This window comes from Mucilaginibacter sp. OK268 (assembly GCF_900103125.1).
GTDB lineage: Bacteria > Bacteroidota > Bacteroidia > Sphingobacteriales > Sphingobacteriaceae > Mucilaginibacter.
Window position 1 is genome coordinate 1 of the sequence record NZ_FNJV01000003.1, and the last position, 57,671, is coordinate 57,671.

Here is a 57,671-nt window from a genome sequence, read left to right on the forward strand (position 1 = left end):
TATGATTCATCCAACTGTATGGTGAATGTACCTGGCGAGAAACTGGTAATACTGCAGGGCTTGCATGATTTTATCGTGGTAGAATCCAACAACACCCTGCTGATCTGTCCGCGAGATCAGGAACAGAATGTAAAACAGGTGGTGGCTGATGTAAAAGCCAAATTTGGTACTAAGTATATTTAGGTTGGTAAGGGGTTGATTGAGTTAATTAGGTGAGTGGTTAAATATATCTAATTCAACTCAATCAACCACTCACTTAATCAACTATTTGACCGCAACACGTTGCCTTATCGCCTCATACAATATCACCCCGGTTGATACAGATACGTTTAATGATTCGATCTCACCAAACATAGGGATCTTGGCCAGGTGGTCTGCTATACGGATGATCTCGTTGCGGATACCGTCCTCTTCCGATCCCATAATAATGGCTGTTGGCGCGGTATAGTCTGGAGCGTAAATGTCTTCTTTAGTTTTTTCGGTACAACACACCAGTTGTAAGCCTGATTCCTGCAAAAATTTTACGGTTTGCATAAAATTATCATGACGGCAAACCGGTATCTTATACAAAGCCCCTGCAGATGTTTTAATAGCATCAGGGTTTATTTGGGCCGAGCCTTTAGCTGGGATAACAATAGCGTGTACACCGGCGCATTCGGCGGTACGGGCAATAGCACCCATGTTACGCACATCGGTAATAGAATCTAAAACAAGTACCAGCGGCACCTCTCCTTTTTCAAATACTTCAGGAATAATGTTTTCGATTTTTTGGTAAGTTATTGGCGAAATAAAGGCTACTGCGCCTTGGTGGTTTTTAGCGGTAAGACGGTTAAGTTTTTCAACCGGTACCTGCTGTGCCGTAATGTTATATTCTGTAAGTAAAGCCTTTAGCTCGTGAGATAGACCTCCGGCAGCTCCCCGCTGAATATATAATGCCTCGATTTCTTTACCCGAAGTAATTGCCTCCATGACCGCCCTGATACCAAAAACCATTTGGTTGCTTTCCCGCTGAGGTCTTGAATTAAATGCCATTTGTAATGATCTGTTTTTCTGCAAAAGTAGCTATATTAATTGATTAAGCACTTATTGAACTGATAACCCTTTTTGGTTTTTTAAAAACTTAGGTAGATAATAGTTAACATTATAAAACTTTATTAACATAGGTTTAAATGTTTGTAAATCAGGGTAACTAATATTTTATTAGTAAGTTATCAACATAGGTGTGTTTATTAAAAAGCTTAAAATTATAACGCTGGATATGATTGTTTTAAAATCTCGATACACTATGTTGATTGAAATGTAGCTCTGCAAAAGTATTTTTTGTATATTTTTGTCGCCTTATGAATTTTGAGAACGATAACCTGCAGAACAAGCCGAACACCAACGACCGCCGGAGCCGAATCACTACCCCGACACCGTATAGCGGGCTGGGGAAACTTCCGCCACAGGCAACCGACCTGGAAGAGGCTGTTTTAGGGGCATTGATGTTGGAAAAAGACGCCCTGTCATCAGTTATCGATATTCTAAACCCCGAAGTTTTTTATCGCGACAATCACCAGAAAATATTTTCGGCTATAAAACAGCTGTTTGAGAAATCTTCTCCGGTGGATATCCTTACTGTTACTGCCGAGTTACGTAAACTGGGCGAACTGGAAATGATCGGTGGCGCTTATTACATTACGGAGTTAACCAGTCGTGTTGCCTCGGCAGCAAATATTGAATTCCACGCCCGTATCATCATTCAAAAATATATCCAGCGCGAATTGATCCGTATATCTACAGATGTTATTCAAAGTGCTTATGAGGATACGTCGGACGTACTGGACCTGTTAGACAGGGCCGAGAAAAACCTTTTTGAAATTGCACAGAATAACCTGCGCCGTGATGCCCGTAAAATGGACGACCTGGTGCATGAGGCTTTAAGAGATATAGAAGCGCTCAAGGATAAAAAAGATGGTCTTACCGGTGTGGCCTCAGGCTTTACCGCACTTGACCGGATGACTTCGGGTTGGCAAAAATCCGATCTGGTTATTATAGCTGCCCGTCCAGCGATGGGTAAAACAGCCTTCGTATTGAGTTGCGCCCGTAATGCCGCTGTTGATTTTGATAAACCGGTAGTAGTTTTCTCACTCGAGATGTCCTCAGTTCAGTTAGTTAATCGTCTAATATCCGGAGAAACCGAAATTGAACAGGAAAAGATCCGTAAAGGAACTTTGGAAGAATGGGAATGGCAACAGATTCACTCCAAGATCGGTCGCCTGGAACAAGCTACGCTAATTATTGATGATACCCCGGCGCTTAACATATTTGAGTTCAGGGCCAAATGCCGCCGTTTAAAGTCGCAGCATGATATTCAGTTGATCATTATTGACTACTTACAGTTGATGCATGGTAAAGGCGAAGGTAAGGCGGGCGGAGGTAACCGTGAGCAGGAAATTGGTAGTATATCAAGGGCCCTAAAATCAGTAGCAAAAGAATTGAACGTACCAGTGATCGCCCTATCGCAATTGAGCCGTGCGGTTGAAACCAGGCCGGGTAACTCCAAAAGGCCAATGCTTTCGGATTTGCGTGAGTCGGGCTCTATTGAGCAGGATGCGGATATGGTACTATTCTTATACCGTCCTGAATACTACGGTTTAACAGAAGATGAAGATGGCAACCCAACCAATAATGTGGGTGAAGTAATTATAGCCAAACACCGTAACGGTGAAACCGGCACAGTACGACTGAAATTTGTGGGTAAATACGTGAAATTTGCCAACCTGGAAGAAAGTATGGACGGCTTCCCTCCTGCTGCTGGTAGCGCATTCTCAGGCCTGGCGCCCTCACAGGATTTTGAAAAGCAAAGTAACTTTATTATCCGCCCATCACGGATGGATGATATTGATGATGAGCCACCATTCTAGCCCCCTACCCCTTTGAAGAGGGAGCTTTTTGATTTGCAATTTACAGATATTAAAATAATAAAGCCCGGCTCTGAAAGGAACCGGGCTTTATTGTTATCCAAAATAAGATTTTCAAAAGTTCCCCCTTCAGGGGGTTAGGGGGCTAAAAGAATATTCCCAGCAGCACCCCGATGATGATAATTACCGGGGTTTTGATTTTGGTGAAGTGCAGCAGTAAAAAAGTGCCTGCCATTAGTCCGTAAGCTATCCAGTTACCGCCAAAGGGCCGTACCAGTAAAATAAAGGCCGTGGCCATAAAACCTACCGCTACTGCGTTAATACCACTTAGTGAGTTTTTAATACGGGTTATTTTTTTCAGGTCTTCCCAAAACGGCACAATAAATAGTATGAGTATCAAGCCGGGTGTATTTACCCCTATAACCGCTACAATACTGCCGATGATCTGTCCGCCAATGCCATATCCTTTGTTACCTAAGGTGATACCTCCCAAAAATGAGGTAAAGGAGAACGTTGGCCCAGGGAGTGCTTGTTGTAGGGCATAACCAGAAAGGAACTCTGAATTGCTGAGATAATGCTTAACCTCTACAAACTCGGTATACATCAGGGGCACCATTACCTGCCCGCCGCCAAATATCAGTATACCGTTACGGTAAAAGTTCTCAAATAAACGAATAGGCAAGCTAAATGGTGAGGTTTGATTAATAATGGCACCCAGAGCAGCAAAGAATAACAAGATACCAATAAAATAAGCCACTTTATTAGGGTTTACATTGGAGTATAGCTTAACACGTAACTCGTTTTCCTGTGGCTGCGTTTCCATAGCTGAAGATATGATACCACCCAATAAAACCAATAATGGAAACGCATAGGCGTTTTGCAGAATAAGTGTGGCAATGAAAGATGCGATGGCAAGCATTGTACTTACCCGGGTTTTTAGGAACCGGTTCGCAAAACTGTAGGTTGCATAAGCCACAATACCTACAGCCATGGGTTGTATATAAGTAATGATGTGGGTAAACTGGGCACGATTAGCAAACATTTTATAGCTGATAGCAGCCATAGCCATGATGGCGGCCGAAGGTAATATCCATATCAAGAAAGTAATAAGAGCCAGCCTCAGCCCTCCTACTTTCCAGGCTATACCCACCAGGGTTTGGGTTGACGATGGCCCGGGCAAAACTTGCGATAGCGCATTAAGCTCCATCAGTTCGTCCTCGGTAATATAGTGTCGCTTTTCAACAAATTCGCGCAATAACACGGCTATATGTGCCTGCGGGCCGCCAAAAGCCGTAAACGTATAGATCAATACATCGCGAAGAAATAGAAGGTGCCGTTTTTTCATTAATTAGTTCATAGTTGATGGTTCATTGTTCATAGTGAAAAGTAAATGATATAATGCTAAAACCAAGAACTATCAACTATGATCTATGAACTATTTAATAGTCATCATCGTCTTCTTCTATGCCTTTGGCCTGCCGGTAAACGGCTTGCAATTCCGAAAACGCATGATTGTCGCGCTTCTGTTTGGCTATGGTCATGCCGTTTTCGTAGGTGGTTATGGCATCCGGTTTACGGTTCAATGCCTCATATAATTTACCTAAATGATAATAAGTGCCCACATAACCAGGATGATTTGTCACCAGGTCTTCATAATAAGTTAATGCCTTATCTGCCTGATTCAGACGTAGATATTCGGTAGCGAGGGCGTATTTTAAAAATTCGTCCTCCGGTTCATTCTTTATAAATTCTAATAGCTTATCCAATCTGCTCAACTCCATTTTAAACTCTATCTTTTTTAATTAAATTTGCAAAAACCTATTGATATGAAGATCTTGGTATGTGTAAGTAATGTTCCTGATACCACCACAAAAATAACCTTTACTGATAATAACACCCAATTTAATACAAATGGTGTTCAATTTATATTAAACCCTTATGATGAGATAGCGCTTTCACGTGCTATTGAGTTAACTGATGGCGGTAAAGGGTCTGTAACGGTTATCAATGTTGGTGAAGTAAATACAGAGGCCACAATCCGCAAAGCGCTGGCCATTGGCGCTACAGACGCGGTGCGTGTAAACACCAAACCTCACGATGCCTGGTATGTAGCTTACCAAATAGCCGAGTATGTGAAAGCCAATCCATTCGACCTTATTTTAACCGGCCGCGAATCTATTGACTACAATGGATCAAAAGTAGCAGGTATGTTGGGCGAACTACTCGATCTACCCTCAGTATCCATTATTAAAAAGCTCGATGCGGCCGATAAAGAGGCTACCGTTGAACGGGAGATTGAAGGCGGCAAAGAGATCCTGACCATTCCCTACCCCTTTGTGGCTGGTACTGCAGAAGGTGTGGCTGAGCCTAAAATACCTAATATGCGCGGTATTATGTCGGCCCGTACCAAACCACTGGCTGTTATTGAACCGGTTGAAGTAAAAACATATTCGGAAGTGCTTAGCTATGAAACCCTTGCCCCTCGCGGACAAGTGAAGCTGGTACCTGCTGATGATACCGCCAAACTGGTGGAGCTTTTGCACACCGAAGCGCGTGTTATTTAATTAATTCAAACAGAGAATCTAGAGGCGAGAATCAAGAATTAAGACCGGAAAAATGCAAAAGATGAGAAAGTTTAAAAATATAGTTAAATATAACAAGGTTTTTTTTCTTGATTCTTGGTTCTTGACTCCTGATTCTGATAACTCATAACCTATTTCAAATATATGTCAGTTTTAATATATGCGGAAAATGCCGGCGGTAAATTCAAAAAGTCAATTTTTGAAGCAGTTACCTATGCCCGTGCCATTGCCGATCAAAATAACACCAACCTGGTTGCCATTTCCATCGGCGATGTTAGCAAAGATGAATTGGCTGCTTTAGGTAAATACGGCGCCGAAAAAGTGCTGAACGTATCTGGCGATAAACTCAAGAATTTTGTGAACCAGGCTTATGCCTCTATCATTGCCGAAGCCGCGAAAAAACAAGATGCCAATATTGTGGTATTATCCAATACCTTCTCTGGTCGTGGTTTAGCGCCTAGGTTAGGCATAAAATTACAAGCTGGAGTTGCCGATGGCGCGGTAGCACTGCCAGAACAAAATGGTGGTAAATTCACTATCAAGAAAACAGCGTTCTCGGGCAAGGCATTCGCTATTGTGGAGTTAACATCTGCCAACAAGGTTATCGCCCTGGTACCCAACTCTTATAAAGTTGTGGAGACCGGTGGAACTGCGCAGGTAGAAGATTTTGCTGCTGAAACCAAAGATTCAGATTTTAAAGCGATGATCAAAGAGATCGTTCGTTCTACCGATAAAATATCCCTGCCCGATGCGGAAATTGTTGTTTCTGCCGGTCGTGGCCTCAAAGGCCCCGAAAACTGGGGTATGGTAGAAGAGCTTGCCGAACTGCTTGGCGCAGCCACAGCGTGCTCAAAACCGGTATCAGACGCCGGGTGGCGCCCGCATAGCGAACACGTTGGTCAGACAGGTATAGCTGTCAGTCCAAATTTGTATATTGCGATAGGAATTTCAGGTGCAATACAACACCTGGCAGGCATCAGTTCTTCAAAAGTTATTGTGGTCATCAACAAAGATCCGGAGGCTCCCTTTTTCAAAGTGGCAGATTACGGCATCGTTGGCGACGCATTTGAAGTTGTGCCGCAATTAATAGCAGCCGTTAAAGAATATAAAGCTTCAGCATAAATTATAAGGTGCGATGGGTAATAACATGAAAAAAATTAAGCTGGATATTGTAGGGTTATCATATAGTCAGACACAATCGGGCGCTTATGCTTTAGTTTTAGGCGAGGTAAGCGGTCGACGACGGCTCCCTATCATTATCGGCAGCTTTGAAGCGCAGGCCATAGCTATCGAGATAGAGAAAATGACCCCAAGCCGCCCGCTTACGCATGATCTGTTCAAGAGTTTCGCGCAGGCTTACCAGATCGAAGTGCAGGAGATCATCATTTATAACCTGGTCGACGGTATATTCTACTCCAAACTCATCTGCAATGATGGTAAACGTACTGTCGAGATCGATGCCCGCACATCTGACGCCATAGCGGTAGCTGTACGGTTTGATTGCCCTATTTTTACCTTTGAGTTTATCCTCTCCACCGCAGGTATTGTAATTGAAGGCAACGATTTTGTTTATCTCGAAAATATCAATGAAACCCAGGAAGAAAAATCTGTAGGTACAGCGGTAGGCAGCGGATTTGCATCATTAAGTATCGACGAGCTTAAAACCAAGCTACAGGAAGCGCTTGCAGAAGAATCATACGAAAAGGCCGCGAAAATCCGCGATGAATTAAACAAGCGTAAGGCATCTTAAGCATAAACACATAAATGCGATGTCAAAACTTATCTGGCAATCGTTTTGTTTTGAAAATCAATTATTAGACAAATGTAATTTTAGAAAAACCACGTTTTATAGTTTTTTGATTTACATTAATTTCACTACTTTCCGTTTTTTATTTAACACTGATTTTATTATTTAAACCAGGCACCGTATGAGTATTAAGTTTCGCTTAATAGTGATGAATTTTATGCAGTATTTTATATGGGGTTCATGGCTGCTTACTATCGGCGTATACTGGTTTCAAAATAAACACTGGTCGGGCGAACACTTCGGCGCCATTTTTTCAACCATGGGTATCTCGGCTATTTTTATGCCTGCCCTTACCGGGATTATTGCCGACCGCTTTGTAAATGCCGAAAAACTATATGGACTAATGCACATCTTAGGGGCAATTACCTTATTTTCCCTTCCGCTTGTAACCAATCCGTTTACTTTTTTTTGGATTATGCTGTTGAATATGGTCTTTTATATGCCAACCTTGTCATTATCCATAACTGTGGCTTTTTCAGCGTTAAAAAACAGTAATACCGATATCGTAAAAGATTACCCGCCTATCCGGATATGGGGAACTATCGGCTTTATTGCCGCGTTGTGGACGGTAAGTCTCACCCATAACGAAACCTCTGCCAATCAATTTTATATTGCTTCGGCCATGGCGCTTACCTTAGGTATATATTCATTTACGTTACCCAAGGCCCCTCCGCTTTTAGGCAAGGTTGCTAATAAATCGTTCGTGGAATCATTGGGTTTAAAAGCCTTCACTTTATTCAAAGTACCAAAGTTTACTATATTTTTTGCTTTCTCCCTACTATTAGGTGCGGCCTTACAGCTTACAAATGCTTATGGTGATACCTATATCCATGACTTTGCGACAGTACCGGCTTATAAGGATACTATAGCGGTGAAATATCCAGCCATTATTATGTCGATATCCCAGATTTCCGAGACATTGTTCATCCTGGCTATTCCATTTTTCCTGCGCAGATTCGGTATCAAGTATGTCATGTTGTTCAGTATGCTGGCCTGGGTGTTAAGATTTGGTCTTTTTGCTTTTGGCGATCCTGCCGGCGGATTATGGATGATCGTTGGATCATGTATCGTTTATGGTATGGCATTCGATTTCTTTAATATATCGGGGTCTTTATTTGTTGAAACGCAGGCGGCTCCGGAAATACGGGCCAGCGCCCAGGGACTTTTTATGATGATGGTGAACGGTTTTGGCGCCTTTTTTGGGAGTATCGGAAGCGGATATATTATTGATAAATTTTTCACCCATGCCGATCATAGTAAAGACTGGCACGGCATCTGGCTTACTTTTGCGGCTTATGCCTTAGTTATAGCAATTATCTTCCCGTTTGTATTCCGGTATAAACACAACGCGGCATTAAAACATGCCATTGCACACGCTTAAAACAATTGTCTGAATCAGAATTTACAGAATTTGAAAATTAACAGAATGCTATCGCGTTATTCTGAAAATCCTTAAATTCTGTAAATTCTGATTCAGACGACTATTTCTTACCGATCGCGTATTGTATCCCGCCCAACAGATGTTTCAGATATAAAGGATCAGCGTATGATTCATCGGTGTGGCCCAACTCGGTGTAAAAAGCTCTGCCGCCATCAAAACTATGATACCAGGCCATGGGATGATTATCGCCATTTTCGCCGCCGGTATAGCTTTTCTCATCTATTTTGATCAGTACATGCAAATCGTCGGCTATCCATTTATAGTTATACCACTCATCCCAGCGTTTCCAGGTTTCGGGCAGATGTTTGGTGGCTATAAAACTACGGTCGACCACATTAAGCGTAGCTTCCTGCTGCTTGGGGTGACTTTTAAAATAAGCACCTACTAGCTTGCCGTACCATGGCCAGTCGTATTCAGTGTCTGTAGCAGCATGTACACCCACAAAACCACCGCCAGCTTTTATATATTGTTCAAAGGCGGTTTGTTGGGTATCATCCAGTACGTTGCCGGTGGTGCTTAAAAATATCACAGCGGCATATTGCTTTAAATTAGTTGAGGTAAACTTTCCGGCATCTGTGGTACTGTCCACATCAAAATTATTCTCCTGCCCCAGTTTTATAATGGCCGGTACACCAGCAGCAATAGAGTTATGATGAAAGCCCGCGGTTTTGCAAAAGATAAGCACTTTGGTTTTTGATTTTGCATAAAGCAGCGTAGTGCCCAGTAGTAAATAAATAAAAAATAGTTTTTTCATAGACAATTTTTATTGTAGAGACACATCACATGTGTCTCTTGGTTATATATTTTGAAAATAATTATCAGGAGACACATGTGATGTGTCTCTACAACTTGCGCTAAATATTCCCCTTCTTCAATTCTCCAACAGCAAAATTAGCGGCACGGGCGGTTAGTGCCATATAAGTTAAGGACGGGTTTTGGCAGGCAGATGATGTCATGGCTGCACCATCGGTACAGAACACATTTTTAGCATCCCACACCTGGTTATGCGCGTTTAAAACAGAGGTTTTAGGATCAAGCCCCATGCGGGCTGTACCCATTTCGTGGATCCCATCGCCTACATTATGGCCGCGGTCGTGTGTTTTTACATTTTTAACACCGGCGCTTTCCAGCATTTCTTTGGCTTCTTTTACAATATCAACTCGCATTTTATGCTCATTGTCTCTGATAATGGCATCCATAGCTAAAATAGGCAGCCCCCATTTGTCCTTCCGTGTTTTATCCAGGGTGATCTTGTTATCATGATAAGGCAGCAATTCACCAAAACCACCAATACCTATCTCCCAGCCTCCAGGTTCGGTTATGGCATCCTTATACTGTGCGCCGATGTTCAGCTCCGCTATTTCCCGGCTCCAGCCCGAACGGCTTGCCGCGCCCTGGTAGCCAAAGCCTCGCAGGTAGTCGCGCTTGTCGCCAAATAAATTGGCAAATCTTACCACATAAATGCCATTGGCACGGCGACCGTAGTAATATTTATCTTCAAAACCCTCCACATGGCCAGATGCGCCCAGGTTATAATGATGATCCATAATATTATGCCCCAATTCGCCGCTGCTACTGCCCAGTCCATCGTGCCAAACATCTGTGGCCGAATTCATCAGTACCCAGGCACTGTTTAAAGCCGAGGCGTTCAGGAATACGATCTTGGCGTAATACTCATAGGTTTGGTTGGTTTCTGCATCAAGCACCTCAACACCGGTGGCCTTTTGGGTATCCTTATCGTACAATATTTTAGTTACTATGGAGTATGGTCTAACGGTTAAATTACCAGTGGCCAAAGCGGCAGGTAAGGTTGAGGATTGTGTGCTAAAATATCCACCAAAAGGACATCCTTCCCAGCAACGGTTCCGGAACTGGCATTTGGTACGACCAGGTATAGCCGCTGTAAGATTAGCCACACGACCGATGATCATGTGCCTGTTACCATTATAATTCTTTTTTAGACGAGCGGCTACGTCCTTTTCTACCCAGTTCATATCCATTGGCGGCAGGTACTGTCCATCGGGTAATTGCTCCAAACCTTCTAATGAACCACTTATGCCGGCAAATTTCTCTACATGATCATACCAGGGTGCAAGGTCTTTATAACGGATAGGCCAGTCAATTGCCCAGCCATCTTTAGCATTGGCCTCAAAATCATGATCGCTCCAGCGGTAGCTTTGCCTTCCCCACAAAATTGAACGGCCACCTAACTGGTATGACCGCCACCAGTTAAAGGGTTTTACCTCAGTATAAGGAGCATCCTGCTCATTAGCCCAATAATCCATGATAGGCTCATAGGCACCCCATCCGCGTGATATTACCGGTCTAACTTTTCGTTCGGCCTGCGTTGGGCTGCCCCGATGTGGCATATCCCAGGGATTGTTGTTGGCGCTTTTATAATCCTTGATGTGCTCAAAATTGCGACCGCGCTCCAGCATAATGGTTTTCAGGCCTTTTTCGGTTAATTCCTTAGCCGCCCAGCCGCCGCTTATACCCGAGCCAACAACTATGGCATCATAGGTATTATCGGCTTTAGCCTTGCCGCTTACATTGTTTAATGGCATGATTTCAGTAATATTAAAGGTTTGTTTTGCAATTGGATAAACAATAATATCAATTAAAATCAAACAAAGCAATGAAGTAGGCAATAAAAAACAATCGATTGTAATTATGTGGTTACAATGGCATTTAAATAAATGCCCCGCTATTATCATACAGATCACATATATTTTATATTCCGATGGGTTCAATCTATAAAACAACGGCGGTTTTCTTATTTTTACGACTCTTACCCCCTACCAATGCTTACTATAAGTGAACTATATATTTATCCCATCAAATCATTAGGAGGCATATCCTTATCCTACGCCGAGGTTACCGATCGTGGTTTAAAATATGACAGGCGCTGGATGCTGGTTGACGAACAAAACCGTTTCCTTACCCAACGGGAATATCCGCAAATGGCTTTATTAAAGGTACAGATTGAAAGCGATGGCCTATTGGTTACCCATCATTTGAACGGATCGGTTATAATCCCATTTGAACAGTACGATCCGGGTAAGCAGGAAGTAGTTATCTGGGACGATACCTGTGCGGGTGTATTTGTTGATCTGGAACTTGATAATTGGTTTAGCGCGGCCCTTGGGATAAAATGCCGGTTGATTCATATGCCTGAAGAAACCCACCGTGAGGTAGATCAGCGGTACGCACGCGAAGGCATGATCACTTCTTTTGCCGACGCTTATCCTTTTTTGATGATCGGTCAGGCCTCCCTTGATGATCTGAACAATCGCATGGCTGAACCTTTGCCGATGGACAGGTTCAGGCCCAATATTGTTTTTACAGGTGGTGATGCTTTTGATGAGGACCTGATGAACCATATACAAATAGCCGGCATTGATTTTTATGGAGCTAAACTTTGCGCACGCTGTGTACTCACCACCATCGATCAGCAAACCGCGGTAAAAGCCAAAGAACCTTTAAAAACACTGGCCAAATATCGTTTAATGAATAATAAGATATTGTTTGGGCAAAATTTAGTTCATGAAGGTACAGGCATTATTACCGTTGGCGATACTTTAAACGTACTAAGTACCCATACCCAAGAGCGATTTATAGTACCTCAGAAATGAAAAGGCATATTGCACATATTGCTTTAATAGTGGCTGATTATGATGACGCCATCGCTTTTTACACCCAAAAGCTTGGTTTTATATTATTAGAGGATACCGTTTTAAGTGAAACTAAAAGATGGGTGCTAATAGCTCCCGCTGAAAATTCACAGTGTACTATTTTGCTGGCAAAGGCTGCCAATGATGAGCAAAAGCAGGCCATTGGCAATCAATCGGGTAAACGGGTGTTCCTGTTTTTATATACCGACGATTTCTGGCGGGATCACAAGGAGATGACAGCCAAGGGCGTCAACTTTGTACGGCCACCGGTTAAAGAAGAATATGGTACGGTTGCTGTTTTTGAAGATCTTTACGGTAATTTGTGGGATCTAATACAATCATCTGAACATAAAACAATATGAAACCAACCATCACCATTGAATATTGCCCCAAATGTAACTGGATGATGCGCGCTGCTTATATGGCCCAGGAACTGCTCACTACTTTTACAGATGATGTTTATGGCGTAACCCTGCATCCAAGCGAAACAAGCGGCAAATATACCATTAGCGTTAATGACACGGTATTGTTCGACAGAAAAGAACAGGGACGCTTCCCTGAAATCAAGGAATTAAAGCAACTGGTGCGCGATAAAGTGAATCCGGATAAGAGTTTAGGGCACTCTGAAAAAGAGAGGCAAGAATCAAGAACCAAGAGTCAAGACGAATAATGGTGATGGATTAACTATCCTCCTTGTCCTGATTCTTGACTCTTATTTCTTGATTCTATACTCTATACAAGTATCCTATAGTATTACTGGATATTTTTATTTATAATTGTGTACCTTTGTTAGTTTTATTTTAAAAAATGCTATCTAAAAAAACTAAATACGCAATTAAGGCATTAGTGATCCTGGGTAAGAACATGGATCAACCACCAATGCAGATTTCAAAGATCGCCGAGGCCGAACGTATCCCCAAGAAATTCCTGGAGCAAATACTATTGGATCTGCGTAACGCCGGTTTCCTGTACAGTAAAAAAGGCGCGGGTGGTGGCTACAGTTTGAACCGCGACCCAAAAGATATTTACTTAGTGAGCATTATGCGTATCACCGACGGTCCTATTGCAATGGTACCTTGCGCCAGTCTTAATTTTTATCACAAATGCGATGAGTGCCACCAGGAAACTACCTGTGGCATCCGCGATGTATTTGTTGATGTGCGCGATGCTACCTTAAAAATCCTGAGCGAGACCAGCATAGCCGATATCATCTCCCGCGAACAGACGCTTATTCATACTTAAAAAATCTCACCAAACTGTAAAAAGGCAACTTTTTTCAATTAAATTCTACCATTTCCCTATAGTATGTATATATTTGGGGAATGAATACCCTCAACAGGACTATTTACTGCAAAAATCTGATGTGTTATTGCGTGAGAGACAATAAGGCCAGGCTATAATTTTTGTATTAACCATATACGCCTCTTTAGCCTAAGCCAAAGAGGCTTTTTTATAATTGATTAAACGATAAGATATGCAAAGCTTCAGAACGGAACTGGAGAACCCGATAGTTGAGAAAGATATTATTGATCTTGAAAAAAAGATCAGGGCTTTTCGTGAAGGCAAGATCCACGACGAAAAGTTCAGAAGCTTACGCCTGGCCCGTGGTATTTACGGTCAGCGACAGCCGGGTGTGCAAATGGTGCGTATTAAACTGCCATTTGGCAAAGTTACTTTCAAACAGCTGCTGCGCATTGCCGAAATATCTGATGAATACGGAAGCCGTAACCTGCACCTTACCACCCGTCAGGATATCCAGATCCATTATGTGAGCCTGGAACGCACACCTGAACTTTGGGCCAAGTTGGAGCAGGATGATATTACCCTGCGCGAAGCCTGTGGTAATACCGTTAGAAACGTGACCGCCTCCCCTGCTTCGGGTATCGATCCGCAGGAACCATTTGATGTTTCACCTTATGCGCATGCTACATTTGAATATTTCTTGCGTAACCCGGTTTGCCAGGAAATGGGCCGCAAATTCAAGATATCTTTTTCCTCAAGCGATGCTGATACCGCTTTTTCTTACATTCACGATATCGGCGTTATCCCCAAACTGAAAAGCAATGGTGAGCGCGGCTTTAAAGTGCTTTTAGGCGGTGGCTTAGGTGCACAGCCCATACTGGCCAATATCGTAGAAGAGTTTTTACCAGAAGATCAGCTGATCCCTTATATTGAAGCTATTATCCGTGTATTCGACCGTTATGGCGAACGCAATAACCGCAATAAGGCTCGCATGAAATACCTGATCCAAAAAATTGGATTGGAAGAGGTTTTACGCCTGGCCGAGATCGAAAGAACAGCCATCAAAGTAAAAAGCTATAAAATTGACCGTGATGCGGTTCCACAACCTGCCCTTCCAGAAGAAACTGCTTTTGCTGAGGTAAGCATCAGCAATCCTTTCCGTTATGAGCAATGGCTGGCTACCAACGTATTTGAACAGAAGCAAAAAGGTTTTTATGGTGTATACATCAAAGTTCCGGTTGGTGATATCTCCTCAGATACCGCCCGTGAACTGGTAAAAGTTTTACAGCGATTGGTTGCCGACGAGATCCGCGTTACCCAGAACCAGGGTTTATTATTAAAATTTGCCCGCAAAGAAGCATTGCCTGCCTTATATGAAGGCTTGGCTAAGCTTGAACTTGCTGCTCTCGGTTTCGATAGCGTAGCCGATGTAACCACCTGCCCTGGTACTGATACCTGCAACCTGGGTATCTCCAACAGTATGACCATGGCTCGCGTATTGGAAGACCTCATTTACAACGAATACGAAGATTTTATTTATAACCGCGATATCAAGATAAAAATTAGCGGCTGTATGAACTCCTGCAGTCAGCATGGTTTGGCGCATATTGGTTTTCATGGCAGCTCGCTTAAAGCAGGTACAAAAGTATTGCCGTCTGTACAGGTAATGCTGGGTGGTGGCACTGTTGGCGACGGCATTGGTCGTGCTGCCGACAGAGTGATCAAAGTGCCATCAAAAAGGGCTACCGATGTTCTGAGAACCCTGCTCGATGATTATAAAACACTTTCGACAGAAGGCGAACTTTACAACGACTATTACGACAGACAAGGCAAAGACTATTTTTATCGCCTGCTAAAACCCCTTGCCGATCTCACAACCCTTACCAATGATGAGTTTGTTGACTGGGGGCACCAGGAAACTTTTGTTACCGCTATTGGCGTTGGCGAATGTGCCGGTGTGATTATCGACCTGGTAGCTACCTTGCTGTATGAGTCGGAAGAGAAACTGGGCTGGGCCAATCAATCGTTCCAGGCTGGTGCATGGTCTGATGCTATTTATCATTCTTATAATACCCTGTTAAGCTCGGCTAAAGCATTATTGCTTGATAAAAGTGTGAATACCAGCACCCAGGCTGCGGTTATCCGTGAGTTTGATGCCAACTATGTAGAAAAAGGCGAATTTGATATAGAAGGCAGCTTTAACGATCTGGTATTACAGATCAATCAGCATGAGCCTTCAGAAGAGTTTGCTACTGCTTACTTAGCTCAGGCCACTGCCTTTTTAGAAAAAAGTAAAGCAAAAAGAGAGGCTTTGGTACAATAATGAAAGTCGTTCAAATTATAGTAAACCATGACATTATTGCCCAAGGATAGCAGCATAGCCAAGGTTCAGAACCAGGATACCGGGGGCAATCAATTGTTTCCCGTGTTTTTAAAGCTGAACGACCTGCATACCGTACTGGTAGGCGGTGGCAATGTAGGTTTGGAAAAACTGACCGCTATTTTAAACAATAGTCCACTGGCAAAAGTAACCGTAATATCCCGCGATTTTTTACCGGAAGTACATGAACTGGCTTCACAATATGAAGGCCTAACCATCATACAAAAATCATTTGCCGACGAAGACCTGAATGATGCAGAGGTAGTGATTGCCGCTACTAACGATAGCGATCTGAATAAATACATCCGTCAGGCAGCCCACGACCGCAAGTTGCTCATCAATGTGGCTGATAAACCCGATCTTTGCGATTTTTACCTGGCATCTATCGTTCAGAAAGGAGATCTGAAGCTGGCGATATCTACCAACGGTAAATCGCCAACCATAGCCAAACGTTTAAAGGAGGTGCTGAATGAAAGTATCCCCGACGAACTGGATACCACGTTGCAACAAATGAGCGAGCTCCGTAACACCCTTACCGGTGATTTTGCTGACAAGGTTAAAACTTTAAATAAAGTAACCTCGGTACTGGTAGAGCCTAAAATAACCGTTAACAAGAATTTTATCTGGCTCATCTGGTCAACCATTATTATATCCATAGCTGTTGTTATAGCCGCTTTATACTACCGGGAGCCACAATTTAAATTATTTGTAGAGGGTGTGCCCCCGCAGTTCTATTACTTTTTAGGAGCAGGTTTCCTGTTCGCCCTCATTGATGGGGCTATAGGCATGTCTTATGGTGTTACCTCTACTACGTTTTCATTGTCAATGGGTATCCCGCCGGCTTCGGCCAGTATGGGTGTCCACTTGTCAGAAATTATGAGCTGCGGTATTGCCGGCTGGATGCACTATCGCATGGGTAACATCAACTGGAAGCTATTTAAACTCCTGGTGATACCGGGCATCATTGGCGCTGTTACCGGTGCTTATTTATTGTCATCATTAGAGCATTACAGTCAGTATACCAAGCCGGTAGTGTCTTTATATACATTGATACTTGGGTTGGTGATCCTCTCAAAGGCATTCAATGTTAAACGCAAAAGATCAGCCGATAAGGTTAAACGTATTTCGCTACTAGGTTTAGGAGGTGGCTTTATTGATGCGGTTGGCGGCGGCGGCTGGGGATCTATCGTGTTATCAACCCTGATAGCTGGCGGTCGTAGTCCGCGTTTTTCATTGGGTACGGTAAAATTGTCCAGGTTCTTTGTGGCCATCATGGGTTCTTTAACCTTCATCAGCATGGTGAACAGCGACCATTGGCCTGCGGTAGCCGGTTTAATATTGGGCAGCGCGCTGGCATCACCTATCGCCGCCCGTATCTCTAATAAAATATCAACAAAAACCATCATGGTTTCTGTGGGCATTATCGTGATACTGGTGAGTATCAAATCGATAGTTGCCTTTATTACAAAGGTTTTGTAACATGAGCAAAGTAGTTCAACATATCAAAGATATTACCGCGGGTTTGGCGCCTGCGGAAGCCTTGGCTAAACTGGCAGAGCTGTTTCCCGGCGAAATTGTATTCTCTACCAGCTTTGGCTGGGAAGATCAGGCCATCAGTCACATGATATTTGCCAATAACTTACCGATCAAAGTTTTTACTTTAGAAACCGGTCGTCTTTTCCGTGAGACGTATTCGGTATGGAGCAGTACCATGGACAGGTATAAACAACCTATTCACGCCTATTACCCCGACCGCGACCTGCTGGAAGAAATGGTGAATAAAAAAGGGCCTAACAGCTTTTATGAGTCCGTAGAGAACCGTAAAGAGTGCTGTGGTATCCGGAAGATAGAGCCATTGAAACGCGCGCTGAAAGGCAACAAACTTTGGATCACCGGTATCCGTGCCGATCAATCTGCTAATCGCCATGACATGGAAAATGTAGAATGGGACGAACAAAACCTGCTGGCCAAGTTCCACCCTATTTTCGACTGGACATTGGACGATGTAAAAGCTTACATCAAACAATATAACATCCCGTATAACTCATTGCACGATAAAGGTTTCCCAAGTATTGGCTGTATGCCCTGCACACGTGCCGTTGCCGAAGGCGAAGATTTTCGCGCCGGCCGCTGGTGGTGGGAAGATCAATCCAAAAAAGAATGCGGATTGCATGAGGTGAAACAGCATTAATAATACACTTTTCAAGTTATGCCAAAAGCCGTATGATCGATTGATCATACGGCTTTTGATTTTAAGGAAATTTTTTAATGATAGAAGATGATGAATTTGTTATATTTATACTCATAACCTAAAACCCCTTATCATGAAAAAGATCACTAATCTCCTGTTTTTTACCGGTTTCCTGTTTTTATTATCTTGCAATCCCAACTTAAAAAGCTCGTCATCTGCTAAAACCGAATCGGACTCCGGCATGTCAGATAGTACAATAAGTACTTCAGCAAGCTCAGATACCGCGAAAATGGATACAACTATCAAAGATGCTTCCGCCTACGTTTATCCTAAAAACACAAATGTAAAAGTGCTTTACGGTACAGACAGAAAGATAATAAGTGTTCATAATAGTCCTATTGTGTTTTCCAATCAGCCGGCAAATCCGGGTGAAGCAGAATATAGTGTGGGTTATACGATTGTTTCTGTTCCGGCAATTCACAAAACGGGTAGAATTGAAACGCCAAGTATCTGGAAGTTGGAGTTTCGCGAAGATACTTTGAAACACATGGTTCAAAAGTCGATTGTACAATTATCCAATTCGGGGTTTAATGAGCTACTTAAAGCTACTAATAGTGGGCAGGAAGCTTTCATTTTTGTACACGGGTATAATAACAGTTTTAAAGATGCGGCCTTGCGTACTGCGCAACTGGCTACGGATATACATTTGCAGATTATGCCGATTATGTTTAGCTGGTCATCCAATGGAAAAACCAGTGACTATGCGGGCGATGAAGACAGAGTGCAATTAGCGATTCCTGCCTTTAAAGATTTTATTAAACGGGTTGCCAGAAACAGCAATTTTAAAAAAATACATTTGATCGCGCATAGTATGGGAAATCGTTTAATTACGAGTGCATTACTTCAATTAGAGCATGACACAACCAATTTGAAACTGGATCAGATCATCATGGCTGCACCTGATGTTTATGCCGATCTTTTTAAACTGAGTTTTGCGGATGCCGTTGTGGCAAAATCTAATCATATAACCATTTATTCTGCTAAAAATGATTGGGCCTTACTGGCATCGAAAAAACTGCATGGTAATCTGAGGCTTGGCGAGATCGGTGTACCGCCACCTGCCTATGTTTTCAAAAAAATAGATATCATTGATGCGGTGAACGAGAAAACTGATTTTTTAGGGCATGACCGTTTTGCCAGATCCCCATTGATTATTGCCGATATGGATAAGATTCTTAGATATGGGGAAAACGCGGATGGACGCAATATTCCAACAAAAATGTATGGCCACTATAAATATTACTATTTCAGTAAAACCGACGAATAGAGCGGTAGCTCCTGTTTATTTTGTAAATAGTCCGTAGCATTTTACTTTACCACTATGTCATTGCGAGGAGGAGCGACGAAGCAATCTCTTCGCGTTATATCCCATTAGTGATATAACGCGAAGAGATTGTCACGCTATCGCTCGCAATGACATAATGAGTTGATGACATTTATCCCCTCAAAAAAAAGCGGATGGACATTGCTGCCCACCCGCCTTAAAAACTATATAAAACGTATTAAAAAATTACTTATTTAGGTTGCTGACCGCTTAGCAAACCATCCAGAGTAACCGATACATAATAGAGGCCGCCAATGGTTGGGCCGCCTGCATACTGGATGTAGCGTTTGTTAAAAATGTCGGTCGCGCCCAATTTAAAGGTAGCATAGTACACGGGTAAGCGGTAAGTAACCTGTGCATCGAAAGTGCCGATAGCAGGCACGGTACCGGTAACCAGCGGGCTCTCCCACAAGAACGATTCCTGCCATTTGTAAACTACGTTAAAACCGAAGTTTTTAACCACCTCACGGTTACCGAACGATACGTTGCCCGACCATTCTGGTGTATTAAAGCCGGTTACAAAAATATCAGAGGCCGATTGAGCTTTCAGTTTGTTAAAGCTCACGTTGCCCGATATGGTGTACCTTTTGTAAAAGTTATAAGTGATACCTGCAGATGAACCATAGTTATTGTAGATATTCTTGGCGTTAGTGTACACACGGTACCTGCTCTGGCCCTGACTGGCCGCATTGCTAGCAGTCGCGGTAGTTGGGTCGCGGTTAATGTCCAGCATAGACAATACGGCTGCGTCTGTGCCCACTGTAGTTCCATTGGGTACAAACACCTGCACCTGGCCCAAAAAGCCATTGTAGCGGTTGGTATAGGCATCTATATCGATAAATACTTTGTTATCCGCAACAATGCCTTTGTAACCTACTTCGTACGAGGTGATCTGCTCCGGACGGGCAGGTGGCAGATCGGCCACTTTCAGCAGGCTCTTGTTAGCCAAAGCATTGGCATCCGTACTGCCTCCCGGCGCTGCGTTTACAGCGGCATTAAAGTTTGTTACTGATGACTGGGTATAGCTGTTACCTAAATAACCCAGACCATCGTTTATAAATGGCAAGCTGCCTACACGTTTCACACGACCATTGTTTACATAAGACAATGCCTCAAACAATGACGGGAAACGATAACCGTTCTGGAAGGTGAACCTGAAGTTATGGTTCTCATTCACCGTATAAACCGCGGCTAAACGTGGCGTGAATTTAGGATCAAAATAAGGATTGTAATCCCAACGGATAGATCCGAATAATTTCAGCTTTTCGTCGAAAAAGGTTTTGGTTATCTGGGTAAAGGCGCCATATTTTTTGTAGATCACGTTTTTACCAAATGAACCATCGGCCAAAGGTGTGTTACGATCGGCAATAGAGCGACTAAAATCAACAAAGTTGTTTCCATCAGGAATGATGGAGTACACACGTACATCAGCACCAACCAACAGGTCGACCACTTTTACACGGTTAGTAAGGTCCCATTGTGCCTCTGCGTTATACATGTGGCTTTTTTGCACCAATGCGGCGCCACCGGTTACTGGCGCGTTCGGGATCAGGCTCGATTTGATATCCCAGTTATTGATACCGATGATGGTTTTACGTAGATCGTTAAAGGCCTGTGTTCCGGGTTCTACCCTGCCCTTGTCGGCAGCGGCCCTTGCAAATTGCTCTGCAGCGGCCAGGTTTGCCGATGTTAAAACACCGTTGTTATAGGATTTAAGGGCATTTCCATATAAAGTAGCCCAGGCAGAGTTGCTGGCGTGGTTCAGATCAAGGTTATCAGCCAGGGGTTTTACGTTGAATGAATTACCGGTATTCTCGATCGATTCATAAGCACGAACCAAAAACTCCTTGCCTTTTAACTCCACTTTATGGTTTTGTACAGTAGCGCCATCTAAAGAGATTTTATTACCCCGCTGAAAAACACCATCCATGCGGCCATAACGATAAGTATATGACAATATAGTATTCGGTGTTATTTTGTAAGATAAAGTACCATCCAGTTTCAGGTTGGTCACATGCGGATCAACCAGGTCAACCTCATTATAACCGGTACGGGCTACGGTAAGGTTCGGACGGGCAACACCATTAACCGAGATGCCTTTTATTACTACAGTATTACTACCAGCAAGCGCGTCATCGCCATATTTGTTCCAGCCATCATAAGCCGCGTTACTGGTACCTGTCAGTTCGGGATAAGCCGGGTTAGCGGTTTTCAGGTTGCCTGGGTTTTGATCTTTCTGGGTGTTTGATTGCCAGTCGGTACCCTGCAAATAGCTAAAGTTTACTTTGAAAGCGAATTTATCGTTAAAAGCTTTAGCATATCTGAAAGCATCTTCGGTCAATGAACTCGCGCCCAAAGCATCGTTACCTACGTGGTTTAAAGTCTGGCGATGATAAAAGCTCAAGCCCTGGTATTTAAAAGGATCTTTGGTAAAAAGGTTGGATAAACCGTTGATAGCGTTAGTACCATACAAAGCGGCAGCCGCACCCGGTGTGATCTCGATGCTGGCGATATCCAGCTCGGTTGGGCCAATGGCATTACCCAGCGGTACGCCTAAAGTGGCCGATTGCATATCAACCCCGTCAACCAGTTGCATAAACCTGAAGTTATTCGGGCTGTTGAAACCACGGGTATTAGGCACTTTAAGGGTGATACTGGTGGTGGTCATCTGTACGCCTTTAACATTCTCCAGCGCGTCATAAAAACTTGGGCCAGGCGATTGTTTCAGCGCGTTGATACTCAGTTTTTCGATAGCCACAGGTGAGCGCAACAGTTTTTCTTCCTTACGCGATGCGGTAACTACCACTTCATTGATCAACAATGATTGCGAAGTAAGCTGAATGTTTAAAGCGCTGTTGGCGTTTTTAATATAAAACTCCTGTGGCTGAAAACCTACCGCAGTAAAGATCAGCGTATAAGGTAATTTGGCGCTGGTAGTTAAGGAGAATTTACCCGTACTATCCGTAGCCGTTTTATTAGTGGTGCCTTTTATGCTAACAGTGGTGCCCACTAAAGGCTGGCCATGCTCGTCGCCAACTTGTCCGCTTAAAATATAGGAACCGTTCAATTGTGCATAACTGATGGCCGGCGTAAGCAAAAGAAAAAGTACAATGAGCTTTAAAGAATGTGTAAAAATTTTCATGTAGTAAGGTTGGTGGTGGAATTTGAACTTGGGTTGATTAATGTTTTGATAGATGTAGGGGTCAAAAGCATCAACAACATGCAGCGGAGCACTGCATTTTTATTAGGAGCATTATAGTAATTTTATAATAATGATACATTGTCTATAGAATTAGTCGACAAAAATATAAAAAAAAAGTGTCTACCAAATTTTTTTTGATTTTAATTTTTGAAGAGTACTTTATCAGGGCTGATTATTTCCGTATCTTTGTATATACAACGGCCCGGTTTTCCCGATAAAAAGGAGAACCGGGCCGTTCCAGTTAAGGATAAATAAGGCCAAAAACAGGCATATTTCATGTCAAGTATTTGTATATCAATATATTAATACTTTTTAAACCTTTCAAAACCCATTAAAAATTTGTTAAAAAGTGTTAAAATGGCGTTAAAATTTAGTTAAAATGGCCAATAACTAAGTCTTTTTACACTGTTTTCTACTAAAAATTGTTAAAATAATAGGTTTAAAAAGTTTTCTTCCAACCGTTTGTTAAGTCATTCGATCAGTAATAGGACGGATATCCCTCCTATCCTTTTGGCAATATTCATCTTGATACGCAGTGAATAAAAAAAGTATATAAATAATAATTTTAGTAAGTTTTTTGATTAAAACAATTTAATTAAATTAAAAAAGGTTACTTATTTAAATATTCATGCACAAAACAATCTCAATAACCTGATTATTGTCACTTTTTGAGTAAAGTGTACCTTTTTTGATTTATTTATGTCTATTTTAACTTAAAACTATACTTAAATCAATCAAAATTAACTATTTTTGAATCAAAATATCACCAGCAGGAAATGGCCTTCAACTATCAGCGCATCATTATCAAAATAGGCTCTAACGTTTTTACCCAGGAAAATGGCTTACCCAACCTGCAACGGATAGAACACCTGGTTGAGCAGATAGCGGCCATTAAAAAACAGGGCAAGGAAGTGATCCTGGTATCATCTGGAGCGGTAGCTTCCGGTCGTAGCCTCATAACCATTTCCGAAAAATACGATGCCATTGCAGCAAGGCAGTTATTGGCTTCTATAGGACAGGTAAAGCTGATCAATACTTATTCCAGTCTTTTTGAGCGTTTTGATATCCTTTGCTCGCAGGTACTGGTCACCAAAGAAGATTTCAGGGACAGGATGCACTACCTGAACATGAAAAACTGCCTGGAACTGTTATTACAGCATCAAGTGATACCCGTTGTGAATGAAAATGACGTGGTATCAGTAACAGAACTCATGTTTACAGATAATGACGAGCTTGCCGGCCTTATCGCTTCCATGCTGAATGCCGAGGCGCTTATCGTACTGACCAATGTTGATGGTATATATAATGGCAATCCCAGCGCACCGGGATCTGCTGTAATCGAAGAAGTTAATGGTTCTGTGGTTGATTTCGCCGAGTTTGTTACCTCGGGCCGGTCGCAATTTGGCCGTGGTGGCATGATCACCAAATCAACCATGTCACAAAAAACGGCGCAACTTGGCATAGCCGTACATATAGCTAATGGGACACGGGAAAATATATTGACCGATGTGTTGGAAAACAAGGTGATACATACCCGTTTTATCCCTACTAAAAAAGCATCCGGCAAAAAAAAATGGATAGCCCATTCCGAAAAATCGGCTACAGGTGTTGTACAGGTTAACGAAGGTGCCAGGACCGCCTTAGTATCCAGCAAAGCCACCAGTTTATTGCCGGTAGGTATTGTTAAAGTGGTAAGCGACTTTAAAAAGGGCGATATCATTAAACTGATTGACGAAAAAAACAAACAAGTAGGCTTAGGCATAGCCGAATATGGGGCCGATAAAGCCCGGGAGCGTGTTGGGCAGAAAAACCAAAAGCCACTGGTGCATTATGATTATCTTTATTTACAGGGTTAACAGCAATGGAATACGATAACTACTTTAAAAACGCACTTGTTGCAGGCAGAAAACCTACGCTTGCCCCTGCCCTGATTAACCAGGTACTGCAGGATGTAGCAGCTGAAGTCATTGCTCAAACTGGTTATCTGCTGGCCGAAAATCAAAAAGATCTTGACCGAATGGATGGCGCCGATCCTAAATATGACCGGCTGAAGCTTACTGCGGCCCGCATCGAAGCCATAGCCGGTGATATGGTGAATGTGGCCCTTTTAGATAGTCCGCTGGGTAAACAACTTTCCAAAACCAATATGCCCAATGGCTTGTCCATTACAAAGGTCAGGGTTCCCCTGGGGGTTGTAGGGGTTATCTACGAAGCCAGGCCCAATGTTACGTTTGATGTATTTGCCCTTTGTTTTAAAACCGGCAACATCAGCATTTTAAAGGGCGGCAGCGATGCAGATTCCTCTAACCGAGCCATTATCTCGGTTATTCATAAAATATTGCGTAAACACCAGTTAGATACCGATATTGTGACTTTACTGCCTGCTGATCGTGAAGCTACCGCTGCGCTTTTAAATGCAGTTGGCTTTGTAGATGTGCTGATACCAAGAGGGAGCCAGTCGTTGATCAATTTTGTTCGTGATAACAGTAAAGTACCCGTAATTGAAACCGGGGCCGGAATTGTTCATACTTATTTTGATGAATCGGGCGACCTGGAAAAAGGCGCGCAAATTATAGCTAATGCCAAAACACGCCGGGTAAGCGTATGCAACGCGCTCGACTGTTTAATTATCCACTCATCGCGTATCCCTGATCTGCCGAGGCTTGCCCATATACTGAAGCAAAAACAAGTAGAGTTATTTGCCGATGAAACCGCTTATACAGCGTTAAAGGGCAATTACCCCGACGATCTGCTGAATAAGGCAACACCGGAGCACTTCGGTACCGAGTTTTTATCCATGAAAATGGCCATCAAAACGGTTGATGATTTTCAGCAGGCGCTTGAACATATTGCTGTAAATGGTTCAAAGCACAGTGAGGCCATTATTAGTGAAGATGCCGAACGTATAGCTACATTTTTAAATGATGTAGATGCAGCCGCGGTTTATGCCAATGTTTCAACCGCATTTACCGATGGCGCCCAATTTGGCCTTGGCGCCGAAATAGGTATCAGTACACAAAAACTACACGCCCGTGGCCCTATGGGGCTTGATGAATTAACCAGTTATAAATGGTTGGTGAAAGGCGATGGTCAAACCCGCAATCCATAATTATAAACCTAAATCCTATACCTTGTTGCAAAAAAAAGGTGCTTGAAAAAGCACCTTAAATTTTTCCTCACTGGTTCGGTCTGTGTAGTTATTTAATCAGGTAATTTGCTATGGCAACAAAACAAATAATCACTAAAATCACTCCTTGCAGTTTTTGCTCTAATGTTAACTGGCTTATCATCTTAAATTAATTAGGGTATAGCAAATTTAAAATGTAAACCTGATGTTACAAGAGCGTAATACACTTTTGCATTTTTTTTAACAAAAAACTTACATACTTTTTACAATGGTCAATTGCACATTTATTCGTTAAAATAATCGCAAAAAAATGCATGCCCTGTTAAAATTTGTGTAGAGACTACACACCGTTTTTATGTTAAATTTTATGCTTTATGATTAATTAAAATGCGTTTTTTAGCTGATTTTTTGAATTGTGTATTTTTTTTGTTTTTAAAACTTATAGGAATATGCACATCAAACTATTAATCATTAAGCTGTAATTTTTTTGTATCATCCCTAATCAATGTTATATGTATTTAATGTATAAAAGCTTTATATGATATATTTAATCTATTGATAATCAATAGATATTAATTTATAGTTAATACAGGGGTACCCGTTGGCGGAGATACTTTCTTTTAAAGCAAAACCTCCCGAAAATACTCTTCGAACTATTGTTTCCAACCATTTTTGCTTCGTAAATCAACCCACTTAGACCTGATTTCTTAGTTAATTTAAAAGATACAAAGTTTTCTTTACAGGTTAGAAAAAGGCTGCCGCCAGATCACTCGATTACAATAAGGCGTACTGCACCTGCCCTATCGGCTTGCCGCCACATTTGTTAATGTATTGCAATAGTGTTATGGTGCACAGCTTCGAGTAAAGACGTGTTAGATATCCCCTAATTGTCTTTGTAAAGTTACGCTGGATATTGAATTGGACATTTAACTGCGAAAAGAGGGTTTCTATCTTTTTCCTTACTTTTCCGTAAATGAATGGCTTTTGATTCTTTTGGTTTTTCTTAGGAGGTGTTTCCAGATGTACGTTATAATCATTCAGTAATTCTTGTTTCCTCCCCTTACTTATGTAACCTTTATCTCCTACTATTCTGCATCCTCTAAAATCCTCACCGATATCATCCAAGTAATGAATGTCATGTATTGTGGGATCAGCAACTTTAAAAGCTTTTACAACACCTTCGCCAGTACAAACGATATTTAGCTTTAAACCATAGTACCATTCATCTTGCGATGCGCACCATGCTCTTTGGGGTACCAAGTTAGCATCATCTCTGCAAATTGTACTGCGATGCTGTCTTGCTATTTTACATATTCTTAATGGCATAGAGTCAATCACATAGATATCTTGGGTTTTGCGTGTTTTATTCATCTTGCCACTTATTATGTTTCTAACCTGATTAATCTCATTTGCTAATCTTTTACGCCTATCATTGTATTGTCTTCTGCTTAATAAATGGGGAAAACAGCCTTTATAATCAGACTTTAAAGATGCAAACAAGTAATTCTCACTATTCAATCCTAAAAAGTCAGCAGTTAGGCTTAGAGTTACGACATCAGTATCTGTGAATCTATGTTTTGGGCCGGGACGGAGTCTGGCTTTAAGCAAAAAGGGATGTTCCCCTAAAACTTCTTTTAGAGTGCAATTTATTTTATCAAATGTATTCTTGATATGATGCACTGGAAATTTTGCCAATAGCCAAAACTTTCCTTACTTTGCACGTGAGGAAAATATGGTTAACGCTTTGTTTTTCTTCTAAAAGCCCCCTCGGTCTCCAAACTTGATGGGGCTTTTAGTTTTGTTAATAAATTTACTTTTCTGGCAATCTCATCTATTGCCAGCTCTCCTGTTATACTCCGCTTTACATAGTTTATCCCATCTATATTATTATAAATGCCGTTTCAACCTAAAAAATGTATTATTGTTTTACAAAACAGAATAATATTTCACTTATTGACAAAACATCTATAAATAAAAATATTAATTAGAATTTTGCAGAATATTATTTCTAATTAGAAATTTTCTGAAGAAAGAAAACAATGTTTTTCCTTTTGAGGGTATTTATAGAAATGAAAGATACTGTGACTTGGACACGTGAAAATGATGCTTATTATGACTGTGGAATAAAGCCTATTCCAGAACTTAATTATAGCGAACATGAAAATATTATCAATTTAATGCATACAAAACATGCTATCAAATTTGATATTGCTTCTGAAAGGGAATTATTGATGAATCCTGATATTTCAGAAAAAGAGAAATTGCGAATTTTAGTGGAAAAGTGTAATCAGTCAATTAGAGAAACTAACCAAATAATGTATATAATTGGAAGAGTAAAAAGGTCAGATTGGTATAATGAGATACCTAACCTTTATCTATAATATATAGGTATATTGGATTTTTGGATGGTTTTCCTCTTCCTTGGATGATAGTTCCGCCATCTTGCATTTCAAGGCCTAATAGCCTTTTACGCAAATCCTCGATTTGAGACGTACTAATAATCTTGCTTTTGTGAACTTCTCTATGTGTTTTACCGATTTTTAGATTATTGGAATCAGAAATAATGACAAAGAAATTTTTATTTGCTTTATGTTTGGTAAGAATATCGTTGTATTCTTTATCAACTGAAAATCCATGGTCTGTAACAACCCCAATTGTCATATCTCGTTGCTCCATAACTTACTTCTCTAAAAGTTTACTTGGTTCTACTTCCAATGCTCTTGCCAGTGCAAAGACAACTGATATGCTTGTATTAAGTAATTCTCGTTCAATTCTACTCACCTGACTGTACTCAATTCCAGCATGATTTGCCAAGGCCTCTTGAGATAAATTCTTAGCAATCCTGTACCTCCTTACATTACTTGCAAGGATCGCTATGGCTGATATATCTCTAAGCTGTGGCACATTCCAAAGCTTACTTTAATTTTCATTTTGAATTAAGGCAAATTTGCCTTAATATTGCTTTAATAATGTGCCTTATCATATATGAAAAAATACCTGTTGATAATCTTACTATTGTTTCTCAGTTACTCATCCTACAGCCAAATCAAAAGAATAGAAGACTTACTAAACTCACAAGAGTATCAAGTAATCAATGATATGAGGGAAAGAGGTTATCACCTGGACAGAAAGCTTAGTAATTCTGAAAGTAGGCAGTTTGTATTTATCTCAAATACAGATTTGAGTGATCGGGTTTTCTTCGCCTATTTCGAAAATAGTTTGGTTCGCCTACTTACAATTTACCCTCCCACAAAAGATCACTTTAATAATTATGTCAAGTCAATAAAGGAAAACGGACTCTATAAGTACAATGCGGGTGTAAAGAGTTACATCAAAATAGAACCCCATAAACAAATTGTGATAACCCCGTATGAAAAAGACGGTACACAACCATATTCGATAATGGTTATGCCCACTTATATCGAAAAGAAGTCTGATAAAAAGGAATTGGCAAAAATGGATGGTCATTATAGAATTATGAATGGGCTTAATTCTGATGACGAAAATTCATTCATACTTAAAAATGGTGAAGCTACGTTAAATCTATTTGGTCAAACGTTTATAGATGTGACACTAAACAAAACCTCCGAAAATAATTACAGCCTATATTTTGCTGGAGTATCGGAGTCCAATGCCATTAAACCTCAAGATGAAGCCAAATATTCAAAAACTATACCTATTGCTACAATTAGCGTTAAGGGCACCTCTATTCTTTTTCGCTGGCTTGGACTATATCGTTCTTCCACACAAAAAAGATATTTCACTGAATTAAATGAGGCTCCAGCGAATAAGGAATATGTCTTGAAGAAAAGCTAAATAGGAGAATATGAAAAAACAGACAGCATGATGAATTATACCAGTTTAAGGTTAGAGACCTACGGCACGAACTAATTTCTTGCTGTTTAAAAAATAAACGGCATAGCAAATTAACTTACATCTTAGGAAATGACCTATAGCAAGATTTAATCTATGTCGTTTTATTCAACAGCTTGTTAAGAACAAAATATTATGCTTGTACCCAAAACAAAAACTTATACTTATTTCATAGGTATTGACATCTCTCGTAATGAACTTGACTTCGCTGTAATGCAGGGAAACGATTTTCTTTTTCATAGAGAAATTAAAAATACGATTGATGATATTCAGACTTTAGTAACTGAACTAAAGCAACTACCAAAATTTACTACAAGCAAGGCTATATTTGGTATGGAGCAAACAGGTTATTACACCAATCATTTACTTAATTACTTAAAGAAAATCAGGGCAAATATTGTTCTTGAAAATGCGTTGCATATTAGAATGTCGATGGGGAATATTCGTGGCAAGTATGATAAAATTGATGCTATACGTATCGCTCAATATGTTTATAAAAATCGAGACAATGTTAAATTCTATGTGCCTAAAAGAATGGTTATTCAAAAGTTAGTCCATTTGTCCTCTCTTAGAAGTAGATTAATAAGCACCAGTAAAGCCTTAGAAACCCCAATAAAAGAACAAACTGAATTTATAAATAAGGGAATCAATAAGCAAACATCAGGATTGTGTAAGGATAGTATAAAAGCACTTAAAACCGATATAACAAGAATAGATGAAAGTATTTTGGAAGTAATTAATGAAGATGAGGTTATAAAACGTTTGTTTACAATTATTACATCTATTCCAAGTATCGGCAGAGTTACTGCTATTCAAATTATAATATCTACGAACGAGTTTAGGGACATTTCCGACCCTAAGAAGTTCGCCTGTTATGCAGGAGTAGCACCCTTCAAAAGAGAATCAGGCCTATTTACAACAAAGGCTAAAATATCACCTATAGCAAACAAAAAAGTTAAAGCTTTATTGCATACATGTGCGGTTGGGTCTATTAGATATTTTCCTGAAATAAAGGAATATTATAAAAGAAAAACAGAGATAGAAGGTAAACCCAAGATGGCGGTATTAAATGCGATAAGAAATAAGTTGATATTAAGGGTTTTTGCTTGTGTGAATCAAGATAGGTGTTTCGAAAAGGAATATATAAGACCAGCAGATGAATTACGGCCAATCCATAATCTTTTATAAATGATATAAGCAGCGAGAAGGAATTAAAACATTTCAAAGTTTTCAGGCTTATTTGGTGAAATAATTACTCGCTGTTTTTTAAGATAATAAAGCCTCTCGTTATTTGCGAGAGGCAGTTAATTAAATACCATAAATTTCAGATTAAAAGGTTACTTTTTCTTCGTGCCGTAAGGCGATTGATTCGTTGGCTTCAAAGAAATGTTATTGCTTGAAGCGATACCATAAATAGAAGATTCAGTCCTACCAGTTTTCAATCCAATTATTCTTGTTGGAGTATTATGGGAGGCTAAATCTTTAACCTGTTTGACTACCGCTGGAGTAATCAGTTTACCATGATTTGCAGGAGTTTTACTCATTGTTTTTGTGCAGTGATATGACACTGCATAACAAATATACCCAAAAAATCAACGTGTTTTTATCGAAAAAGCTAATAATGTTAGTAACATTAGGTTGTGTTTAAAATATTCTTTAAAATACAAAATGGTTGTATATTAGTGTAAACCAAAACCTTTTATTAAACCATGAGTTCATACGCCCACATTCAACATCAAACTGAATTTTTTATTTTTGAAAGTAGTCTTTCAGAATATTTTAACCCCAATGAAGATATACATGATATAGTTTCATATAAATTGGATGTAAAAGCCAAGAGTAACATCCTCGAATTTGCTGTTTTAGGAATATATCGAGTGACACAAGGGGACATTAATTCCAATCAAGAAGTGTATACTTTGATTGGAGGAAGGGTCTTTGAAATCGCAATGTATAGCAAAGATGATAATGACTCAAATAAAATTTTCGAAGAAGCCTTTTTAATTGTGTGGAATAACTTAAAATCACTGGCCGAGGAAAAAATTCATCTTAATTTAAGGAAATTTGTTTTTATAAATACTAATCTGGAAGCTTTCCATGCAAATCTTCATTTACGTCTCCTTCAGATTCCTTAACAGTAAATAATCTAACTTCACTGTGAACCCAACCGTTTTCATTGCTTAATATGGCTAATAGCCATTGCTTTTTTTCTTCATCTGTCATAATACTTTTACTATAAATACTTCCAGAAATGAATTTTGAAAAAAAAATCCCAGTGTTTTTAGAAACTATTGAAGCTTTTACTTTTGACCCATTTATAAATCCTTACTTTGACTTTTTAGAGAGCCTTATTATTAATGGTTATGTAGTCACCATACATAGAAACGGTCATGGGCTTGATAATCCAATGCAAACCATCGATGAAATTAACCATATGAGAAATTTTATAAAACATTATAAAAAAGCCATTGGAATGTAAAAAATATATCCACTTTTCTTTTTATAGTCCAACTTGCATTTTTTCATTTATGCACTATATTCGTATTTAGGGCGGCAAATTAATTCCGCCAACGGGTAGGGGTGTTTTTTTAGACCTTCCATTTTATCCTCGGCTGCCCCAATAATGTATCAACATCAGGATCAAAAAGGTATCTTTGCAAAATTATGAGTAAGCATGGCAGGATCTTAGTGGCAATGAGTGGCGGGGTTGATAGTTCGGTAGCAGCAGTAATGTTGCATGAGCAGGGCTATGAAGTTATAGGTCTTACTATGAAAACCTGGGACTATGCCTCATCAGGCGGTAGTTCAAAAGAAACAGGTTGCTGCAGCCTGGACAGTATCAATGACGCCCGGGCTTTAGCGGTGGGTTATGGTTTCCCTCATTATATATTAGATATCAGGAGTGAGTTTGGTGATTTTGTGATCGATAATTTTGTTGATGAGTATCTGGCTGGCCGTACCCCCAACCCATGTGTGTTATGCAACACCCATATTAAATGGGATGCCCTTTTAAAACGTGCCGATAAACTCGATTGTGAATTTATTGCTACAGGGCATTATGCCAATATTCGATTACAGGATAACGGCCGTTATGTAATATCAAAAGGAAAAGACGAGAACAAAGATCAGTCGTACGTACTATGGGGTGTATCTCAACAGAACCTTGCACGTACCAAATTCCCCTTAGGCAGTTTCTCTAAGCCTGAGATCAGGCAAATGGCTGTGGATATGGGTCAGATGGAACTAGCTGGCAAAAGCGAAAGCTATGAGATCTGCTTTGTTCCTGATAACGACTATAGAGCCTTTTTAAGACACAAGGTTGAAGATCTGGATGATCGTATAGGCACGGGTAACTTTACGCTTACCAACGGCACCGTAGTGGGCAAGCATCAGGGATATCCGTTTTATACCATAGGTCAGCGTAAAGGATTGGGCATTGCATTGGGGCACCCTATGTTTGTTACAGCTATAGATCCGCAAACAAATACTGTTGTTTTAGGTACTGCTGATGAACTGGAACGCAAACAAGCCTGGGTTAAAAACCTTAACCTGGTTAAATATGCCAATATTAACGAACCTTTAGAAGCCATTACTAAAATACGCTACAAAGATGCCGGTACGCAAAGCAGCATTGTACAAATGGGCGAACATATGAAAGTTGATTTTCATCATAATGTATCGGGCATTGCACCGGGCCAGTCTGCAGTATTTTATGAAGGTAATGACCTTCTGGGTGGTGGCTTCCTGATGTAGGCATCCCCTACTGCGTGCTAAAGCCAAGTTGCTGGCCTGCAATTTTCATTATCAAAACGTCGTAAAACCCCGCTTTAATAATAATCCCGCATTCCAACTATTTACCCGCTCAGCCGTAAAAGCTTCCGGTCTTTTCCGAAAACAAATTTGCGTTTCACTTTCTTTATGTTTTATTTGCAAAAAAATAACTGCTTAAATGGCCAAAAACCTACTCATAGTTGAATCTCCGGCGAAAGCCAAAACCATCGAAGGATATCTTGGGAAAGACTTTACGGTTAAATCAAGTTACGGCCATATCCGTGATCTGGTAAAATCTGAAGATGCGATTGATATAGCTAATAATTTCACTCAGAAGTATGAAGTACCGGCCGATAAAAAGCAAGTTGTCAGTGAATTAAAGAAATTAGCTAAAGAAGCCGAAATGGTTTGGCTCGCATCGGACGAGGACCGCGAGGGAGAAGCCATATCCTGGCATTTATTTGAAACACTGGGTTTAAAAGATGCCACCACCAAGCGCATTGTTTTTCATGAAATAACCAAACCCGCCATTTTAAAGGCGATTGATACACCGCGTAAAATTGACTATAACCTGGTTAATGCCCAACAAGCCCGCCGTGTATTGGACAGATTAGTAGGTTTTGAGCTCTCTCCTGTTTTATGGAAAAAGGTAAAACCATCTTTATCTGCAGGCCGCGTACAATCAGTAGCTGTAAGGCTGATCGTTGATCGCGAGCGGGAGATCAATAAATTTAAATCAGAAGCTGCTTTTAAGATAGTAGCCATATTTGGCAAGGGTAAAGAAGCGTTCAAAGCGGAGCTTCCTGAGCGTTTTAGCCAACAGGAAGACGCAGAAAAGTTCCTAACCGATTGTATGGGTGCCGATTTCGATATCCGTTCATTGGAAACAAAACCGGCAAAACGTTCACCCGCGGCGCCGTTTACAACATCTACGCTACAACAGGAAGCCAGCAGGAAACTAGGTTACTCTGTGGCCCGTACTATGCAGGTTGCGCAGAAGCTATACGAATCGGGTAATATTACCTATATGCGTACCGACTCGGTTAACTTGTCAGAAACCGCTTTGAATGCCGCACAACAAGAGATCATATCAGCCTACGGCGAAAAATATCATCATCACCGTAAATACAAGACCAAAAATGCTAGTGCCCAGGAAGCGCATGAGGCAATAAGGCCAACTTATTTTAATAACCATACCATTGATGGCGATTCGTCAGAAAAACGTCTGTATGAGTTGATCTGGAAACGCGCTATCGCTTCACAGATGAGTGAAGCGCAGTTTGAAAAAACAACCGCCAAGATCAGTATCTCCAGCCGTAAAGAAGAGTTGACAGCCAATGGTGAAGTAATGAAGTTTGATGGTTTCCTGAAAGTTTACCTGGAATCGGCCGATGATGATGAAGAAGATACACAACAGGATGGCGAAAATACTATGCTGCCTCCTTTAACAAAAGGTCAGCGCCTGGCTTTACAGGAAATGTCGGCTACAGAACGCTTCTCTCGTCCACCTGCGCGTTATACCGAGGCCAGCTTAGTTAAAAAACTGGAAGAGTTAGGCATCGGCCGTCCTTCAACCTACGCCCCTACCATTTCAACCATTCAAAACCGTGGTTATGTGGTTAAGGAAGAGCGTGAAGGGAAAATACGTAATTTCAGAGTATTGACCCTAAAGGCTGATGCTATTGTTAAGGAAAACAAGACCGAAAACACGGGCGCTGAACGGGGTAAACTATTCCCTACGGATATTGGCGCGGTAGTTAACGATTTCCTGGTACAGTATTTTAATGATATTGTTGATTTTAACTTTACGGCAAGCGTTGAAAAGCAATTTGACGAAATAGCACAAGGCTTAAAAGAATGGACAGCCATGCTCCATGATTTTTACAACCCTTTTCATAAAGAAGTTCAAAGCACCATTGAAACGGCCGATAAAGCCACCGGTGAACGCGAATTAGGCGTACATCCGGAAAATGGCAAAAAAATATCGGTACGTATTGGCCGTTATGGCCCATTTGTGCAGGTAGGTGACAGCGCTACGGAAGAAAACGAAGAAAAACCGCTTTACGCGAGTTTAAGAAATGGCCAGAGTATAGAAACTATCAGCATTGAAGAAGCTTTGGAGTTGTTTAAATTACCCAAAGTTGTTGGTGAGTACGAAGGTAAAGTTATGAAGGTGGCTATTGGCCGTTTCGGACCTTATATCAGTCATAACAGCGCATTTGTTTCCTTGCCTAAGGAAATTGATCCGCTGGATGTTACCGAAGAACAGGCGATCGAGCTGATCAATGCTAAACGTAAAAAAGATGCTGAAAAGCTGATCAAATCATTTGATGAAGATCCTGAGGTTAAAGTATTAAATGGTCGTTGGGGACCTTATATTGAATTTGGTAAGCTAAATGTTAAGATCCCTAAGGATAAAGACCCGTTGACGCTTACTTATGAAGAGTGCAAGGCCCTGGCCGACGCTATGCCAAAGGATGCTAAAAAAGGACGGTTTGGTAAAGCCGCTTCGGCAAAACCGGCGGCTAAAGCACCGGCAAAGAAAAAAGCGGCAGTAAAAAAGAAATGAGCTTTAGTGAATGGTTTATTAGGTTGATTAAGTGAATAGTTGTTCTATCATTTATTTAACTACTCACCTAATCAACCACTCACCCAATCAACTAAAACATGATAAAAGACCTTCCCGAAAATAACGTACAGGATATTGCAGTAGCAGTTGCATTGGAAAGTGAGAATATCGAAAGCAAAATATGGTATGTATATCTCATCAACCTCAAGAATCAACCTATTGAAAATGTGTTGGTCACATCCAAAGGTTATGGTGAAAAAGACGGTGTACAGGTAAAAACATCAACTTTGCGGCATATGTTTCCGGAAGTTCCCGGACAAGCATTTAAGCTTATTGAGCCTATTGATGAGCAAACATTCGGTCTTAATAACGAATACTGGCTTAGCTACTATATCGGCAAGAACATCTACGATAAAAAGTTCATTTTTTTGCCTGAAAGCATTGTTGAAATGAATTTCATCAAACTCCCGGTGTTAAATAAGCCCGGTGTTATGATATTATAATCCCCCATAAAATAAGTTTTCCGTTTAATTATTTATTCTCATAAATTTTATAATTTACATGACTATAAATAAACCTATTCCATGGAGAACGGATATACCAAATTCCGCAGACGCAAAAGTATTATTACTATAGGTACATCACTTGCGCTCATCTTATTAGTTGTATACATTATTGCCAATGGCCGTAAAAAAGCGGCAGTCGACCCGGCATTTAGCAAGTATATTGAATCATATACCACCGGGGTCATCTCAAAAGAAAGTACTATCAGGATACGTCTTGCCGGTCAGGTACAGGTTACCCACCAGCAAAATGAACAGCTGAGCGATGATCTCTTCGACCTCTCCCCATCGGTAAAAGGAAAAGCTTACTGGGTTGATGCGCGTACTATTGAATTTAAACCAGCGGGAAAACTTGAGCCTGAAAAAAGCTATACAGTAGATTTTGACTTGGGTAAACTGATAGAGGTACCGCATAAGTTTGATCATTTTAAGTTCGGTTTCCAGGTAGTAAAGCCCGACTTTAACGTAAGCTTTAATGGTTTAACAACCGCCACAAATACATCTATTGATGAAATGAAGCTGGATGGCATTATCCAAACCGCCGATACAGAAGACCCAGCCCTGGTTGAAAAACTATTGACCGTAAATTATGACTTTCCCCTAAAAATAAGCTGGGAGCATAATACAGGTACCAAGGCACACCACTTTAAAATAACCGGATTAAAAAGACAATCCAACAAGGTTACCCCGGTCACTATTAACTGGGATGGCAGCAGTCTTAACGTCGACAAAAAAGGCAACCAACATTTTGATGTACCTGCTATAGGCGATTTTAGAGTATTGGACATACGTGCCGTGCAGGATAATGATCAATATGTACTGGTGCAATTTTCTGATAATATACTGGTTGGGCAGGAATTAAACGGCCTTATAAGCATCAATAACATTACCGACCCTGCTTATACCATTGATGGGAGCACGGTAAAATTATATTCTCCTGAGAATCTTGAGGGTAATTATAGCATCGTTGTAAATGAAGGCGTTGAAAACATATCGCACAAAAAAATAATCAAAACATATACCGCCAGTGTATTTTTTGAGAACCGGCTACCCGCTGTAACCATACCGGGCAAAGGCGTTATCCTCCCCGACTCCGGTAAATTGATGATGCCTTTTGAAGCAGTGAATTTGAATGCCGTTGATGTAAGCATTATTAAAATATATGAAAGTAATGTACCGCAGTATTTCCAGAGCAATGGCTTTGATGGCGGTCAGGAACTACGTCAGGTGGGTAAACCCGTGGTTCAAAAAACCATCAGGCTTGATAATGATAAAGGTCTGAACCTGAATAAAAAGAACCGTTTCATGCTCGATCTGGATCAAATGATCCGTACAGAACCGGGGGCTATCTACCGGGTGGTGATCGGTTTCAGGAAGGAATACTCCCTGTATAATTGCAGTATCGCCGGAGCAGGTACAAAAAGCAGCAATGGCGATGATGACGTATATAATGAAGGGGAATATTATAATGATAACAGTAAGGTAAATGATGAAGACGATGACTTTTGGTCGCGATATGATAATTTTTACCCCGACGGTTATAGCTGGCAGGACAGAAACAATGCCTGTACCCCATCCTACTTTACCAAAGAGCGTTGGGCAACGCGTAATATTATAGCCTCGAACATTGGGCTTATTGCCAAACGGGGCACTAATAATAGTATGCTGGTGGCTGTAACCGATATTTTAAGCGCGCAGCCCATGGGTGGTGTGGATCTGGAACTGTTGGATTATCAGAAACAGGTGATCTACAAAACCACATCCGGCGGAGATGGTATTGTGAAGTTTGATCTTAAACGTAAACCTTATTTACTGGTTGCCAAAAAAGGCGCTCAGCGAGGCTATTTGAAACTGGATGATGGCAGTTCCCTACCCCTCACCCGCTTTAACGTAGGCGGCGAAGAAGTACAGAGCGGTCTTAAAGGCTTTATATATGGTGACCGCGGCGTTTGGCGTCCGGGTGATTCCATTTACACATCCTTTATACTGGAGGATAAATTAAAAACATTGCCACCAGATCATCCGGTTCAGTTTGAGTTATATGATCCGAATGGTAAGTTATACCGGCGCATCAGCAAAACAACGGCTTTAGATGGCTTTTATAGCTTCCATACCGCTACAGAAATCTCATCGCCTACCGGTAACTGGACTGCTAAGGTAAAAGTTGGCGGGGCCTTGTTTGAAAAGAAGATCAAGGTAGAAACCATTATGCCTAACCGCATGAAACTTAGCCTTTCGTTTGGTGGTGCGGCCGAATTAACCAAGGGCAATAATGCCAATGGCAAACTGAGCGCGCAATGGTTGTTTGGCGGGGCCGCGCAAAATCTAAAAGCTAAGGTCGACGCCTTTTTAACACCCCAAACCACAAGCTTCAAAAAATATGAGGATTATGTTTTTGACGACCCAACGCTGGCCTTCAATACACAAACCCAAACCGTATTTGATGGTAAGCTCAGTGCAGATGGTGTAGCGGATGTAGATGCCAATATCAATGTAGAAAAACAGGCCCCGGGACAACTAAGGGCTAATTTCCTGGTTAAAGTATTTGAACCGGGTGGTAATTTCAGTATTCAGCAAACCACGCTGCCTTATAACGTATATCCGGGCTATGTGGGTATTAAAACACCACAAGGCAGCGAACTTTCGGGCATGTTGGTTACGGATAAGGATCACCAGGTTGATATAGCCGACGTAGATGTACATGGTATCGCGTTGACTGGTGCCCGCACCGTTCAGCTTGAATTGTACAAAGTACAATGGCGCTGGTGGTGGGATCAAACCGGTAACGAAACAAGCAATTTTACGCAGGATAAATACAATAAACTTATTAAAGCTGCAACCGTACAGGTTACTAATGGACATGGCAAATGGACATTACGTGTACCTAAAGCCGATTGGGGCCGCTATCTGATCAAGGTGAAAGACGAGCAAACAGGGCACTCTACCGGAAAATTCATTTATGTGGATTGGCCAAACTGGTCGGAAAGATTACAACAAACCAACCCTACCGAAGCGGCGATGCTGTCATTCACATCCGACAAAACCAGCTATAAAGTGGGCGAACAGGCAACATTAACCATACCGACTGCTGCCGATGGTCGCGCGCTGATCAGCTTTGAAAATGGCAGCAAAGTTTTAAGAACCACCTGGATAGATACCAGGAAAGGGCAAACCCAATATCGCTTTACGGTTGATGAAACCATGGCTCCTAACGTATTTGTGAACGTTACCTTATTGCAGAGGCATTCACAAACGGTTAACGATCTGCCCATACGTATGTATGGCGCTATCCCCTTACAGGTAGATAATCCGGAGACCATCCTGAAACCGGTGATCAGCATGCCTGATAAGATACGCCCCGAAACACAGTCGGCCATTACCGTATCCGAAGCATCAGGCAAGGAAATGACCTATACCATTGCCATAGTTGACGAAGGCTTGCTGGATATCACCAATTTTAAAACGCCTAACCCGCATGAGGCTTTTTACGCCAGAGAAGCATTGGGTGTAAAAACCTGGGATCTGTTTGATTATGTGATAGGCGCTTTTGGTGGCGGTTTGGAACGTATTTTAAGTATTGGTGGTGATGGTAACCTGGGTACCAACAAAAACGTGTCTGTAAACCGTTTTAAACCCGTTGTGAAATTCCTTGGGCCATTTCACCTTGACAAGGGCGAAAAGCAAACCACGCCCTTTAAACTGCCTCAATACGTAGGCTCTGTTAAGGCTATGGTAATTGCCGGGCACGATGGCAGCTATGGTTTTGCCGATAAAGCCGTCGCCGTTAAAAAGCCACTCATGATATTAGCTACGTTACCACGTGTACTTGGCCCGACAGAAAAAGTGCAATTACCGGTTACCGTATTCGCTATGGAGCCTAATATTAAAACGGTTACCGTATCTGTACAGTCAAACGCGTTCAGTAACCTGGCGGGTAATAATTCCAAAACGATAACCTTCGCTAAAACAGGCGATCAGCTGGTTACGTTTGATCTGGATGTGAAGGATTTTGTAGGTGTAGGTAACGTGAAGATCATAGCCAAAAGTGGTTCAGAAACTGCTGCTTATGATGTAGAGCTAAATGTACGCAATCCTAATCCGCCGGTAACCCGTGTATTGGAAAAGGAGCTTAAACCAGGCGAGATCTGGAATACAGCATATCAGGCTGTAGGTATTAGCGGCACCAATAAAAACACGCTCGAAATTGCTTCTATACCACCTTTGAACCTAAGCAAACGGCTCGATTACCTGATAGCCTATCCACATGGTTGTGTAGAGCAAACCACGTCTTCGGCATTCCCGCAATTGTATCTGGGGCAACTGCTCGACCTTTCACCTGTTCAGAGGGCTGAGGCAGAGCGAAATATTAAAGCAACCATCAACAGGCTCAATGGCTTCCAGGTACAGGGTGGCGGCTTGAGCTACTGGCCTGGTTATGGTGATGCGGATGAATGGGGAACCAATTATGCCGGACATTTTATGCTGGCAGCCCAGGCCAAAGGTTACAGCTTGCCTATTGGCTTTATTGAGCAATGGAAAAAATATCAAAAACAAAAAGCGCAAACCTGGGCACCTGATCCGCATAAATTTTATGGTGATGATCTGAACCAGGCCTATCGCCTGTATCTGCTGGCTTTAGCCAGTGCACCAGAATTGGGGGCTATGAACCGGCTTAAGGAGTTTAAATACTTAAGCATCGAAGCTAAATGGCGCCTGGCAGCAGCTTATAAACTTGCCGGGCAACCCGAAGCCGGTTTAAGAATGGTAACCAACTTGCCAACTACCATAAAACCATATTACACCATGTACGGCACTTATGGATCTGATCTGCGCGATGAAGCCATGATCCTGGAAACCCTTACCCTGCTCGGGCAGCAGCAAAAGGCAGCCGGATTGTTACGTACCGTAGCCGCAAGGTTATCACAGGACGATTGGTATAGTACCCAAACCACGGCCTATTCCCTTATTGCCATAGCGCAATATTGCGGGCAAAATAAGGCCTCGGGCAAGCTTACTTTTAGCTATGATGGCGGAGTTTCAAAGGGGAGTATCAATTCGGCCTCTTATATGTGGCAGGCTGGTTTGGCTGCAAACGGCGGGAAAGTGATGGTTAAGAACAACGGCACCAACAAGCTATATATAAGACTGATACAAAAAGGTCAGCCATCATCCGGCCTTGATGTGAAAACCTTTATTGATCCGCAGGTGATGGAAATGAGGGTTGGTTACTTTACGATGGGCGGCAAACCCCTTGATCCAACAACATTAAAACAAGGTACCGATTTTGTAGCCCAGGTAAATATCAAAAATCCGGGAAGGCGTGGCCGCTACGATAATCTGGCGCTAACACAGATCTTCCCATCGGGTTGGGAAATACTGAACAGCCGGATGCTGAACAATGATGAGGTATTCAAATCGTCACCATCCGACTACAGGGATGTACGGGACGACCGGGTGAATACTTATTTTAGTTTGGTTGAAGGAAAAGAGGTTACTTACTATGTGATGCTGAATGCCGCTTATGCCGGTCATTACTACTTACCTGCGGTGTATTGCGAGGCTATGTACAATAACTCCATCAATAGCCTGATTAAAGGACAATGGGTTGATGTAGTAAAGTAAGGAAGATCATAATATCGAATGCTGAATAATGAATTTCCAATATCGAAATCATTATTCAACATTCGGCGCCTGGCATTTAATGATATGGAATACATTGCTCCAGAGATGGTTAACACAGTTAACACATTACAAGATGATTAAATTGTTAACTAATTGATATTAAGGCGCATAAGTCAATATTAACCATAAAAAGTGTAAACCATGTAAACCCACTTTTTATAACAAAATGGGCCGCTTGTTTAGGGATTATGCTTAACCCATAAAGTATTTGCTCAAAAAAAGACCCGCTAAAATAGCGGGTCTTTTAAAATAAGTGTTGTTTTTCCTTATAACGAGAATAACTTATAAGCCAACGCAAGACTAAAAACATTTACACGCGTGTGTGAATTTCCATCACCGTAGGCAATCTTGTTTAAACCGCCTTCATAACGTAAATCAACAGAGAAACTGCTGATATCAACACCAGCGCCTATCTGAAAGCCATAGTTGGCATCCTTATATCTTAAACTTGTGGCATCACTGGTGGCACCGGTAAGGCTCTGATCTTTGTTAACTGCAAATGATAGCACTGGGCCGCCATAAAAGCGACCACCTAAGCCAAAAGCACCTATTTTGCCACCAAATAATAATGGCACATCAATACTGGTGAATTTAGCGGTGTTTTCATTATTTAAATCATCCTTTATTCTGATGTTTTTGCCTGTAACATAAAGTTCTGGCTGAAAATTAAAGCCCAAACCACCAACCCTGGCCCAAACACCGGCAAGATAACCTGCGCGATTGCTGTTATTAAATATGCCGCTTGATGGGAACGCAGTATAATTTAAACCGCCTTTTACTCCAAATGAAAAGTTGGGTATTATTTGGGCAGAAACAATACCGATAGTGAATAAGCAGATACTTAAAGTTAAAATAATTGTTTTTTTCATGTTTTAGAGTTGTTTTTAAATGATTGATGTAAATACGTTAAAGCTATTTTAAACGGACGGTTATATAATTAGCAATATCCGGCTCATAATGTTTTATAATTTCATACAAAACGTTATGAGCCGGATATCAGGATTTAAAATCTAAGAATAAAAGTATAAATTTTTTGCAGAATCAGTGTAATTCTATTTTACCAGGATAGTCGCCCCATATAGTAATCAAGCACCTTATTATAAATATAACAATCGTAGCGGGCGTTAATGAGATTGATATTAGCCTTGTCAAAGTTATTTTTGGCTACTACAAAATCAACTGAAGTAAGTACTCCGGCATTGAAACGGATCTCGGCCGTTCTGAATGATTCCTTATATGCTTTAACCTGCTCTACCAATACATTGTACCTATTATAAGCCAAGGTCATGTTCACATAAGCTTGTTCAACACTCTGGCGTAAAACATTCTTGGTATTTTCTTCTACATATTTTGATTCCTGCAGATCAATTTTAGCAAGCTTTACCTTATTACGGTTTTGGAAATAGTTTAAAATCGGAATCTTTAAGCTGACACCAAATTGCGTACTATAGTTATTTTTAAACTGGTCATAATAACCGATGTTTTTGAAGGTATTATCATACTGCGTTGTATAAACTGTGCTTTTGCCTGTAGGCGTATTGACAAACTGCTTGGTGGGTACAATTGATGAATCGCTAACCGTAGAATTTTGTGCAGCACTTGAATAATTTGTGGTTACTCCTCCAAATAGGGAGATGCTGGGTGATAAGGCCCCTTTGGCAACCTTTACACCTTTTTCGGCGCTTTGCCGCCTTAGTTCAGCCGCTTTTATATAGGCCAGTTGTTTTAACGCGGTATCAAATACCTGATCGGCATTTTCACCGGTTTGTTTAGCAACATCCTGCACACTTATGGGTTCCAGTTTAAGGTTTCTGTTGTAAGGAATATTTAGGATCTGCACCAGGCTTAATTTTGATGCTTCCAGGTTATTTTTAGTATTCACCAAATTAAGTTCATTATCACCATACGTACCTTTTAGGTCATAAAGGTCTGAGGGTAGTTTATTAGCACCATCCTTTTCTAATATCTCCAGCCTTTCAACTTGCTTTTTGGATACATCAAGCTGATTATAAGCTTGAGCCAATAGTTCCGTATTATCCAAAACTAAAAGATAAGCGGTTATCACGTTAATAGTTACCTGATCTTTTGCCTGTTGAAAATCCATCTTACCGGCCTGATAAGCCAATGATGTTTGTTTAATAGCATTTAAGTTCTGCAGACCGCTAAACAAGGTTAAGTTGGCATTTAAGCTATAATTGCCAGATGTATATGATTGCGTTACATAACTGTTTGTAAAAGGGTTGATACTACGCCCGCTGTTGAGGCTATGATCCACCTGCCCGTTTAATGATGGCAACAGGTTGTCTTTGGCCTGAGTATAACCTACCTGTAAGCGCTGCATTTGAAGCGCATTTTGTTGTACTGTCAGGTTATTTTTTATAGCAATATCAATACATTGCCTTATAGTGGTCAGCGTATCTGTTTGAGCTTGTGCATTGGTGGCCGATATTACCATCAAACCAAAAAATATAAATTTAAAGTATCGCATTATTAATATGATCAGAGTTGTTTTGAAGATTCGATTTTACCATCTAAAAGATTAATGATACGCGAACCGTATTCGGCATTTTTTTCGGAGTGCGTTACCTGAATAATAGTAACCCCATCTTCTTTGTTCAGTTTACGGAACAGTTCCATAATCTCCTCCCCTTGTTTGGAATTTAGGTTACCGGTAGGCTCATCGGCCAGTAACAACTTGGGTTTGGCTATTAGCGCACGGGCTATTCCTACTAATTGCTGTTGTCCGCCGGATAATTGCGCAGGAAAAAGATCTTTTTTACCTACAATATTAAAACGGTCTAATATATCGGCCACCATGGCTTTACGCTCAGAACCTTTAAAATCCTGATAAATTAGTGGTGTTTCGATATTTTCATAAACGGTGAGCTCGTCAATTAAATGGTATGCCTGAAACACAAAGCCAACATATTGCTTATATAATGCGGAACGCTGTTTTTCTTTAAGCTGATGTACTGCCTGACCGGCAAAGTAATGATATCCTTCGGATGGCTCATCAAGCATACCGATGATGTTAAGTAATGATGATTTACCCGAGCCCGATGGGCCCATAATAGATACGAATTCGCCTTCATCTATTTCAAGGCTAAGATCATTAAGAACAAAATTTTTAAGTCCGCTTACCTGGTAATATTTCGAAATATGTTGGAGTGATAACATTTTAAATGATTGTTTTGGTTGGTATGTATAAGTTTTTGTTTAAAAATATCAATTCATTTGATTCAATCAAGTATCAATAATATACCAAACTTTTAACATATTAAAAATCAATACATTATAGCAATCTATCACATAAATACTGTTCGCTTATGTAACACGGAGCGTACGGTTATGATACAATAGAAAAGCCGAAAGCTTAAGGCAGAAAGCTAAAAGTCTCCCTGTCTTAAGCTTTCGGCTTTACGTTTATTCGCTTCTTAAACTTTTAACTGGATTAGCTACCGCCGCCTTAATAGCCTGGAAACTTATGGTTAAAAGTGTGATCAGTACTGCGCTTATTGCCGAAACAAGAAAAACTCCGGGCCCGATACTTACGCGGTAGTCATATTTTTGCAACCAATTTTGTAAAAAATATAAAGCCAGTGGTGATGCGATCACGCAGCTAATGATAACCAGCAATACAAAATCTTTGGAGAGCAGGAACCACAATTGACTCACAGTAGCGCCTAAGACTTTACGTACGCCAATCTCTTTGGTACGCTGTTCTGCTATATACGCAGCCAAGCCAAACAAGCCAAGGCACGATATAAAAATAGCCAAACCGGCAAATATCCCTGATAATTTTCCTATCAACACCTCTTGACTGAATTTTCGGTTATAATCATCGTCGACAAACCGGTAAGTAAAAGGATAAGCCGGATTGTATTTTGCAAAGATCTGACCGATTTTTTCAATTGCATCGTGAGGGTTTACACCTTTGGCCAGGCGGTAAATCAAATTTGATGAAGGATTGCTGTGATAAACAAACATGGTCGGATCTGCTTTGGCAAATGGCGAGATCATCAATGCATCCTTTACAACTCCAATTATCCTTATTCGGCTACCGCTATGAGTGATTATTTGATTAATCGGATCTTTTAATCTCAAACGCTTAATTGCTGCCTCATTAAAGATCACATTTAAGGTATCAGATGCCACATAATTATAATCCCGGCCTCCTGACATGCGCATACCCAATGTTTTAAAATAGTCGGCAGTTATATCAATAACTCCCATTTCAACGGTTTCGCCTGCCTGTTTTCCTGGCCATTGATCCAGGTCGTTGTGCATCCCAACATCGGTAGCAGGGCTCGAAGCAGTGGCCATACTTTCAACCACCCCGGTTTGCAGCAGATCATTTTTAAGAGCAAGATAGTTTTTACCTAAATCGTCATTGGAGTTGGTGGTTAACAAGCGATTGATATTATAACCCGTCGGTCTATTTTTGGCATACTGTATCTGCCGGTAAATAACTACCGTGCTTATGATAAGCGCAATAGAACAGCTAAACTGCATTACCACTAAAATTTTTCTTGATAATGATGCTGAACGACCTACTTGTATAGTTCCCTTTAATACCTTAACCGGATTGAATGAGGACAAATAAAAGGCTGGCCTGCTGCCTGCAATAAGTGCCGTGAAGAACACGCAAGCCATCATAACCAACCAAAAAGTAATGCTACTAAATGGAATACGGATCACCGTACCGGTAAGTGCATTAAATGGCGCCAATGCTATTTGTACAAAAAGTATAGCGCATAAAAAAGATATGAAAGTAGTTAGTGTCGATTCTGTTAAAAATTGGAATATAAGGTGTTTGCGCTGCGAACCTATTGCCTTACGAATGCCCACTTCTCGTGCCCTCTTCTCGGAGCGTGCTGTGGTTAAATTGATAAAGTTAACACATGCTATCAATAGAACCAGGATTCCAATAATGCTAAAAATGCGGATATACTCAATAAAACCACCACTGGCTATTCCATTTTTATACTCTGAGTATAAGTGCCAGTCTTGCATCAGTTGCATGATAACATCAGAGTTTTTGGCATTGACATTATTCTCTCCTTTCTCTATGTTTTTAATTTTAGGAGCAACTTGCGTGTATGCAATACCTGGTTTAAGTTTAACATAGATGGAAAATGCATTGAAACCAAAACTATCATGGGCGCCCTTTATCCATGGCTGAGTTTGCTCTGCAAAACTAAAAGGTATAATATACTTTATAAATTGCATTACCGAATTGGAAGGCACGTCTTTTATAACCCCTGTTACCTTTAAATTATATGCGTTATCAATTTTAACCACTCGATTGATCACATTATCGGTACCAAATAAAGCTATAGCAGTAGCTTGGGTGAGTACTATAGAATAAGGATCCCTTAAAGATTCACCAGCACTACCATGTAACATAGGGTATCGAAACATCTTCAAAAAGTCACTTCCAGTTTCTATCCCTTCCATATAGAACTTTTTATTACCAACCATTAAACCATGCGAGCTGCCGCCGTCGGATTCAGCCACATATTCAATTTCGGGAATATTACTCCGGAGAGTATACGCTAATTTGAGCGATGTTGTGCTAAATGTAAGCGTTTCACCATTACTATTAAAGTTGCGCCTAACCTGGTATAATCTATCCGAATCGGGTAAAAACTTGTCATATGAATACTCATTTTTTACCCATAAGGCTATGAGTAATGCAACCGCCATCCCAGCAGCCAGCCCAAGTATATTTATAGCACTGTAAGCTTTATTGCCCACCAAGTTGCGCCAGGCTATTTTTAAATAATTTTTGATCATATTTTTGAAAATTCGAAACCCTATGTGCTAAATCCTAAACTAATAAGAACCTTTTATTCTCTATTATTCACTCCGCAAACTCTTTACCGGGTTAGCAGTAGCCGCCATAATTGAGCGATAACCTACGGTGATAGAGGCAATAATGAATGTAGACAGAATAGACGCCAGGAAAATACCAGGGCCAATGGTTATACGATATTTAAAGTCCTGCAGATAATTGTGCATGACCCACCAGGCCAGCGGTGCGGCAATTACAAAAGCTATAAGTAATAAGTAAGTAAACTCCTTACCAAACAACCATAAAATATGTTGTGTATTTGCCCCTAATACTTTGCGCACCCCTATTTCTTTTGTTTTACGTACTGCCATAAACGATACCAGGCCATATAAACCCAGACAACCTATAAGGATAGCTATACCTGCAAATGCCTCAACTAATTTTAATTGTATATTATCCATTTCATAAAACTTTCCGACGCTATCGTCAAGAAACTGGTACGAATAAAGCTCTTCCGGAAAGGTTTCATTCCATATTTTTTCAAACGCTGCCAACGAGGTTTTGGCGTTGCGCATATTTATCTTAACCGCCAATGTAGAGTATGACCGGTAATCGGGCATGATACAAACAGCTGATATTTCGGTATGAAACGAGTAATTGTAAAAATCTTTTACTACACCTACAATAGGTGCTGTGGTTGATCGGCCATTTACGGACAGCATTTTACCGATCACATCCTGAGGTTTAAGATTAAGCTTTTTTACAAAGGTTTCATTTACCAGAAACTCACGTGTAGTGTCGGCAGGAAAAAAATTACGCCCGGCAACCAACTTCATCCCAAATGTTGAAAGAAAGTTTTCGTCCCCTGGTTTAGTGTTGATACCCCAATGTTCATCTTCGGCCCGGTGATTGAAACGAACGTCTGTACTGTTATTGGATTGAGACGCGGGAGGTCTGTAACAGTAAGATGATTTTTCAACGCCCTGCACCTCATTAATACGGTTATGCAGCGTACTCAGTTTAGCTTTATCATTTTGTGGTATGGGTAATAACACAACGGCATCTTTGTTAAAGCCAAGGTCGGCGGTTTGGGAATAATGTAATTGCGATACAATAATTATGGCCCCTATAATTAAAACTTGTGAAATGGAAAACTGGGTAACAACAAGTATACGACGTAGTGAAAAACCGCCAACATGTTCTTGTGAAAGTTTACTTTTAAGCGCCAGTATGGGTTGAAAACGAGCCAGTACCAGACCCGGATATGATCCGGATAAAAATACAACCAATATACTTATCAGTACAATAAACACAGCAAGCTGAGAAAGCTCAAATGCCATTTGGGAGTGAAATAAATTATTGATCACGGGCAGCGCGATAAATGATAAAGCAACAGCCACGATAACAGCCACCAGGGTAATTAAAGTGGTTTCTGCTATAAACTGCCAGAATAATTGGCGTGGCAGGCTACCTAAAACCTTTCGTACTCCTATCTCTTTGGCCCGGTTCAGTGCCTGGGCTGTAGCCAGATTAACAAAGTTTACGCAAGCGGTAATGATCAGGAACAGGCCAATGAAGAATAAAGCCCACAGGTATTTTTTATCGGCATATCCATCAAGGTCGGAATTGAAGTGAATATCTGAAAGTGGTTGTAACTTAAACTTCCATACTTTCAAATCTCGGCCTGTATAATGTTTTTTAACAATAAGTGCCATGGCTTCATTGGCACTGGCCAGCGTGGTAGATGGTTTTAATAATGTAAATACTTCGCTCCCACTAAAAACGCCACCCCAATTGTCTTCACGCTCTTTATTAGTATATTCATTCATGTTACCATATGAAACATACACCTGTTGTTTACGATCGGTGTTAGCTGGCAGATCTTTTAACACGCCTGTAATAGTAAAATTTACTTTGTTATCCAGGCGAATGACTTTTCCTATCGGGTCAGCATCACCAAAATATTTTCGTGCAGTTTTTTCGGTTAATATAGCTTCGCCGGGCTTTACCAGTATCGTTTTTTTATCACCTTTTAATAGCGGAAAATTCAGGATATCAAAATACCCGGCTTCAGTAAAAGCAACCCCATCCTCTTCATTAAACTTTTTAACCTGATTACCCTGGGTAATGGTGATCAGGTTATCGTGAAAGCTGATGGCACGAGCCGTTTGTTCTGCCAGCGCAAAATCGTTGCGAAAGGTTTTTCCTAAAGGTTGAGGTACCCCCTGCGATCTGCCAACACTCTCGTCATGCCATTCTGTATATAGGCGGTAAACCCTATCCGGAGTTTTATGGAAATTATCAAAGCTGAGATGATACGTGATGAGTGTGAAGATCAAAATACCACAGGTAATCCCCAGGGCCAACCCAACAACACTGATGAACGCGTAAGCCTTGTTGCGTTTTAAATTGCGCCAGGCTATTTTAATATAATTTTTGATCATAATGGTTAAATTCTAAACTCTAATTTTTAAATCGATATCCTTTTACGCACAACTACTCGCTGCGCAAGCTTTTTACAGGATTAGTTAATGCTGCTTTTATAGCTTGAAAACTAATAGTTATTAATGTGATGGCAATAGCCGCGGTTGCCGACAATATGAATACGCCTGGGCCAATAGTGATACGGTAGTCATACTTTTGCAGCCAGTTTTGTAAAAAGTAAAATGCTACCGGCGATGCGATAACGCAGCTTATGCCTACCAATAAAATAAAGTCTTTTGATAGCAGTAGCCACACCTGGGCTACCGATGCACCCAATACTTTGCGAATACCAATTTCCTTTGTTCGCTGTTCGGCAACGTAGGCGGCTAATCCAAACAAACCAAGGCATGATATTAAAATAGCCAAACCTGCAAATATTCCGGACAGTTTACCTACCAGTATTTCCAGATTAAATTTATGATTATACTCTTCGTCAACAAACTGGTATATATACGGATAAGCAGGATTATAGGAATCAAATATTTTAGTAAGCTTTTTGATTGCTTGCTGAGTATTAGCATTTGGCGCCAAACGGTACATAATGTTATTGGCTACATGGCCATGACTAAAAATAGCCGGTTGAACCGGCGTAAATGGCGACTCCATCAGGGCATCTTTTACCACTCCAATAACACGTACCGGTACAGTGCTACCATTCCAGGTTACTAACTGGTTTATGGGGTTTTTCAGGCCTATTCTTTTTACAGCGGCTTCATTAAGTATAACACTGGTAGAGTCGGCCGTCCAGCTGTGAGTAAAATCCCTGCCTTCTCTAAGGGTCATCCCCAGGGTTTTAAAATAATCATCAGATACAAAAACAGCCGCGATGTTCACAGCCTCATCACTCACGCTTTTACCCGGCCATTTATCAAGCGACATGTGGCTGTATATATTGGTAACCGGACTCGAGGCTGCGGCAACGCTTTCAACATACCCGCTGGCCAGCAGATCGTTTTTTAAAGCATCATATTTCGTATTCAGATCACCGCTCATGTCAGTCATCATTAACCTGGCTGCATTGTAGCCTGTTGGCCTGTCCTTGGCATGTTGTATTTGCTGGTATACGATGATGGTGCTAATGATTAAAGCAATAGAGCAGCTGAACTGTGTTACAACCAATATTTTACGAGGTAAGGATGCCGATTTGCCCTCTTTGATCGCGCCTTTTAAAACTTTTACGGGGTTAAAGGATGACAGATAAAATGCGGGCCTGCTTCCGGCCAGTAAACCCGTCAATAGTACATAAAATAACATGATACCCCAAAATACAGGGTTGGTGTATGGGATACTGATAGCACTGTCAACCAGTGAATTAAAATATGGTAAAGCCAGCTGTACAAATAATATCGAAAACAAAAAGGCGATAAATGTAATCAAGACAGATTCGGCTAAAAACTGGATGATCAGATCGCGGCGCTGGGAGCCGATCGCTTTTCGTACCCCAACCTCTCTTGCTCTTCGTTCAGAACGCGCGGTTGAAAGGTTCATGAAGTTGATACAGGCAATAAGCAACACCAGTATACCTATGATGTTGAACATCCGAACATAATCAATAAAGCCACCTACGGCTTTACCGTTCTTAAAATCGGAGTATAGATGCCAGTCTTTTAAAGGGTGTAAGATCACTTCAGGCTTTGCAGGCCTCATTTGGGGGCTATGCTCGTACACAAGGTTCTTGATTTTAGGTGCAATTTGTTCAATTGTTACGCCAGGTTCTAACTCCACAAAGGCATTGAATGAATTATTTGTCCATGTGGTACGGGCGGTGCTCATCCAGCTTTCGGTTTTTTCCTTAAAACTAAAGGGAGTTAAAAAGCTGAACTGCTTGGTAGCGTTTTTAGGAATATCCTTTATTACACCTGTTACTTTTAGGTTCTGCTGATTATCAATCCGGATGAATTTATTTATAGGGTCCACATTACCAAATAAGGCTTTGGCGGTCGACTCGTTTAAAATAATGGAATAAGGATCGGTTAAAGCGTCTTTGGCACTACCTTTAACAAAGGGGTATTGAAATATCTTTAAGAAATCGGGGGCTGCGGCACCACCATTCAGGTAAAGTTTTTTGTCACCAACCAATAGCGAATGCCACTGCCATCCAACCCAATCTGTTTCGGCAGCATACTTTATTCCAGGTATCTCTTTTCGCATGACATCAACCAGAGGAATAGCCATGGCGGTTTGCGTATGCTCGCCATCGTGCTGAGTGGTGAAATTTAGCTCAACCTGATATAATTGCTTGTAATTGGGCAAAAATTTATCAAAAGAGTATTCATTAACTACCCACAATCCAATAATCAGGGCAACTGCCATACCGGCCGCTAACCCTAATATGTTAATGGCACTATAAACTTTATTGTTGACGATGTTACGCCATGCAATTTTCAAATAGTTCTTGATCATGATTTTTTTAAACTCTAAATACTAAATCGAACATTCGGAATCCGCTTATTCATTCCTCAAACTATTCACCGGATTTGACAAAGCAGCCTTAATAGCCTGGAAACTAACCGTCGCCAATGCTATCAACATAGCTAGTATGCCTGCAGCGGCAAACACCATCCAGTTCACCGTTATTCTATACTGGTAATTTTGTAGCCATTTAGATAAAGCCCACCAGGCTATCGGAAAAGCGATAAGACAAGAAATGCCTACCAGCTTTAAGAAATCCTTTGACAGCAAACCTGTTAAACCGGCAACAGAAGCTCCAAGCACCTTCCTTATACCGATTTCTTTGATCCTTCGTTCCGCTGTGTACGCTGCCAATCCAAACAAACCCAGGCAAGATATGAGGATAGCCAGCGATGCAAACACGCCCGCCAGTTTTCCGGTTAATGCTTCGGTTTTAAACAGTCGGTCAAAGTCGTCATCCATGAATTTATACTCAAAAGGATAAGCTGGGTTATTAACCTTCATGACCGCTCCGATTTTAGCCAGCGCTTCTGACAAATTTACATTGCTTTTAATGCGGATACTTAATACATTGGTTCCGATTATCTTATTATATAGTACAAGCGGGGTACTCACAGCGTACATGTCATTGTATAGAAAATCTTTTACTATACCGGCTATTTCAAATTCCTTTTTGCCCACGTCTCTGATAATCCCACCTACACGGCCTTGTTTGCCCATTTGCTTCGCCATTGCCTCATTAATAATTACGCTATTACTATCCAAAGTCGAATTGGTATAAAAATCTCTGCCGGAAGCCAGTTTCATACCCATGGTTCGAACAAATTGCGGACTTACATTTTCAAATGATATCAATGGATTTTGTGTAGGAGCCTTCCCTGTCCACGAATAATTATCAGTATTCTTCCATACTTGTATTACAGGGAAATCGCTTAATGAAGCATTTTCAACTACTCGACTTTGTTTAAGTTGCTGATAAACATTTTCAAAATGATCTGTTAGTTTACCCTGTGTAGTCACATAAATCAAATTACTTTTATTGTAACCCAGATCCCTGTTTTTTACGTGCTGTATTTGCTGGTAAATAATAATGGTACTAACTATGAGTATAATGGAAATAGAAAATTGAATAACCACCAGGCCTTCTCTGATAAAACCCGCACCAGCAGGTAATTTCATACTTTTTAGTACCGTTATAGGATTAAATGATGAAAGGTAAAAAGCCGGATAACTACCCGCCAGTAAGCCTGTAACGGCGCCGATCAACAATAAATAAATAAGATGAACTGGCTCAAAAACATCAATAAATAGCTCTTTTTGAACCAGATTATTAAATGCCGGCAATGTAATATATATAAACCCAACGGCTATAAATACCGCTATAAAAGACATCACAATAGCTTCGCCGATGAACTGGGCTATCAACTTTCCTTTACCTGCTCCCATTACTTTACGTACGCCTACCTCTTTTGCCCGTTTCTCTGACCTGGCGGTTGAAAGGTTCATAAAGTTAATGCATGCTATGATTAAAATAATAAAACCGATGATAGAGAATAAACGGACATATTCAATACGTCCACCGTCCATTTTCCCGTTAGTAAAATTATTGTGCAGATTCCAGTCGTTCATGCCAAAGAGAAAGCATTCCGTTTTGGTACCGCTATTTTTACTGGTTAGGTAATGTTGTAACTTTTTATTAACTCCCGTAACGTTTGCGGATGGTATCAATTCAACATAAGTATGGGCCCAGTTGGCACCCCACTCCTGCATCCATGGAAATTTATGGTCGATGTTGGCTATTGGGGCAAGCCACTGAAATTGGAATGTTGAGTTTTTAGGCAGATCATTAAAAACGCCGGTTACTGTATACTCCTGTTCATTATTTATCTTCAATGTTTTACCCACAGCATCGGCAGTACCAAAGAATTTTTTAGCCATTGTGGCATTAATAACAACCGAGTGCAACTCCTTAAATACATTGGAAATATCCCCGTTTATAAATGACAATTTCAACATGGAGAATATCTCAGGGTCTGCATAACTACCATCTTCGGTAATAGCTTTTTCATCCAATGAAAACAAAAGCTGGTCAGATCCGGCCGTCCGGGCAATGGCCTTTATTTCAGGAATTTCCATCTTCAGCGCCTTGGCCATTGGGCCGGGTGTTGCAATAAAAGTAGACATTTTACCATCATAAGTTTGATTCTCATAAATGGTATATAGATTATTTCGCTTTTCGAAATTATGGTTAAATGTTAATTCATCCTGAACCCATAAAAATATGAGCGAGGCACAAGCTATACCCGTAGCTAAACCTGCAATATTTAAAAAACTATAAGCCCGGTTTTTAAGCAGGCTACGCAGGGTGGTTTTAAAATAGTTACCTATCATTGCAATAGTTTTAAGTTTTATGATTATTCGTTTCTTAAACTTTTAACGGGATTTACCAGAGCGGCTTTTAAAGCTTTGTATCCTACGGTGATCCAGGCAATCAGAACCGAGGATATAATAGCAAGTGCGAACACCCAAACACTTAATGATATCCGGTAAGCGAAGTTTTGCAGCCAACCCGTCATTAGGTACCAGGCCGTTGGCATAGCTATAACAAATGAAATGGTTATCAGTACCATGAATTCCTTAGAGAATAGATAAATGATACTGCTTATCGATGCGCCCAATACCTTACGGATACCAACTTCTTTGGTACGTTGCACAGCCATAAACGATACCAGACCATATAAACCCAGGCAAGATATAAAAATGGCTATACCGGCAAATACCTTATAAACCAGGGCCATTTGGTTTTCCTGTTTATAAAAATCGGCTATGTTTTGATCCAGGAAATATCCGTTATAGGCATATTCAGGATAAGTGGTTTCCCACATTTTTTGAAGCTGCGCAACCGTTTTGCTCAAGTCATTGGTTTTGATCTTAATAGCCACCTGCGATTCATAAGTTTTCTGGGCAGATATAACAATGGGTTTTACAGTTTCACGAAGAGAATTAGTTTTAAAATCTTTAACTACACCGCTAATGGGTAAAGTAGGTCCTGTGCCCAAGCGAACAGTTTTACCTATGGCATCCTGAGCATTCTGAACACCAAGTTTGTGGATAAAGGTTTCATTAACAACAAGCTGCCTGGCGGTATCGCCTACATCATATACCCTGCCAGCTACAAAATGCAGTTCATAGGTTTTGAAATAATCGGCATCGCCAAATTTTAAAAAGGTACTAAAACCTGGATCTTTAATGGAATGATTAAAATAAAAGTTGGTGGCTGAGTTATTTTCAGATGATGGAGCATCAGAAGAAAAACTTACCGACTCTACCTGTGCATTTTGCAGTAAACGTTGTTTAAAGGAATCCATTTTACGCAGACTCAGGCTGTCTGTGTATCCGGGTATCACCAGTACCGCATTTTTATTAAATCCAAGGTCGGCTTTATTTACAAAATCCATTTGGCTTACCGCTACAATAGTACCGATAATGAGCAATTGGGATATAGCAAACTGAGCAACAACCAGGGCTCGGCGCAAAGGTATACCACCGATGGAGGCCGCTGTGATCTTGTTTTTTAAAGCTAACACTGGTTTAAAGCCAGATACAACCAAAGCCGGATATATACCGGACAGCAGGATCACAGAAAACATTACTATTACCGAAAATATGATGTTATCCATTGTAAACAGTCCCATATTTTCAGGCACACTGGCAATGTGTTTTAAATAAGGCATAGCCATTTTTGCTACGATGAGCGCTAATAAGACTGAGCCGATAACAATTAAGGTGGTTTCTCCTATAATTTGTAGGATCAATTGTTTACGGGTACTGCCCAATACCTTGCGGATACCAACTTCTTTTGATCTGCCTACTGATTGAGCGGTAGACAGATTTATAAAGTTAATAGAAGCCATAACGATAATCAGTATGGCAATAAATGATAACGTGCGTAAGGTGGCCATACTCATGATATGATCACCTATAGTATTGCCAAAGCGGGTATCAAAATGGAGCAGGGCTAACGGTTGCGCGAAAATAAGTTTGCGCTTGGTGCCCGTTTCATAATGTTTTTTGGTAAAAGATATGAGTTGGTTATCTATGTTATTAATAGAGGTATTGGGAATTAGCATGAATACCTGGTGATTACTGCTAATTGCACCCCACTCATTTTCGTAATAGTATTCTTTAGGGTGTTGTTTCCAGGTGATATATGATACCATTATTTTAAATGGGAAATCTGTATTTTCCGGCTGATCTTCAGTAATACCTGCTATTTTAAGATCAATCAGGTTATCCATTTTCAGGGTTTTACCTATGACGTTAGTCCAGTTGCCAAAATATTTCACAGCCGTGCTTTTACTGATAACCGCCATATTGGGTTCGGCTAAAACAGAAGGTGTCCCCGCGAGCCATTTAAAACTAAAAATATCAAAAAACTGAGGCTCGATAAATACAACCCCTATACTTTCTGTGAATTTTTTATCACCTGTATTTTTACCAGCACTTATATCAGGTACTGTGATCTGACTGCCATAACTGGAGTTTAATGCAGCTACCTTTGCTTGTGGAAAATCAACCCGCAGGGCATCTGTG

42 protein-coding genes and 1 pseudogene (1 of these 43 running past the window's edge) are annotated in these 57,671 nt (G+C 40.8%); 25 read left to right on the forward strand and 18 right to left on the reverse strand.

Annotated features, from left to right (window positions below; translation table 11 throughout):
• Positions 1–183 (forward strand): annotated as a pseudogene (locus BLR84_RS10570) (mannose-1-phosphate guanylyltransferase); the annotation flags it as partial.
• 81 nt (positions 184–264) lie between these two features.
• Here BLR84_RS10570 and rlmB read toward each other — a convergent pair.
• The gene (gene rlmB / locus BLR84_RS10575; RefSeq protein ID WP_090467750.1) at positions 265–1,032 is read right to left on the reverse strand and encodes a 23S rRNA (guanosine(2251)-2'-O)-methyltransferase RlmB; all 768 of its coding nucleotides are present in this window, start codon (positions 1,030–1,032) and stop codon (positions 265–267) included.
• 308 nt (positions 1,033–1,340) lie between these two features.
• Between rlmB and dnaB the strand changes: the two genes are divergently transcribed.
• Positions 1,341–2,906 carry a replicative DNA helicase gene (dnaB, locus tag BLR84_RS10580; RefSeq protein WP_076373174.1) on the forward strand — a complete coding sequence of 522 codons (1,566 nt, stop codon included), beginning with the start codon at positions 1,341–1,343 and terminating at the stop codon, positions 2,904–2,906.
• Between the two features lie 142 nt (positions 2,907–3,048).
• Here the strand turns inward: dnaB and chrA are convergent, their stop codons facing one another.
• Together chrA and BLR84_RS10590 are read right to left on the reverse strand one after the other, a co-directional pair.
• Positions 3,049–4,248, reverse strand: a complete 1,200-nt coding sequence (gene chrA / locus BLR84_RS10585; protein WP_090467752.1) for a chromate efflux transporter — start codon at positions 4,246–4,248, stop codon at positions 3,049–3,051.
• A gap of 94 nt (positions 4,249–4,342) precedes the next feature.
• Positions 4,343–4,669 (reverse strand): tetratricopeptide repeat protein, encoded by a 327-nt coding sequence (locus BLR84_RS10590; RefSeq protein ID WP_369829179.1) that lies wholly within the window; start codon positions 4,667–4,669, stop codon positions 4,343–4,345.
• A 60-nt stretch (positions 4,670–4,729) separates the two neighbouring features.
• Here BLR84_RS10590 and BLR84_RS10595 point away from each other — a divergent pair, with 60 nt between their 5' ends.
• The 4 genes from BLR84_RS10595 to BLR84_RS10610 all read left to right on the forward strand — a co-directional run bounded on the left by BLR84_RS10595 (position 4,730) and on the right by BLR84_RS10610 (position 8,673).
• Positions 4,730–5,467 (forward strand): electron transfer flavoprotein subunit beta/FixA family protein, encoded by a 738-nt coding sequence (locus BLR84_RS10595; protein WP_090467756.1) that lies wholly within the window; start codon positions 4,730–4,732, stop codon positions 5,465–5,467.
• Positions 5,468–5,629: 162 nt separating this feature from the next.
• A complete protein-coding gene (locus BLR84_RS10600) occupies positions 5,630–6,607 on the forward strand; it encodes an electron transfer flavoprotein subunit alpha/FixB family protein (protein WP_090467758.1) in 978 nt (325 codons plus the stop codon).
• A gap of 25 nt (positions 6,608–6,632) precedes the next feature.
• Positions 6,633–7,235: a bifunctional nuclease family protein gene (locus BLR84_RS10605; RefSeq protein ID WP_090469181.1), complete on the forward strand. Its 603-nt coding sequence runs from the start codon at positions 6,633–6,635 to the stop codon at positions 7,233–7,235.
• A 178-nt stretch (positions 7,236–7,413) separates the two neighbouring features.
• Positions 7,414–8,673 (forward strand): nucleoside permease, encoded by a 1,260-nt coding sequence (locus tag BLR84_RS10610; protein WP_090467759.1) that lies wholly within the window; start codon positions 7,414–7,416, stop codon positions 8,671–8,673.
• Positions 8,674–8,773: 100 nt separating this feature from the next.
• Here BLR84_RS10610 and BLR84_RS10615 read toward each other — a convergent pair whose 3' ends face one another.
• Together BLR84_RS10615 and BLR84_RS10620 are read right to left on the reverse strand one after the other, a co-directional pair.
• Positions 8,774–9,487 carry a ThuA domain-containing protein gene (locus tag BLR84_RS10615; protein ID WP_090467761.1) on the reverse strand — a complete coding sequence of 238 codons (714 nt, stop codon included), beginning with the start codon at positions 9,485–9,487 and terminating at the stop codon, positions 8,774–8,776.
• 100 nt (positions 9,488–9,587) lie between these two features.
• Complete coding sequence (locus BLR84_RS10620; RefSeq protein ID WP_090469184.1) at positions 9,588–11,297, reverse strand: GMC oxidoreductase; 1,710 nt, start codon at positions 11,295–11,297, stop codon at positions 9,588–9,590.
• A 237-nt stretch (positions 11,298–11,534) separates the two neighbouring features.
• Between BLR84_RS10620 and BLR84_RS10625 the strand changes: the two genes are divergently transcribed.
• The 8 genes from BLR84_RS10625 (at position 11,535) to BLR84_RS10660 (ending at position 19,544) form a co-directional block, all read left to right on the forward strand.
• A complete protein-coding gene (locus BLR84_RS10625) occupies positions 11,535–12,365 on the forward strand; it encodes an MOSC domain-containing protein (protein ID WP_090467763.1) in 831 nt (276 codons plus the stop codon).
• Positions 12,362–12,766: a VOC family protein gene (locus BLR84_RS10630; RefSeq protein ID WP_090467765.1), complete on the forward strand. Its 405-nt coding sequence runs from the start codon at positions 12,362–12,364 to the stop codon at positions 12,764–12,766. Before BLR84_RS10625 ends, BLR84_RS10630 begins: the two co-directional genes overlap by 4 nt.
• The gene (locus tag BLR84_RS10635) at positions 12,763–13,074 is read left to right on the forward strand and encodes an Rdx family protein (protein WP_090467767.1); all 312 of its coding nucleotides are present in this window, start codon (positions 12,763–12,765) and stop codon (positions 13,072–13,074) included. The genes BLR84_RS10630 and BLR84_RS10635 overlap by 4 nt, the downstream gene beginning before the upstream one ends.
• A gap of 137 nt (positions 13,075–13,211) precedes the next feature.
• On the forward strand, positions 13,212–13,646 hold the full coding sequence (locus tag BLR84_RS10640) for an RrF2 family transcriptional regulator (protein ID WP_090467769.1): 435 nt from the start codon (positions 13,212–13,214) through the stop codon (positions 13,644–13,646).
• Positions 13,647–13,878: 232 nt separating this feature from the next.
• Positions 13,879–15,969: a nitrite/sulfite reductase gene (locus BLR84_RS10645; protein WP_090467771.1), complete on the forward strand. Its 2,091-nt coding sequence runs from the start codon at positions 13,879–13,881 to the stop codon at positions 15,967–15,969.
• 27 nt (positions 15,970–15,996) lie between these two features.
• Complete coding sequence (locus tag BLR84_RS10650) at positions 15,997–17,505, forward strand: TSUP family transporter (protein ID WP_090467773.1); 1,509 nt, start codon at positions 15,997–15,999, stop codon at positions 17,503–17,505.
• 1 nt (position 17,506) lies between these two features.
• Positions 17,507–18,217: a phosphoadenylyl-sulfate reductase gene (locus BLR84_RS10655; protein ID WP_090467775.1), complete on the forward strand. Its 711-nt coding sequence runs from the start codon at positions 17,507–17,509 to the stop codon at positions 18,215–18,217.
• A 133-nt stretch (positions 18,218–18,350) separates the two neighbouring features.
• Positions 18,351–19,544 (forward strand): alpha/beta hydrolase, encoded by a 1,194-nt coding sequence (locus BLR84_RS10660; RefSeq protein ID WP_090467777.1) that lies wholly within the window; start codon positions 18,351–18,353, stop codon positions 19,542–19,544.
• A 247-nt stretch (positions 19,545–19,791) separates the two neighbouring features.
• On the opposite strand, the gene BLR84_RS10665 is transcribed toward BLR84_RS10660, so the two are convergent.
• A complete protein-coding gene (locus BLR84_RS10665; protein ID WP_090467779.1) occupies positions 19,792–22,743 on the reverse strand; it encodes a TonB-dependent receptor in 2,952 nt (983 codons plus the stop codon).
• 836 nt (positions 22,744–23,579) lie between these two features.
• On the opposite strand from BLR84_RS10665, the gene proB reads away from it, so the two are divergent.
• Positions 23,580–24,659, forward strand: a complete 1,080-nt coding sequence (proB, locus tag BLR84_RS10670; RefSeq protein ID WP_090467781.1) for a glutamate 5-kinase — start codon at positions 23,580–23,582, stop codon at positions 24,657–24,659.
• A 5-nt stretch (positions 24,660–24,664) separates the two neighbouring features.
• Complete coding sequence (locus BLR84_RS10675) at positions 24,665–25,912, forward strand: glutamate-5-semialdehyde dehydrogenase (RefSeq protein WP_090467783.1); 1,248 nt, start codon at positions 24,665–24,667, stop codon at positions 25,910–25,912.
• A 792-nt stretch (positions 25,913–26,704) separates the two neighbouring features.
• On the opposite strand, the gene BLR84_RS10680 is transcribed toward BLR84_RS10675, so the two are convergent.
• The gene (locus BLR84_RS10680; RefSeq protein ID WP_090467785.1) at positions 26,705–27,625 is read right to left on the reverse strand and encodes an IS982 family transposase; all 921 of its coding nucleotides are present in this window, start codon (positions 27,623–27,625) and stop codon (positions 26,705–26,707) included.
• 374 nt (positions 27,626–27,999) lie between these two features.
• Here BLR84_RS10680 and BLR84_RS10685 point away from each other — a divergent pair, with 374 nt between their 5' ends.
• Positions 28,000–28,311, forward strand: coding sequence for a hypothetical protein (locus tag BLR84_RS10685; RefSeq protein WP_143013882.1), 312 nt, complete (start codon positions 28,000–28,002; stop codon positions 28,309–28,311).
• On the opposite strand, the gene BLR84_RS10690 is transcribed toward BLR84_RS10685, so the two are convergent.
• Positions 28,295–28,606 carry a hypothetical protein gene (locus BLR84_RS10690; RefSeq protein ID WP_090467788.1) on the reverse strand — a complete coding sequence of 104 codons (312 nt, stop codon included), beginning with the start codon at positions 28,604–28,606 and terminating at the stop codon, positions 28,295–28,297. The genes BLR84_RS10685 and BLR84_RS10690 overlap by 17 nt on opposite strands.
• A 3-nt stretch (positions 28,607–28,609) precedes the next feature.
• Positions 28,610–28,834, reverse strand: a complete 225-nt coding sequence (locus BLR84_RS30565; RefSeq protein WP_218128298.1) for a helix-turn-helix domain-containing protein — start codon at positions 28,832–28,834, stop codon at positions 28,610–28,612.
• 81 nt (positions 28,835–28,915) lie between these two features.
• Here BLR84_RS30565 and BLR84_RS10700 point away from each other — a divergent pair, with 81 nt between their 5' ends.
• Together BLR84_RS10700 and BLR84_RS10705 are read left to right on the forward strand one after the other, a co-directional pair.
• On the forward strand, positions 28,916–29,746 hold the full coding sequence (locus BLR84_RS10700; protein ID WP_090467790.1) for a hypothetical protein: 831 nt from the start codon (positions 28,916–28,918) through the stop codon (positions 29,744–29,746).
• A 192-nt stretch (positions 29,747–29,938) separates the two neighbouring features.
• Entirely contained in the window at positions 29,939–30,991 is a 1,053-nt protein-coding gene (locus BLR84_RS10705; RefSeq protein ID WP_090467791.1) for an IS110 family RNA-guided transposase, read from the forward strand.
• 149 nt (positions 30,992–31,140) lie between these two features.
• Here BLR84_RS10705 and BLR84_RS10710 read toward each other — a convergent pair whose 3' ends face one another.
• The gene (locus BLR84_RS10710) at positions 31,141–31,347 is read right to left on the reverse strand and encodes a hypothetical protein (RefSeq protein ID WP_090467793.1); all 207 of its coding nucleotides are present in this window, start codon (positions 31,345–31,347) and stop codon (positions 31,141–31,143) included.
• A gap of 165 nt (positions 31,348–31,512) precedes the next feature.
• Here BLR84_RS10710 and BLR84_RS10715 point away from each other — a divergent pair, with 165 nt between their 5' ends.
• From BLR84_RS10715 to BLR84_RS10740, 6 genes are all read left to right on the forward strand, one after another.
• Complete coding sequence (locus BLR84_RS10715) at positions 31,513–31,938, forward strand: hypothetical protein (RefSeq protein WP_090467795.1); 426 nt, start codon at positions 31,513–31,515, stop codon at positions 31,936–31,938.
• A 116-nt stretch (positions 31,939–32,054) separates the two neighbouring features.
• Positions 32,055–32,282: a hypothetical protein gene (locus BLR84_RS10720; RefSeq protein WP_090467797.1), complete on the forward strand. Its 228-nt coding sequence runs from the start codon at positions 32,055–32,057 to the stop codon at positions 32,280–32,282.
• 185 nt (positions 32,283–32,467) lie between these two features.
• Positions 32,468–33,556 (forward strand): tRNA 2-thiouridine(34) synthase MnmA, encoded by a 1,089-nt coding sequence (gene mnmA / locus BLR84_RS10725; RefSeq protein ID WP_090467799.1) that lies wholly within the window; start codon positions 32,468–32,470, stop codon positions 33,554–33,556.
• Positions 33,557–33,752: 196 nt separating this feature from the next.
• A complete protein-coding gene (gene topA / locus BLR84_RS10730) occupies positions 33,753–36,143 on the forward strand; it encodes a type I DNA topoisomerase (protein WP_090467801.1) in 2,391 nt (796 codons plus the stop codon).
• A gap of 98 nt (positions 36,144–36,241) precedes the next feature.
• Positions 36,242–36,646 (forward strand): hypothetical protein, encoded by a 405-nt coding sequence (locus tag BLR84_RS10735; RefSeq protein WP_090467802.1) that lies wholly within the window; start codon positions 36,242–36,244, stop codon positions 36,644–36,646.
• Between the two features lie 81 nt (positions 36,647–36,727).
• On the forward strand, positions 36,728–42,328 hold the full coding sequence (locus tag BLR84_RS10740) for an alpha-2-macroglobulin family protein (protein WP_090467804.1): 5,601 nt from the start codon (positions 36,728–36,730) through the stop codon (positions 42,326–42,328).
• Between the two features lie 326 nt (positions 42,329–42,654).
• Here the strand turns inward: BLR84_RS10740 and BLR84_RS10745 are convergent, their stop codons facing one another.
• From BLR84_RS10745 to BLR84_RS10780, 8 genes are all read right to left on the reverse strand, one after another.
• Positions 42,655–43,257, reverse strand: coding sequence for a porin family protein (locus BLR84_RS10745; protein ID WP_090467806.1), 603 nt, complete (start codon positions 43,255–43,257; stop codon positions 42,655–42,657).
• 188 nt (positions 43,258–43,445) lie between these two features.
• Positions 43,446–44,876 carry a TolC family protein gene (locus BLR84_RS10750; protein WP_090467808.1) on the reverse strand — a complete coding sequence of 477 codons (1,431 nt, stop codon included), beginning with the start codon at positions 44,874–44,876 and terminating at the stop codon, positions 43,446–43,448.
• An 11-nt stretch (positions 44,877–44,887) separates the two neighbouring features.
• Complete coding sequence (locus BLR84_RS10755; RefSeq protein ID WP_090467809.1) at positions 44,888–45,565, reverse strand: ABC transporter ATP-binding protein; 678 nt, start codon at positions 45,563–45,565, stop codon at positions 44,888–44,890.
• A 246-nt stretch (positions 45,566–45,811) separates the two neighbouring features.
• A complete protein-coding gene (locus tag BLR84_RS10760; protein WP_090467811.1) occupies positions 45,812–48,184 on the reverse strand; it encodes an ABC transporter permease in 2,373 nt (790 codons plus the stop codon).
• Between the two features lie 63 nt (positions 48,185–48,247).
• Positions 48,248–50,626: an ABC transporter permease gene (locus tag BLR84_RS10765; RefSeq protein WP_090467813.1), complete on the reverse strand. Its 2,379-nt coding sequence runs from the start codon at positions 50,624–50,626 to the stop codon at positions 48,248–48,250.
• Between the two features lie 52 nt (positions 50,627–50,678).
• Entirely contained in the window at positions 50,679–53,069 is a 2,391-nt protein-coding gene (locus BLR84_RS10770) for an ABC transporter permease (protein ID WP_090467815.1), read from the reverse strand.
• A gap of 45 nt (positions 53,070–53,114) precedes the next feature.
• Positions 53,115–55,469 (reverse strand): ABC transporter permease, encoded by a 2,355-nt coding sequence (locus BLR84_RS10775; RefSeq protein ID WP_090467817.1) that lies wholly within the window; start codon positions 55,467–55,469, stop codon positions 53,115–53,117.
• Positions 55,470–55,492: 23 nt separating this feature from the next.
• A protein-coding gene (locus BLR84_RS10780; RefSeq protein ID WP_090469190.1) for an ABC transporter permease crosses the window boundary here: on the reverse strand, positions 55,493–57,671 show its 3' portion. 239 nt of this gene lie beyond the right edge of the window; only the last 2,179 of its 2,418 coding nucleotides appear in the window; its start codon lies beyond the right edge, outside the window; it ends in the stop codon at positions 55,493–55,495.

Excerpts from the sequence above, each read along its gene's own strand:
- rlmB (WP_090467750.1), bottom strand. The coding sequence starts at position 1,032 with ATGGCATTTAATTCAAGACCTCAGCGGGAAAGCAACCAAATGGTTTTT.
- dnaB (WP_076373174.1), top strand. The coding sequence starts at position 1,341 with ATGAATTTTGAGAACGATAACCTGCAGAACAAGCCGAACACCAACGAC.
- chrA (WP_090467752.1), bottom strand. The coding sequence starts at position 4,248 with ATGAAAAAACGGCACCTTCTATTTCTTCGCGATGTATTGATCTATACG.
- BLR84_RS10595 (WP_090467756.1), top strand. The coding sequence starts at position 4,730 with ATGAAGATCTTGGTATGTGTAAGTAATGTTCCTGATACCACCACAAAA.
- BLR84_RS10600 (WP_090467758.1), top strand. The coding sequence starts at position 5,630 with ATGTCAGTTTTAATATATGCGGAAAATGCCGGCGGTAAATTCAAAAAG.
- BLR84_RS10605 (WP_090469181.1), top strand. The coding sequence starts at position 6,633 with ATGAAAAAAATTAAGCTGGATATTGTAGGGTTATCATATAGTCAGACA.
- BLR84_RS10610 (WP_090467759.1), top strand. The coding sequence starts at position 7,414 with ATGAGTATTAAGTTTCGCTTAATAGTGATGAATTTTATGCAGTATTTT.
- BLR84_RS10615 (WP_090467761.1), bottom strand. The coding sequence starts at position 9,487 with ATGAAAAAACTATTTTTTATTTATTTACTACTGGGCACTACGCTGCTT.
- BLR84_RS10620 (WP_090469184.1), bottom strand. The coding sequence starts at position 11,297 with ATGCCATTAAACAATGTAAGCGGCAAGGCTAAAGCCGATAATACCTAT.
- BLR84_RS10625 (WP_090467763.1), top strand. The coding sequence starts at position 11,535 with ATGCTTACTATAAGTGAACTATATATTTATCCCATCAAATCATTAGGA.
- BLR84_RS10630 (WP_090467765.1), top strand. The coding sequence starts at position 12,362 with ATGAAAAGGCATATTGCACATATTGCTTTAATAGTGGCTGATTATGAT.
- BLR84_RS10635 (WP_090467767.1), top strand. The coding sequence starts at position 12,763 with ATGAAACCAACCATCACCATTGAATATTGCCCCAAATGTAACTGGATG.
- BLR84_RS10640 (WP_090467769.1), top strand. The coding sequence starts at position 13,212 with ATGCTATCTAAAAAAACTAAATACGCAATTAAGGCATTAGTGATCCTG.
- BLR84_RS10645 (WP_090467771.1), top strand. The coding sequence starts at position 13,879 with ATGCAAAGCTTCAGAACGGAACTGGAGAACCCGATAGTTGAGAAAGAT.
- BLR84_RS10650 (WP_090467773.1), top strand. The coding sequence starts at position 15,997 with ATGACATTATTGCCCAAGGATAGCAGCATAGCCAAGGTTCAGAACCAG.
- BLR84_RS10655 (WP_090467775.1), top strand. The coding sequence starts at position 17,507 with ATGAGCAAAGTAGTTCAACATATCAAAGATATTACCGCGGGTTTGGCG.
- BLR84_RS10660 (WP_090467777.1), top strand. The coding sequence starts at position 18,351 with ATGAAAAAGATCACTAATCTCCTGTTTTTTACCGGTTTCCTGTTTTTA.
- BLR84_RS10665 (WP_090467779.1), bottom strand. The coding sequence starts at position 22,743 with ATGAAAATTTTTACACATTCTTTAAAGCTCATTGTACTTTTTCTTTTG.
- proB (WP_090467781.1), top strand. The coding sequence starts at position 23,580 with ATGGCCTTCAACTATCAGCGCATCATTATCAAAATAGGCTCTAACGTT.
- BLR84_RS10675 (WP_090467783.1), top strand. The coding sequence starts at position 24,665 with ATGGAATACGATAACTACTTTAAAAACGCACTTGTTGCAGGCAGAAAA.
- BLR84_RS10685 (WP_143013882.1), top strand. The coding sequence starts at position 28,000 with ATGAAAGATACTGTGACTTGGACACGTGAAAATGATGCTTATTATGAC.
- BLR84_RS10690 (WP_090467788.1), bottom strand. The coding sequence starts at position 28,606 with ATGGAGCAACGAGATATGACAATTGGGGTTGTTACAGACCATGGATTT.
- BLR84_RS10700 (WP_090467790.1), top strand. The coding sequence starts at position 28,916 with ATGAAAAAATACCTGTTGATAATCTTACTATTGTTTCTCAGTTACTCA.
- BLR84_RS10705 (WP_090467791.1), top strand. The coding sequence starts at position 29,939 with ATGCTTGTACCCAAAACAAAAACTTATACTTATTTCATAGGTATTGAC.
- BLR84_RS10710 (WP_090467793.1), bottom strand. The coding sequence starts at position 31,347 with ATGAGTAAAACTCCTGCAAATCATGGTAAACTGATTACTCCAGCGGTA.
- BLR84_RS10715 (WP_090467795.1), top strand. The coding sequence starts at position 31,513 with ATGAGTTCATACGCCCACATTCAACATCAAACTGAATTTTTTATTTTT.
- BLR84_RS10720 (WP_090467797.1), top strand. The coding sequence starts at position 32,055 with ATGAATTTTGAAAAAAAAATCCCAGTGTTTTTAGAAACTATTGAAGCT.
- mnmA (WP_090467799.1), top strand. The coding sequence starts at position 32,468 with ATGAGTAAGCATGGCAGGATCTTAGTGGCAATGAGTGGCGGGGTTGAT.
- topA (WP_090467801.1), top strand. The coding sequence starts at position 33,753 with ATGGCCAAAAACCTACTCATAGTTGAATCTCCGGCGAAAGCCAAAACC.
- BLR84_RS10735 (WP_090467802.1), top strand. The coding sequence starts at position 36,242 with ATGATAAAAGACCTTCCCGAAAATAACGTACAGGATATTGCAGTAGCA.
- BLR84_RS10740 (WP_090467804.1), top strand. The coding sequence starts at position 36,728 with ATGGAGAACGGATATACCAAATTCCGCAGACGCAAAAGTATTATTACT.
- BLR84_RS10745 (WP_090467806.1), bottom strand. The coding sequence starts at position 43,257 with ATGAAAAAAACAATTATTTTAACTTTAAGTATCTGCTTATTCACTATC.
- BLR84_RS10750 (WP_090467808.1), bottom strand. The coding sequence starts at position 44,876 with ATGCGATACTTTAAATTTATATTTTTTGGTTTGATGGTAATATCGGCC.
- BLR84_RS10755 (WP_090467809.1), bottom strand. The coding sequence starts at position 45,565 with ATGTTATCACTCCAACATATTTCGAAATATTACCAGGTAAGCGGACTT.
- BLR84_RS10760 (WP_090467811.1), bottom strand. The coding sequence starts at position 48,184 with ATGATCAAAAATTATTTAAAAATAGCCTGGCGCAACTTGGTGGGCAAT.
- BLR84_RS10765 (WP_090467813.1), bottom strand. The coding sequence starts at position 50,626 with ATGATCAAAAATTATATTAAAATAGCCTGGCGCAATTTAAAACGCAAC.
- BLR84_RS10770 (WP_090467815.1), bottom strand. The coding sequence starts at position 53,069 with ATGATCAAGAACTATTTGAAAATTGCATGGCGTAACATCGTCAACAAT.
- BLR84_RS10775 (WP_090467817.1), bottom strand. The coding sequence starts at position 55,469 with ATGATAGGTAACTATTTTAAAACCACCCTGCGTAGCCTGCTTAAAAAC.